Annotated in this window: 53 protein-coding genes (1 of these 53 only partly in view); 29 read left to right on the top strand and 24 right to left on the bottom strand. The window is 71.7% G+C overall.

The features are described from left to right. From ACFZCY_RS16100 to ACFZCY_RS16090, 3 genes are all read left to right on the top strand, one after another. Positions 1-531 carry the 3' portion of an NAD(P)-dependent oxidoreductase gene (locus tag ACFZCY_RS16100; protein WP_391173678.1) on the top strand. 450 nt of this gene lie to the left of the window's left edge, so the window shows 531 of its 981 coding nt (coding positions 451-981); its start codon lies beyond the left edge, outside the window; the stop codon is at positions 529-531. A gap of 76 nt (positions 532-607) precedes the next feature. Then, a complete protein-coding gene (locus ACFZCY_RS16095; RefSeq protein WP_391173147.1) occupies positions 608-2,563 on the top strand; it encodes a DUF2264 domain-containing protein in 1,956 nt (651 codons plus the stop codon). Continuing rightward, positions 2,560-3,318 carry a TIM barrel protein gene (locus ACFZCY_RS16090; RefSeq protein ID WP_391173145.1) on the top strand — a complete coding sequence of 253 codons (759 nt, stop codon included), beginning with the start codon at positions 2,560-2,562 and terminating at the stop codon, positions 3,316-3,318. The genes ACFZCY_RS16095 and ACFZCY_RS16090 overlap by 4 nt, the downstream gene beginning before the upstream one ends. A gap of 39 nt (positions 3,319-3,357) precedes the next feature. Here the strand turns inward: ACFZCY_RS16090 and ACFZCY_RS16085 are convergent, their stop codons facing one another. Continuing rightward, positions 3,358-3,882: a hypothetical protein gene (locus tag ACFZCY_RS16085; RefSeq protein ID WP_391173142.1), complete on the bottom strand. Its 525-nt coding sequence runs from the start codon at positions 3,880-3,882 to the stop codon at positions 3,358-3,360. 357 nt (positions 3,883-4,239) lie between these two features. Here ACFZCY_RS16085 and ACFZCY_RS16080 point away from each other — a divergent pair, with 357 nt between their 5' ends. Next, entirely contained in the window at positions 4,240-5,724 is a 1,485-nt protein-coding gene (locus ACFZCY_RS16080; protein ID WP_391173139.1) for a cytosine permease, read from the top strand. Between the two features lie 89 nt (positions 5,725-5,813). Continuing rightward, a complete protein-coding gene (locus ACFZCY_RS16075; protein WP_391173138.1) occupies positions 5,814-6,791 on the top strand; it encodes a pirin family protein in 978 nt (325 codons plus the stop codon). A gap of 127 nt (positions 6,792-6,918) precedes the next feature. Here ACFZCY_RS16075 and ACFZCY_RS16070 read toward each other — a convergent pair whose 3' ends face one another. The 5 genes from ACFZCY_RS16070 to ACFZCY_RS16050 all read right to left on the bottom strand — a co-directional run bounded on the left by ACFZCY_RS16070 (position 6,919) and on the right by ACFZCY_RS16050 (position 10,750). Continuing rightward, positions 6,919-7,677, bottom strand: a complete 759-nt coding sequence (locus ACFZCY_RS16070) for a 1-acyl-sn-glycerol-3-phosphate acyltransferase (protein WP_391173135.1) — start codon at positions 7,675-7,677, stop codon at positions 6,919-6,921. Between the two features lie 74 nt (positions 7,678-7,751). Then, a complete protein-coding gene (locus ACFZCY_RS16065; protein ID WP_391173132.1) occupies positions 7,752-8,510 on the bottom strand; it encodes a GNAT family N-acyltransferase in 759 nt (252 codons plus the stop codon). 141 nt (positions 8,511-8,651) lie between these two features. Continuing rightward, entirely contained in the window at positions 8,652-9,329 is a 678-nt protein-coding gene (locus ACFZCY_RS16060; protein WP_391173129.1) for a peptide deformylase, read from the bottom strand. Positions 9,330-9,668: 339 nt separating this feature from the next. After that, entirely contained in the window at positions 9,669-10,178 is a 510-nt protein-coding gene (locus ACFZCY_RS16055; protein ID WP_391173126.1) for a DUF2267 domain-containing protein, read from the bottom strand. Between the two features lie 65 nt (positions 10,179-10,243). Continuing rightward, entirely contained in the window at positions 10,244-10,750 is a 507-nt protein-coding gene (locus ACFZCY_RS16050) for a winged helix-turn-helix transcriptional regulator (RefSeq protein ID WP_391173123.1), read from the bottom strand. Positions 10,751-10,835: 85 nt separating this feature from the next. Here ACFZCY_RS16050 and ACFZCY_RS16045 point away from each other — a divergent pair, with 85 nt between their 5' ends. The 3 genes from ACFZCY_RS16045 to ACFZCY_RS16035 are packed head-to-tail and all read left to right on the top strand — an operon-like array spanning position 10,836 to position 13,860. Then, on the top strand, positions 10,836-11,606 hold the full coding sequence (locus tag ACFZCY_RS16045) for a methyltransferase domain-containing protein (RefSeq protein ID WP_391173121.1): 771 nt from the start codon (positions 10,836-10,838) through the stop codon (positions 11,604-11,606). 37 nt (positions 11,607-11,643) lie between these two features. Further along, on the top strand, positions 11,644-12,126 hold the full coding sequence (locus ACFZCY_RS16040; RefSeq protein ID WP_391173119.1) for an NUDIX domain-containing protein: 483 nt from the start codon (positions 11,644-11,646) through the stop codon (positions 12,124-12,126). A gap of 21 nt (positions 12,127-12,147) precedes the next feature. Further along, positions 12,148-13,860 (top strand): GAF domain-containing protein, encoded by a 1,713-nt coding sequence (locus tag ACFZCY_RS16035; protein WP_391173117.1) that lies wholly within the window; start codon positions 12,148-12,150, stop codon positions 13,858-13,860. On the opposite strand, the gene ACFZCY_RS16030 is transcribed toward ACFZCY_RS16035, so the two are convergent. Then, positions 13,799-14,653 (bottom strand): hypothetical protein, encoded by an 855-nt coding sequence (locus tag ACFZCY_RS16030; RefSeq protein ID WP_391173114.1) that lies wholly within the window; start codon positions 14,651-14,653, stop codon positions 13,799-13,801. The genes ACFZCY_RS16035 and ACFZCY_RS16030 overlap by 62 nt on opposite strands. Before the next feature lie 62 nt (positions 14,654-14,715). Beyond that, the gene (locus ACFZCY_RS16025) at positions 14,716-15,429 is read right to left on the bottom strand and encodes a response regulator (protein ID WP_391173112.1); all 714 of its coding nucleotides are present in this window, start codon (positions 15,427-15,429) and stop codon (positions 14,716-14,718) included. A 187-nt stretch (positions 15,430-15,616) separates the two neighbouring features. On the opposite strand from ACFZCY_RS16025, the gene ACFZCY_RS16020 reads away from it, so the two are divergent. After that, complete coding sequence (locus ACFZCY_RS16020) at positions 15,617-16,198, top strand: hypothetical protein (RefSeq protein WP_391173109.1); 582 nt, start codon at positions 15,617-15,619, stop codon at positions 16,196-16,198. A 218-nt stretch (positions 16,199-16,416) separates the two neighbouring features. Here ACFZCY_RS16020 and ACFZCY_RS16015 read toward each other — a convergent pair whose 3' ends face one another. From ACFZCY_RS16015 to ACFZCY_RS16000, 4 genes are all read right to left on the bottom strand, one after another. Then, a complete protein-coding gene (locus ACFZCY_RS16015; protein WP_391173106.1) occupies positions 16,417-17,082 on the bottom strand; it encodes a CBS domain-containing protein in 666 nt (221 codons plus the stop codon). Positions 17,083-17,131: 49 nt separating this feature from the next. Continuing rightward, complete coding sequence (locus ACFZCY_RS16010) at positions 17,132-18,205, bottom strand: alcohol dehydrogenase catalytic domain-containing protein (protein WP_391173103.1); 1,074 nt, start codon at positions 18,203-18,205, stop codon at positions 17,132-17,134. A 277-nt stretch (positions 18,206-18,482) separates the two neighbouring features. Then, positions 18,483-19,391: a universal stress protein gene (locus tag ACFZCY_RS16005; RefSeq protein ID WP_391173099.1), complete on the bottom strand. Its 909-nt coding sequence runs from the start codon at positions 19,389-19,391 to the stop codon at positions 18,483-18,485. Then, positions 19,391-20,038, bottom strand: coding sequence for a CBS domain-containing protein (locus tag ACFZCY_RS16000; protein ID WP_391173096.1), 648 nt, complete (start codon positions 20,036-20,038; stop codon positions 19,391-19,393). Before ACFZCY_RS16000 ends, ACFZCY_RS16005 begins: the two co-directional genes overlap by 1 nt. A 154-nt stretch (positions 20,039-20,192) precedes the next feature. Here ACFZCY_RS16000 and ACFZCY_RS15995 point away from each other — a divergent pair, with 154 nt between their 5' ends. Beyond that, entirely contained in the window at positions 20,193-22,622 is a 2,430-nt protein-coding gene (locus ACFZCY_RS15995) for a phosphoketolase (RefSeq protein WP_391173093.1), read from the top strand. On the opposite strand, the gene ACFZCY_RS15990 is transcribed toward ACFZCY_RS15995, so the two are convergent. Next, on the bottom strand, positions 22,619-23,908 hold the full coding sequence (locus ACFZCY_RS15990; RefSeq protein ID WP_391173089.1) for an FAD-binding protein: 1,290 nt from the start codon (positions 23,906-23,908) through the stop codon (positions 22,619-22,621). The genes ACFZCY_RS15995 and ACFZCY_RS15990 overlap by 4 nt on opposite strands. 223 nt (positions 23,909-24,131) lie before the next feature. Here ACFZCY_RS15990 and ACFZCY_RS15985 point away from each other — a divergent pair, with 223 nt between their 5' ends. The 13 genes from ACFZCY_RS15985 to ACFZCY_RS15925 all read left to right on the top strand — a co-directional run bounded on the left by ACFZCY_RS15985 (position 24,132) and on the right by ACFZCY_RS15925 (position 32,980). Next, complete coding sequence (locus tag ACFZCY_RS15985; RefSeq protein WP_391173086.1) at positions 24,132-24,989, top strand: MIP family channel protein; 858 nt, start codon at positions 24,132-24,134, stop codon at positions 24,987-24,989. Positions 24,990-25,048: 59 nt separating this feature from the next. Further along, complete coding sequence (glpK, locus tag ACFZCY_RS15980; RefSeq protein WP_391173083.1) at positions 25,049-26,566, top strand: glycerol kinase GlpK; 1,518 nt, start codon at positions 25,049-25,051, stop codon at positions 26,564-26,566. Between the two features lie 113 nt (positions 26,567-26,679). Then, the gene (locus ACFZCY_RS15975; protein ID WP_391173081.1) at positions 26,680-27,243 is read left to right on the top strand and encodes a hypothetical protein; all 564 of its coding nucleotides are present in this window, start codon (positions 26,680-26,682) and stop codon (positions 27,241-27,243) included. Continuing rightward, positions 27,243-28,178 carry an SRPBCC family protein gene (locus ACFZCY_RS15970; protein ID WP_391173079.1) on the top strand — a complete coding sequence of 312 codons (936 nt, stop codon included), beginning with the start codon at positions 27,243-27,245 and terminating at the stop codon, positions 28,176-28,178. Before ACFZCY_RS15975 ends, ACFZCY_RS15970 begins: the two co-directional genes overlap by 1 nt. Positions 28,179-28,205: 27 nt before the next feature. Next, positions 28,206-28,658, top strand: a complete 453-nt coding sequence (gene gvpJ / locus ACFZCY_RS15965; RefSeq protein ID WP_391173077.1) for a gas vesicle protein GvpJ — start codon at positions 28,206-28,208, stop codon at positions 28,656-28,658. Continuing rightward, positions 28,658-29,440 carry a GvpL/GvpF family gas vesicle protein gene (locus ACFZCY_RS15960; RefSeq protein ID WP_391173074.1) on the top strand — a complete coding sequence of 261 codons (783 nt, stop codon included), beginning with the start codon at positions 28,658-28,660 and terminating at the stop codon, positions 29,438-29,440. The genes gvpJ and ACFZCY_RS15960 overlap by 1 nt, the downstream gene beginning before the upstream one ends. A gap of 2 nt (positions 29,441-29,442) precedes the next feature. Beyond that, positions 29,443-29,694, top strand: coding sequence for a gas vesicle protein GvpG (locus ACFZCY_RS15955; RefSeq protein WP_361484542.1), 252 nt, complete (start codon positions 29,443-29,445; stop codon positions 29,692-29,694). 3 nt (positions 29,695-29,697) lie between these two features. After that, positions 29,698-30,165, top strand: a complete 468-nt coding sequence (gene gvpO / locus ACFZCY_RS15950; protein WP_391173071.1) for a gas vesicle protein GvpO — start codon at positions 29,698-29,700, stop codon at positions 30,163-30,165. Then, a complete protein-coding gene (locus ACFZCY_RS15945; protein ID WP_391173068.1) occupies positions 30,162-30,545 on the top strand; it encodes a gas vesicle protein GvpJ in 384 nt (127 codons plus the stop codon). Before gvpO ends, ACFZCY_RS15945 begins: the two co-directional genes overlap by 4 nt. Further along, the gene (locus tag ACFZCY_RS15940) at positions 30,542-31,336 is read left to right on the top strand and encodes a GvpL/GvpF family gas vesicle protein (protein WP_391173065.1); all 795 of its coding nucleotides are present in this window, start codon (positions 30,542-30,544) and stop codon (positions 31,334-31,336) included. Before ACFZCY_RS15945 ends, ACFZCY_RS15940 begins: the two co-directional genes overlap by 4 nt. Further along, the gene (locus ACFZCY_RS15935; protein ID WP_055551642.1) at positions 31,333-31,524 is read left to right on the top strand and encodes a gas vesicle protein; all 192 of its coding nucleotides are present in this window, start codon (positions 31,333-31,335) and stop codon (positions 31,522-31,524) included. The genes ACFZCY_RS15940 and ACFZCY_RS15935 overlap by 4 nt, the downstream gene beginning before the upstream one ends. Beyond that, positions 31,502-31,846, top strand: coding sequence for a gas vesicle protein GvpK (locus ACFZCY_RS15930; protein ID WP_391173062.1), 345 nt, complete (start codon positions 31,502-31,504; stop codon positions 31,844-31,846). The genes ACFZCY_RS15935 and ACFZCY_RS15930 overlap by 23 nt, the downstream gene beginning before the upstream one ends. A 42-nt stretch (positions 31,847-31,888) precedes the next feature. Further along, the gene (locus tag ACFZCY_RS15925) at positions 31,889-32,980 is read left to right on the top strand and encodes a DUF5937 family protein (RefSeq protein ID WP_391173060.1); all 1,092 of its coding nucleotides are present in this window, start codon (positions 31,889-31,891) and stop codon (positions 32,978-32,980) included. Between the two features lie 3 nt (positions 32,981-32,983). Here ACFZCY_RS15925 and ACFZCY_RS15920 read toward each other — a convergent pair whose 3' ends face one another. The 7 genes from ACFZCY_RS15920 to ACFZCY_RS15890 form a co-directional block, all read right to left on the bottom strand. Beyond that, positions 32,984-34,855 carry a CocE/NonD family hydrolase gene (locus ACFZCY_RS15920; protein ID WP_391173057.1) on the bottom strand — a complete coding sequence of 624 codons (1,872 nt, stop codon included), beginning with the start codon at positions 34,853-34,855 and terminating at the stop codon, positions 32,984-32,986. A gap of 11 nt (positions 34,856-34,866) precedes the next feature. Beyond that, positions 34,867-35,814 (bottom strand): transporter substrate-binding domain-containing protein, encoded by a 948-nt coding sequence (locus ACFZCY_RS15915; protein ID WP_391173054.1) that lies wholly within the window; start codon positions 35,812-35,814, stop codon positions 34,867-34,869. An 88-nt stretch (positions 35,815-35,902) separates the two neighbouring features. Further along, positions 35,903-37,156 (bottom strand): membrane dipeptidase, encoded by a 1,254-nt coding sequence (locus ACFZCY_RS15910; RefSeq protein WP_391173051.1) that lies wholly within the window; start codon positions 37,154-37,156, stop codon positions 35,903-35,905. Then, positions 37,153-37,941 (bottom strand): ATP-binding cassette domain-containing protein, encoded by a 789-nt coding sequence (locus ACFZCY_RS15905; RefSeq protein WP_391173048.1) that lies wholly within the window; start codon positions 37,939-37,941, stop codon positions 37,153-37,155. The genes ACFZCY_RS15910 and ACFZCY_RS15905 overlap by 4 nt, the downstream gene beginning before the upstream one ends. Beyond that, positions 37,938-38,765, bottom strand: coding sequence for an ABC transporter permease subunit (locus tag ACFZCY_RS15900; protein WP_391173045.1), 828 nt, complete (start codon positions 38,763-38,765; stop codon positions 37,938-37,940). The genes ACFZCY_RS15905 and ACFZCY_RS15900 overlap by 4 nt, the downstream gene beginning before the upstream one ends. Before the next feature lie 174 nt (positions 38,766-38,939). Continuing rightward, complete coding sequence (locus tag ACFZCY_RS15895) at positions 38,940-40,529, bottom strand: fatty acyl-CoA synthetase (protein WP_391173042.1); 1,590 nt, start codon at positions 40,527-40,529, stop codon at positions 38,940-38,942. 114 nt (positions 40,530-40,643) lie between these two features. Further along, the gene (locus tag ACFZCY_RS15890) at positions 40,644-43,256 is read right to left on the bottom strand and encodes a PA14 domain-containing protein (protein ID WP_391173038.1); all 2,613 of its coding nucleotides are present in this window, start codon (positions 43,254-43,256) and stop codon (positions 40,644-40,646) included. A gap of 202 nt (positions 43,257-43,458) precedes the next feature. On the opposite strand from ACFZCY_RS15890, the gene ACFZCY_RS15885 reads away from it, so the two are divergent. Then, positions 43,459-44,202 carry an SDR family oxidoreductase gene (locus tag ACFZCY_RS15885; RefSeq protein WP_391173035.1) on the top strand — a complete coding sequence of 248 codons (744 nt, stop codon included), beginning with the start codon at positions 43,459-43,461 and terminating at the stop codon, positions 44,200-44,202. A gap of 252 nt (positions 44,203-44,454) precedes the next feature. After that, positions 44,455-44,910: a lamin tail domain-containing protein gene (locus tag ACFZCY_RS15880; protein WP_391173032.1), complete on the top strand. Its 456-nt coding sequence runs from the start codon at positions 44,455-44,457 to the stop codon at positions 44,908-44,910. A gap of 24 nt (positions 44,911-44,934) precedes the next feature. Here ACFZCY_RS15880 and ACFZCY_RS15875 read toward each other — a convergent pair whose 3' ends face one another. Further along, positions 44,935-46,188, bottom strand: a complete 1,254-nt coding sequence (locus ACFZCY_RS15875) for an SLC13 family permease (protein ID WP_391173029.1) — start codon at positions 46,186-46,188, stop codon at positions 44,935-44,937. 182 nt (positions 46,189-46,370) lie between these two features. On the opposite strand from ACFZCY_RS15875, the gene ACFZCY_RS15870 reads away from it, so the two are divergent. Continuing rightward, the gene (locus tag ACFZCY_RS15870; protein WP_391173027.1) at positions 46,371-47,081 is read left to right on the top strand and encodes an FCD domain-containing protein; all 711 of its coding nucleotides are present in this window, start codon (positions 46,371-46,373) and stop codon (positions 47,079-47,081) included. A 17-nt stretch (positions 47,082-47,098) separates the two neighbouring features. On the opposite strand, the gene ACFZCY_RS15865 is transcribed toward ACFZCY_RS15870, so the two are convergent. Continuing rightward, positions 47,099-48,082, bottom strand: coding sequence for a multicopper oxidase domain-containing protein (locus ACFZCY_RS15865; protein WP_391173675.1), 984 nt, complete (start codon positions 48,080-48,082; stop codon positions 47,099-47,101). A 338-nt stretch (positions 48,083-48,420) separates the two neighbouring features. On the opposite strand from ACFZCY_RS15865, the gene ACFZCY_RS15860 reads away from it, so the two are divergent. Both ACFZCY_RS15860 and ACFZCY_RS15855 read left to right on the top strand, forming a co-directional pair. Then, complete coding sequence (locus tag ACFZCY_RS15860) at positions 48,421-50,811, top strand: ThuA domain-containing protein (RefSeq protein WP_391173672.1); 2,391 nt, start codon at positions 48,421-48,423, stop codon at positions 50,809-50,811. 32 nt (positions 50,812-50,843) lie between these two features. After that, entirely contained in the window at positions 50,844-53,015 is a 2,172-nt protein-coding gene (locus tag ACFZCY_RS15855) for an OmpL47-type beta-barrel domain-containing protein (RefSeq protein ID WP_391173024.1), read from the top strand. Positions 53,016-53,178: 163 nt separating this feature from the next. On the opposite strand, the gene recQ is transcribed toward ACFZCY_RS15855, so the two are convergent. Continuing rightward, positions 53,179-55,089, bottom strand: coding sequence for a DNA helicase RecQ (gene recQ / locus ACFZCY_RS15850; RefSeq protein ID WP_391173021.1), 1,911 nt, complete (start codon positions 55,087-55,089; stop codon positions 53,179-53,181). 34 nt (positions 55,090-55,123) lie between these two features. After that, positions 55,124-55,669, bottom strand: coding sequence for a YceI family protein (locus ACFZCY_RS15845; RefSeq protein ID WP_391173019.1), 546 nt, complete (start codon positions 55,667-55,669; stop codon positions 55,124-55,126). A 239-nt stretch (positions 55,670-55,908) separates the two neighbouring features. On the opposite strand from ACFZCY_RS15845, the gene ACFZCY_RS15840 reads away from it, so the two are divergent. Then, entirely contained in the window at positions 55,909-56,451 is a 543-nt protein-coding gene (locus ACFZCY_RS15840; RefSeq protein ID WP_391173016.1) for a snapalysin family zinc-dependent metalloprotease, read from the top strand. The last annotated feature ends 124 nt before the right edge of the window (positions 56,452-56,575 follow it).

Below are 56,575 nucleotides of genomic sequence, written 5' to 3'. Positions count from 1 at the left end.
ATCCTCAGCGCCTCGGAAATCGGTCGCCGGGTGATCGCCCTGCTGGAGCCGTACGACCTCGACGTCCAGCTGTACGACCCGTATGTGACGGCGCGGGACGCCCAGGAACTGGGAGTCAGGCAGGTGGGTCTGCGGGAGCTGTTCGCCACCAGCGACATCGTCAGCGTGCACACCCCGCTGCTGCCCGCCACCCGTGGCCTGGTCGGCCGGGAGCTGCTGGCCGCCATGCCGGACGGCGCCACCCTGATCAACACCGCGCGGGGGGCGGTGCTGGACCAGGCGGCGCTGACGGACGAGGTGGTGGCCGGGCGCATCCACGCGGTCCTCGACGTCACCGTGCCGGAGGTCCTGCCGGCCGAGTCGCCGCTGTACACCTGCGACAACGTACTCCTCACCCCGCACATCGCCGGGTCGAAGAGCGGTGAGCTGCGGCGCCTGGCCGACCTCGCGATCGGCGAGGTCGAAAACTATGTGGCCGGGCGGGACTTCGCGCATCCCGTACGTCACGAACGGCTGGACCGCTCCGCGTAGAACCGCCCCACAGGCACGGCCCCCGCAGGCGCGGCCCCGCAGCACGGCCGCGCCGGACAAGGAGACACACCCCCACATGTTCCGACTCGAACTCCCCGAAGACGACCGCTCCCTCAGCCCGCACACCGGATACACCCGCGCCCACTGGGAAGCCGCCGCCGACGGACTGCTGCGGGCCGCGCTCCGCTTCGCCACCCCCCACCACGCGCTGCTCGACCTGCCGGGGCCGCCGTCCCAGTCCGGTGTGCGCTCCGACGGGCTCGAAGGGTTCGCCCGCACCTTTCTCCTCGCCGCGCTGCGCGGCGCCGGATCGTACGGCAAGGATCCACACGGCTTCCTGGAGCGCTACACCGAGGGAATCGACCACGGCACCCGCACCCCCGGGCGGGACGACGCCGAGTCCTGGCCGCTCATCGGACACCACGGGGTGCAGGGACAGCCCATGGTGGAGTCCGCCTCCGTCGCGCTCGGGCTGCGCCTGACCGCGCCCTGGACCTGGGACGCGCTGACCCCCGGCGCCCGGGACCGCACCGAGGAGTGGCTGCGCGGCGCGCTGCGCCACCAGCCCGCACCCAACAACTGGTATCTCTTCCAGCTCACCGTCGCCGGTTTCCTCGAATCCGTCGGCCGGGGCGACGCCGAAACGGCCCGCGCCATCGACCGCGCACTCGGCCTGCTCGACGGCTGGTACCAGGGGCAGGGCTGGTACTCCGACGGCGACGGACGCGCCTTCGACCACTACAACGGCTGGGCGCTGCACATGTATCCGCTGCTCCACGCCCACCTCGCCCAGGACCGCGCCCTGCTGGACCGTCTCGGCCCCCGCCTGGCGGAGTTCCTCGACGGTTTCGCGCTGCTCTTCGACGCGAACGGCGCCCCCATCCACCACGGCCGCTCGCTCACCTACCGGTTCGCCGCCGGGGCCGCCGTGGCGCTCGGCGCGCTCACCGGCCACACCCCGCTCGCGCCCGGCACCACCCGCCGCCTCCTCAGCGGCGCGCTCCGCCACTTCCTCGACCGCGGCGCGCTCACCGCCGACGGCATCCTCGGCCTCGGCTGGTACGGGCCGCACGTCCCGACCGTGCAGCGCTACTCCGGACCCGCCTCGCCGTACTGGGCGTCGAAGGGCTTCCTCGGCCTGCTGCTCCCGCCCGACCACCCCGTATGGACCGCCCCCGAGGAGGCCGCCCCGGCCGAGGGGCCCGACCGGGTACTCGCGCTGCCCGCCCCCGGGCTGCTCGTCCAGACCACCGCGAGCGACGGCCTGGTGCGGCTGCACAACCACGGCAGCTGCAAGGTGCGCCCCTGGGAGGCGGAGCGGCCACCCGCCGAACCCCTCTACGGGCGGTTCGCCTACTCCACCCGCACCGGCCCCACCAGCGCCGACAACATCCCCGACAACCACCTCGCCCTCCAGGTGCGCGGGGTGCGCAGCGACCGGCTGCGCATCCAGCCGCTCGCCGCGGGACCCGACTGGCTGGCCTCCTCTCACACCCCGCTCTTCCCGCCCGGCGGGCCCGTCCTGCCCGCGGCGCGCCTCGACAGCCTGACCCTGGTGCGCGGCAGGCTGGAACTGCGCGTCCACCGCACCGTGAACATCCCCGCCGGGACGGCGGTCCACCACACCGGCTGGGCCATCGCGCTGCCCCCGGGCACGGCCGCCGAGACCGAGGCGACCGACGGGGCCCCCGAGGTGTCCCTCGCCGGGGCGGAGGTCACCGGCCAGCTCCTCGGCCTGCACGGCTGGGACACCTCCCGTACGGTACGGGCACCCCGGGGTACCGCGTACGGAACCTGGGCCCTGGTGCCCGAGCTGACCGGCACCGTCGGCGAGGACCCGGCCGGCACCCTCTTCGTGGCGCTCGCCTCGCTCACCGGCGACCCCGGACCGGACCCGCTCACCGGGCTCGCCGCCGCCGAGGCCGGCGGCTGTACCGTCACCGTGCGCTGGCCGGACGGCGCCCGTACCGTCGTGGACTTCGGCGACGGGAGCGCGCACACCGTCCCTACCGTGAGGGAGGAGACCGCGTGAGCCGGCTGGGCATCTGCTCGGTCACCCTCCGCCACCTCGACCCGGCCCGGGTGATCACCGCCGTCGCCGGTGCGGGCCTGGAGTGCGTCGAATGGGGCGGTGACGTCCATGTGCCGCCGGGCGACGAGGCCGTCGCCCGGGCGGTGCGCAAGGCCACCCTGGACGCGGGGCTCGCCGTCGCCTCGTACGGTTCGTACTACCGCGCCGGACACACCGACCCGGGGGAGTTCGACGCCGTGCTGCGCTCGGCGGTGGCCCTCGGGGCGCCCCGGGTGCGGATCTGGGCGGGTGCCACGGGCACCGACGCGACGCCGCCCGAACAGCGCCGGGCGGTGGTCGAGGACACCCGGCGCGCCGCGGCGCTCGCGGCGGACGCGGGCGTGGAACTCGCCTACGAGTTCCACCGCAATACCCTCACCGACGGCGCCGCCCACACCCTCCGCCTGCTCGAGGAGGTGGACCGCGCCGGGGTGCGCACCTACTGGCAGCCGCCGGTCGACCTGCCCGACGCGGAGGCGCTGACCGGTCTGGAGACGCTCGGCGGCCGGGTCGCCGCCGTGCACGCCTTCTCCTGGTGGCCCGGTACCACCCGGCTGCCGCTGACCGCGCGCGCCCCGCTGTGGCGCCGCGTGTTCGAGCGGCTGAGCACCCAGGCGGCCGCGCCCCTGGACGTACTGCTGGAGTTCGTCCCCGGGGACGACGAGCGGCTGCTGCCGCGGGAGGCGGCGACGCTCCGGGCGCTCGCCGCCGTATGAGCGGTCCGTGACGACCCCGTCCGGCCGGGTGCGGGCGAATCAGCCCGCGCCCGGCGAGGAGCCGAACGCGCCGCTCTCCTCGATGGTGCCGCCGAACTCGCCCCGCAGCGTCTTCATGTTCTTCTTCGGTGACGACGACAGCGCCCAGCGGTTGCCGACCAGATAGACCCCGCCGTACATCTGCGCGGTCTCCAGCCAGTCGGATTGCGCCTTCATGCTGATGAAGTCGAGGAAGAGGAACTTCCCCTTGGAGTTGTGGCAGATCGCCTGCCGGTAGTCGTCCACCTTGGTGGTGAACTCCGGTTTGCAGCCGACGGACTTCGCCAGTTGTTCCACCCGCGCGGGCTTGGGCGCGGCGCTCGCGCCGCCCGGCCGCGCCGTTTCGCGTTCGCCGCCCGCGTTGGCCCCCGTCTTGCCGCCCGTCTTGCCGCCCGCGTTGGCGTCCGCGGAGCCGCTGCCGCCGCCGCAGCCGGCGGCCAGCAGCACGCTCGCCACCGCCAGCACCGGCGCGATGCGCCGGCCGGGGCGGCGCCGCGTTCTGACCGGGTGGGGTGAAGCTTCCATCAGGCTCCCTCTCGTTCTGGTTCGGCCGGCGCGTGCGACGCACCGGTGCGTACCTCACGCCCAGGGGTACGTACGAGCGGAACTGGTTGTTCAGCGCCGCTCACCGGCCGTGGCCCGGTCTCCCCGACCTGTGTCGAACCCATTGACACCAGATATTCAGCGGGTATGTTCTGGCCATCGAAAAACTTCCACGAAACGGAAAGAAACTTCCGAACCGGTCTGACCCGGCAAAGACCGCGCCGAGGTGATCCTCCCGACTCCGATCGGCAACGTCCCCGAAATTCCGGCACACCACCCTCGGTGGACCGCCAGCGAATCCACCGCTCATCTCCTCCCGCTCGTCCCCCGGAGCGCCCGATGACCTCACCGACGCCAGTACCCGCCCAGCCCGATCCCCGCCTCTACAACGCGGACCTCGCACCCGCGGCGGAGCGCAAATGGGGCACGTACAGCATCTTCGCCCTGTGGATGTCCGACACCCACGCGATCAGCAACTACGCCTTCGCCGCCAGCCTCTTCGTCCTCGGCCTGCCCACCTGGCAGGTCTTCCTCTCCCTGCTGGCCGGCATCACGATCGTCTACTGGTTCATGAACCGCATGGGCCACGCGGGCCACCGCACCGGCGTCCCCTTCCCCGTGCTGGCCCGGGCGAGCTGGGGCGTGTACGGCGCCAACATCCCCGCCCTGATACGGGCGGTCATGGCCGTCGCCTGGTACGGCATCCAGACCTGGCTGGCCTCCGAGGCCGTCGTGCTGCTCGGCATCCAGGTCGCGCCCGGCCTCGCCGCGTACGACCACAATTCCGTGCTCGGCCTCTCCACTCTCGGCTGGATCGCCTTCCTCCTGATGTGGGCGCTGCAGGCGGTGCTGCTCACGCGCGGCATGGAATTCATCCGGAAGGTGCAGGACTTCGCGACCGGCCCGGTCGTCTGGCTGGTCATGCTGGTGCTCGCCCTGTGGCTGGTGGTCAAGGCGGGCGGCGACATCTCGCTCACCGCCAGCCTCACCGGTCTCAGCGGAGGCGAACAGCTGCACCAGAGCCTGATCGCGGTCAGCCTGACCGTGGCCACGTTCCTCACCCTGGTGCTGAACTACGCCGACTTCGCCCGCTTCACCCCGGACCACCGCTCCTACCGGCGCGGCAATCTGCTGGGGCTGCCGGTGAACTTCACCGCCTTCGCCGTCGTCTCGGTGCTGATGACGGCGGGCACCATCTCCGTGTTCGGGGAGGCGATCTCCGACCCGGTCCATGTCATCGCGAAGATCGACAACCCGGTGGTCACGATCGTCGGCGCGATCTCCTTCATGATCGCCACCGTGGGCATCAACGTCGTCGCCAACTTCGTGTCCCCCGCGTACGACTTCGCCAACCTCGCCCCCAAGTACCTGAACTTCAAGCGCGGCGGCATGCTCACGGCGGTCCTCGCGATCGTGGTCATGCCGTGGAAGCTCTACTCCAACCCCGTCGTCATCCAGTACTTCCTGGGCGCGCTCGGTGCCTTCCTCGGCCCGCTGGTCGCGATCCTGCTCGTCGACTACTACTTCGTGCGGCGCGGACACATCGACATCGACGCGCTCTTCTCCGCCGACAAGTCGGGGGAGTACCACTACCGCAAGGGCTTCAACCCGGAGGCGATCATCGCCTTCGTCCCCGCGGCGGCCGTCGCCGCGGTCCTCGCCCTGGGCAAGGCGTTCGCGGACGTCGCCCCGTTCTCCTGGGTCTTCGGTCTGACCGTGGCCGGGGCGATCTACTACCTGCGCACCGCGAAAGTCCGCAAGGGGCGCGGTGAGCCGATGGAGGACGGGCCCATCCTGTCCCACTCCGTGAAGAGCCCGGCCTGACATCGCGGCGGTGTTCGGCGGGTGTGCGGGAATGCGGCGAGATGGTTTAGTGTTCAACCAGACATCGCATCCGCAGGGAGGAGAGAGCCATGCCCGCCGTCACCGTCGAAAGCACCGTGCAGCTGCCCCGCGTCCCCGCCCCCGATCCGCAGAGCGCCCCGCCGCGCCCGGTCCGCTCGGTGACTACCGCCCCGCGGGGTTTCGAGGGGGAGGGCTTCCCGGTCCACCGGGCCTTCGCCGGGGCCTCGCTGCGCGATCTCGATCCCTTCATCCACATGGATCAGATGGGCGAAGTGGAGTACGCGCCGGGCGAGCCCAAGGGCACCCCATGGCATCCGCACCGCGGCTTCGAGACCGTCACCTACATCATCGACGGCGAGATGGAGCACCAGGACTCCAATGGCGGCGGAGGGCTGATCGCCGACGGCGCCACCCAGTGGATGACCGCCGGTGGCGGCATCCTGCACATCGAGACGCCTCCGGAGCATCTGGTGGTCTCCGGCGGCCTCTTCCACGGCATCCAGCTGTGGGTGAACCTGCCCCGCGCCAACAAGTGGAACCCGCCGCGGTACCAGTCCATCGAGGGCGCGCAGACCGCGCTGCTCTCCTCGCCGGACGGCGGGGCGCTGGTCCGCGTCATCGCCGGTGACGTGGCCGGACACCGGGGGCCGGGCGGCACCTTCACCCCGATCACCATGATCCACGCCACCCTCGGCCCGGGCGCCCGGCTCGACCTGCCCTGGCGCTCCGACTTCAACGCGCTCGTCTACTCCTTGTCCGGGCGCGGCACGGTGGGCGCCGAACAGCGCCCGCTGGACGCGCACGAGCTGGCCGTCTTCGGCCAGGGCGGCTCCCTGAGCCTCGCCGCCACCGAGCGCCCGGACAGCCGCACCCCCAACCTCGACGTCCTGATCCTCGGCGGGCGGCCGATCCGCGAACCCGTCGCGCACTACGGCCCGTTCGTGATGAACACCAAGGCCGAGATCGCCCAAGCGGTCGAGGACTTCCAGAGCGGCCGCCTCGGCGTGATCCCCGCCGGGCGGATCCCGCACACGGAGGGGAACTAGCGAGTCGGACGTACGGTGTCCGGGGAACGCCGGACACCGTACGTCATCTGTCATCTGTTATCCGCTATCCGCCAGCCGGCATCTGTTGCGTGTCAGCTGCCACCTGCCACCTGCCATCGGTCATCCGTCAGTCGTGAACCGACAGCCGCGCACCGCACACGGTCGCCTGTGCCCGGGCGGCCAGGGTGCGGCGGTCGTCGGTCCCGCGCGCGGGCAGCAGCGGCCGGTGCGTACGCACCCGCACCGTGAGGCCGGTGGCGCTGGCCACCCGGCGCAGCGAGGTGCCGAAGTCGTCCTCGCCGACGAAGGCGGCCACCGTGGTCGGTGCGCCGTGCTGGACGTAGTCCAGCGACACCGGCCGCACCGGGGCACCCGCGTCGAGTGCCGCCTGGAAGGTGGCCCGCCGGAAGCTGCCGCCCGTCCCGGAGCACCAGGTGACGCCCTGCGGGAAGACCATCACCGACTGTCCGGAACGCAGCCGCTCCGCCATCTCCCGTACGCTGCCGGGCAGTTGGCGCAGCGAGCCGCGGTCGATGAACATGGTGCCCGCCCGCTTCGCCAGCGGACCGACCACCGGCCAGGCGCCCACCTCCCGCTTGGCCAGCATGACCACCGGCTCGACGGCGAGCAGCGCGATGATGTCGAGCCAGGAGATGTGGTTCGCCACCACCAGGGTGCCGGTGCCGCCCGGTGCGCTGAGCGTGCGGTCGCCCGCCACCTCCAGCCGGATGTCCAGCGCGTCCAGCATCGCCGCGGCGTGCGAGCGCAGCGTCTCCGGGTCGGCGATGCGCTCGCCCCGCATCAGCGCGCTCATGATCGCCCGGCTGAACGCTGCGTACCGGCGGGCGATCCGGGCGGCGGGCAGCCGGGCCGCGGCGTGTGACACACAGCTGGGGGAGCAGGGCGACCAGGCCGCCCACGCGTGCGCCGGAAGGTTCGCGTTGACGCTCACCGGCACGGTCACCGGGACTCGCCGAGGAAGTAGCGGCGGTAGCGGTCGTTCATCCGCTCGGTGTCCAGCAGGACGAAGAAGTCGGCGTCGTTGAAGCTCCGGTCGTGCTGCGGGGAGCCGCACATCCAGGCGCCGACCCGCAGATAGCCGCGGAGCAGCGGCGGCAGTTCGGCGTAGCTGGGCCGGGCGTCCAGCGTCTGCGTCGGAACCCAAGGGTCGAGCGGGTGGACCCGCAGCTCGGGCGGGGCGGCGTGCTTGGTGGTGCCCAGCAGCCAGGCGTTCGACGCGGCCTGCTCGCCGTCGCCGAGCGGGACCGAAGCGCAGCCCGCGAGGTAGCGGTGGCCGGACAGCAGGACGTAGCGGGCGAGGCCGGCCCACATCAGGTTGATCACGGCGCCGGAGCGGTGATCGGGGTGCACACAGGCCCGGCCCGCCTCGACCATCGAGGAGCGCACGTCCTCGGGGAGCCCCCGCAGATCGAATTCGGTGTCCGAATACAGTCGCTCGCTGCGGCCCGGGGGCAGCAGCCGGTAGGTGCCGACCACGGTGTCCGTCGCGGTGTCCGTGACGATCAGGTGGTCCATGACCTCGTCGAACTCGTCCACGTCACGGCCTGGGAAGGGCGAGTTCAGCACCCCTCCGCGTTCTTCGCCGAACACCTGGTAACGCAGTCGCTGCGCGGCGTTGATCTGCTCCTCGGTATGGGCGATGGAGGTGACGTACGAGCTCGTGGAGGCCGCAGCCGGGGACGTCGTGAGCACGGACATTCCTGTTCTCCGTTCAGGGGGACCGTCAGGAGCGGTGAGGACACCACTCTTGCTCCGGCTCCGAACGGCACAGTGTCCGCGTGGTGATTCGACGACTGCCAGCCGATGACGAAAACATGCCACAGACCGAACGGCGAAGTGTTATGGGGCGTCGTGGCGGCCCTGGCGCCCCTGAGGTCCGTATTCTCCCGGGAGCGGGAAGCCGAGCGCCTGTGCCGCGGCCGCCGGGGTGGGCTGTGACCAGTGGTCGGCGACGGCCTGCGCGGACGAGAGGGATCGGGTTTCGGCCAGATCCAGATAGAGCACACCGTCCAGATGGTCCGTCTCATGCTGGACGATGCGGGCGGGCCAACCCGTGAACTCCTCGTCCAGCTCGCGCCCCGTCTCGTCCTGCCCGCGCAGCCGGATCCGCTCGGGCCGGCTGACCACGGCCTGCCAGCCCGGGACGCTCAGGCACCCCTCGAAGAATGCCGCCCGGGCGTCGCCGAGCGGTTCGTACGACGGATTCACCAGCACCCGGTACGGCTGCGGCACCCGGCCGCGCGCCTCGCGCACCTCGGCCGCCACCTCGGCCGGGTCCTCGATCACCGCGAGCCGCAGCGGAACGCCGATCTGCGGGGCGGCCAGCCCCACCCCTGGCGCGTTGTGCATCGTCTCGCGCATCGCCCGCAGCAGCCGTTCCAGCCGGCCGCCGGACAGCTGGCCGTCGTAGGGGAGTGCCGGTTGCCGCAGCACGGCGGCCCCGGCGGAGACGATGGGGAGCGGGCGGCAGCCATCGAGCAGTTCATCGACCAGCTCGGGCAGGGGCGTGGTGGGCATGGGGACAGCCTGGCAAGGAGGCCGGGCGGGGGCAATCCGTCGGCGGGCGGCGGTCCGGGGAATGGGGCGCCTTGGCCCGATGCTCACGATCGGACAAACGGTGAACCCGGTACGGATGCGCTCCGTACCCGTCCACGAGCCGCCGGGGAATCCCACGCCTCCGCGGCTCATCCGGGTCCTCCCGAGACTCGGTTGGCTGCCGCTCCGCGGTGTCTGTCCCCGTTTGTGCACGGTGGAGCGGCAGCCCCCGGCCGGCTCCCGGCCGGAGGTGGACCGCCTGCGGCCGCGGAGGCCCTGACGCCCCGCGGCCGCCGGTGCGTTGCCCCGTTGCCCCCGCGCTCAGCCGCCCGCGCCGCCGCCCTCCGCGCTCCCGGCTCCCGCGCCTCCCGTGTCTCCGGCTCCCGCGTCCCCGGCGTGGACGGCCCGGGCTTCGGGCAGCAGCTCCCGGATGTCGTTCGGCAGCACGCCGTACACCTTCTCCATCAGCTCCGGGTCCAGGGCCGAGTCCAGCACCTCGAAGAAGGCGCTCGCCTCCCGGATCGCCTCGTCCTCGGAGGTCTCGGTGCGCCAGGCGATCCGGCCCGCGAAGCCGGTGAGGCCGAACCGCGCGTCGTGGTCACGGTGGTGCGCTCGCTGCTCCGGCGAGCCCTCGTGGGGCGCGGTGACCCGGCGTATCGGCTCCGCGGCCTCCACGGGCAGCTGCGCCGCCAGATGGTCGACCAGCCCGCCCGGGATCCGCTCGGCGAGCGTTTCGAGCGTCGCGCGCACGGTCCGCTCGGCGGTCTGCCGGTCCGGAAGCCGCGCCCGGGCCTGGATCTGGCCTGTCAGTTCTTCGTAGCGCGTGATCAAGCGCTCCTCGGGGATCGGGTGCCCGGCGTCCCTCGCCGGGTGCCCAGGGCCGCCCCGGCGAATCGTCACTCCGGTGCGCGGGAGGCGAGCAGCGGGCCCAGGACCCGGGTGCCGGGGCCGGTGTGCCCGCCGGGGCCCGGGAGCTGGGTGGTGTTGTCCACGGTCAGCGGATCGCCGCAGTGCGCGCACACGGTGACGGGGGTGGTGTCCCGGCCGCAGGTGAGATGGCGGATGCGGGCCGGTGCCCCGTCCGTACCGGCACACCAGCGGTCGCCCCAGCGCATCAGCGCCAGCAGCACCGGGTACAGCTCCTCGCCCTTCTCGGTCGCGCGGTAGTGCTCACGCGGCGGCCGCTCCTGGTAGCGCTCCTTGCGCAGGACGCCCTCCTCGACCAGCCGGGCCAGCCGGGCCGCCAGTACCTTGCGCGAGATGCCGAGGTCATGGGCGAGGTCGTCGAAGCGGCTGACCCCGGTCAGCACGTCCCGCATGATCAGCGCGGTCCACGCGTCGCCGAACAGATCGGTGGCGCGGGCGATCGAGCAGGCCACGTCGGCGAGCGGAGTGCGGGTCATGCCCCGACCCTACCGGAGTTCCCTCGGGGAACCCGAGATGTTAGGTTCCCCCAGGGAACTCACCCCGCCTCCGAGGGAGAAGACGATGGCCGCCGCTGTGCGCATCGAGCTGGACGTGGACTCGCCCGACGCGGTCGACGGCCGCCAGATCAGGGCCGTCGCCTTCCAGGACTGCCGGCTGGCGTACCTCCGCGGCACCCTCGCGGCCGTCGGCCACACCCCCTCCGGCCGCCGGGCCCTGGTCGTGGGCAGCGGCCGCGGGCTGCTGGCGCGCGGCCTGGCCCGGCTCGGCTACGACGTCACCGCCCTCGACCCGTCCGCCGCCGCCACCCGCATCGCCCACGCGACGCACCCGCACGACCACCCCGCCGTCGCCTACCGGACCGCGCCCGCCGAGAAACTTGGCCTCGCGGACGCCGCGTTCGACCTCGCCTACTACGCGGACACCTTCGAGATCACCCCCGATCTGGACCGGGTGCTGGCCGAGGCCGCAAGGGTGCTGCGCCCCGGTGGCGTCCTCGTCTACGACACCGTCAACCGCACCCCGCTGTCCCGGCTCGTCTACCTCGGCGCCTTCCAGCGCCTCGGGCTCACCCGGATCATGCCCGCCGGCCGCTACACGGCGGCCCGGCTGCGCACCCCCGCCGAACTGACCGCCGCCCTCGACCGGCACGGCCTGCGCAACGAGGACATCCGCGACTTCCGGCCCCGGGACCCGCGCGGACTCCTCAAGGCCACCGTCGCCCGCCGCCGCGGCCGGATCACCGACGAGCAGATCCCGGCCATGGCCGGTTTCGTACTGGCCCCCGGCGCCCGGCCGCGGGTCACCTACCTCGGATACGCGCTCAAGGGCTGAACGCGGCAGCCCGCGCGTTCCGGCGCACACTGGCACTGTGACGGGAAAGCGCAGCGCCGGGATCCTGCTCCACCGCGGGACGGGACCGGCCACCGAGGTTCTGCTGGGCCATATGGGCGGGCCGTTCTGGGCCGCCAGGGACGAGCGCGCGTGGTCCGTGCCCAAGGGCGAGTACGCGGGGGACGAGCTTCCCGAGGCCGCCGCGCGGCGCGAGTTCCAGGAGGAGCTGGGGCTGCCGCCGCCCGCGGGCGACCTCCGTCCCCTGGGCACCGTACGGCAGACCGGCGGCAAGCTGGTCACGGTCTGGGCCCTGGCGGGCGACCTCGACCCGGAGCGGATCACGCCCGGCACGTTCACCATGGAATGGCCGCGCGGCTCGGGCCGCACGCGGGAGTTCCCCGAGATCGACCGGGTCGCCTGGCTGGATCTCGACCGGGCCCGGATGAAGATCGTCACCAAGCAGCAGATCTTCCTCGACCGGCTCGGCGAACTGCTGGACGGGGCGGCCGGGACGGCCTGACGGGAAAACACGGTGGTGGGCATGGAGAACGCGAGGAGTTCCGAGTACCTGCCCCGGCTGCGCCTGGACGAGCTGCTGGAGGAGCTGCAGCTGCGCATCGACGCGGTGCGCGGCACCCAGGACCGGCTGCACAACCTGCTGGAAGCGGTCCTCTCGGTCGGCCGCGAGCTGGATCTGCGCCACGTGCTGCGGCGGATCGTCGAGGCCGCGGTGGTGCTGGTGGACGCCGAGTACGGGGCCCTGGGCGTGATCGGCGACGGGCAGCGGCTGGCCGAGTTCCTGCCCGTGGGCGTCAGCCAGGAGCAGAGCGAGGCGATCGGTTCGCTGCCGGCCGGCCACGGCATCCTCGGCGAGCTGATCCGCCACCCCGAGCCGCTGCGGCTGGCCGAACTGTCCGAGCACCCCGCCTCCTACGGCTTTCCGCCCGGCCATCCGCCGATGCACTCCTTCCTGGGCGTGCCCATCCGGGTGCGGGACGAGGTGTTCGGGAACCTCTACCTCACCCAGAAGCGCGGCGGGAAGGAGTTCGACGGCGAGGACGAGACGGTGCTGTCCACCCTCGCCGTGGCCGCCGGGGTCGCCATCGAGAACGCCCGGCTGTACGAGGAGGCCCGGCACCGCCAGCACTGGCTGGAGGCGAACGCCGAGGTCACCAACAACCTGCTGTCCGGTGTGGACGAGACCGGAGTGCTGGAGCTGATCGTCGACCACGCCCGCCGGATCCTCTCCGCCGATCTGGGCGTCCTGATGCTGCCCGTCCCCGGTTCCGACTCCCTCCAGGTCGCGCTGGCGTCGGGCACCGACGCCGAGGCGCACCGGGGTCTGGTGCTGTCCCGCGAGGGCACCTTCGCGGGCGCCGCCTTCACCGCGTCCGAGCCGGTCACCAGCACCGATGTCGCGCACGACCCCCGGATCACGGTCGGTCCGCAGCGCTGGGACGGCCTCGGCCCGGCCGTCGCGGTCCCGATGCGCACCAGCGACGGGGTCGGCGGCGTCCTCTCCCTCGCCCGTACCGAACGCAGCCCCGCCTTCACCCAGATCGAGACGGACACCCTGCTCGGCTTCGCGGGCCAGGCGGCCATCGCCATGAAGCTGGCCGAGCGGCGGCGCGACGCCGAACAGCTCGCCCTGCTGGAGGATCGCGACCGGATCGCCCGCGACCTGCACGACCTGGCGATTCAGCGGCTGTTCGCGGCTGGGATGACGCTCCAGAGCACCTTGCGCTTCGTCCAGCACCCGGAGGGTTCCGAACGGCTGCTGCGGGTGGTGGACGACCTCGACGACACCATCAAGATCATCCGTTCCACGATCTTCGGGCTGCGCTCCCACGAGTCGGGCCCCGCGGTGCAGGGGCTGCGCGTCCGTACCGCCAAGACCATCGAGGAGGCCGTGCCCGCGCTCGGCTTCACCCCCGCGCTGCGCACCGAGGGGCTGGTCGACACCGATGTGCCGCGGCCGGTCGCGGACGACATGGTCGCGGTGCTCGCCGAGGCGCTGTCCAATGTGGCCCGGCACGCCCGGGCGCACGCCGCCGAGGTCTCGCTGATCGTGCGTGGCGGACGGCTGACCCTGACCGTCACGGACGACGGCATCGGCCTGCCGGACGGCGGCCGCCGCAGCGGGCTGCGCAACCTCGCGGAGCGCGCCGAGAAGCTGGGCGGCGCACTGGACCTCACCACGCCGCCGGACGGTGGCACCCGGCTGGTGTGGGCCGTCCCCCTTCCGGATCGCTGACGCCCGGCCCCAGCCGGATCAGCATCTGGACATGGCCGGGCGCGCGCCGCCCGTCGCTCAGCGCCCAGCGCAGATCGGGCCACTCCAGCGCCTGGTGCAGCAGCGTCGCCCGGACGCCGTGCGCCGTCGCCAGCAGCAGGACGTGTTCCAGCGCCTGACCGGCCAGCAGCCAGTCGGCGCGCCGGTCGTGGGGGGTGGTGAGCACGGCGATCGTCGGCCGGCTCTCCAGGACCGCGGTCGGCGGGCGGCCGTTCACCGGGGTGTCGCGGCGCTCGGCCTCCGCGGTCAGCCGCAGCAGCCGCGCGGTCTCCTCCGGGCCCGCCGGATACAGCGCCGCCCCGTCCCCGCGCGCCGCCTCGGCGAACACGCCCAGCTCCCGGGGCGGCAGCCGGTGCCCCGGGAACGGGTACCGGCTGCCGGGCCGCCGCCAGATCATGTCGTACAGGCCATCGTGGTGCGCGGCGGCGGCGCCGCGCGGTGACACGGTCAGCCGCACGGTGGCCAGCAGGTCCGGCTGGGAGCGGTGCGGCAGCAGCCGCACCACCGGCTCCCAGCCGAAGTGGGCCACGGCCACGCGCAGATTGCACACCGCGGCCCCGGCGGAGACGTACAGTGCCCGGCCCATGGGGTCGGCCTGCCGCAGCCCGCGCTCCGGGGCGGCCCGGAGCTCCAGGGTGACGGTCTCCGGGTTCAGCCGGTACCGCCACGGCTGGGCGTGGAGCATCGACGGAGCGGCGACGGCCGCGGAGATCAGCTTCTCCAGCGTCGCCGCGTCCAGTGCTGCGGGCTCCATGTCTTCTCCTCGCCGGGCAATGCCGGTCACATGATCACGGTCGGTCGCGTCGGGGGACACGGTCAGCGGGGCGGGGCAGGACGGGCGTCGGGGGCCCGCTCCGGAGGCGGATGGCTGGCCAGGACGGCGGCCTGGATACGGCGTTCGACGCCCAGCTTGGCCAGCAGCCGTGAGATGTGGTTCTTGACCGTCTTCTCGGACAGGAAGAGCCGCTTGCCGATCTGCCGGTTGGTCAGCCCCTCGCCGATCAGCGCCAGGATCTCCCGCTCCCGCGGCGACAGCCCGACCAGCGCCTCGTCCCGGGGCTCCTGCGGGGTGGCGTCGCCGCGCAGGGTGCTCATCAGCCGGGCGGTGGTGGCCGGGTCCAGCATCGACTGCCCGGACGCGACGGTCCGTACGGCGGACACCAGGTCGGAACCCTTGATCTGCTTGAGCACATAGCCCGCGGCCCCGGCCATGATCGCGTCCAGCAGCGCATCGTCGTCGTCGAACGACGTCAGCATCAGACAGGCCAGCGCGGGCATGCGGGAGCGCAGTTCACGGCAGACGGTGATGCCGTCCCCGTCCGGCAGCCGGACGTCCAGGATCGCCACGTCGGGCCGCAGCGCCGGGCCCCGGGCCAGCGCGTGGTCCACCGTTCCCGCGTCGCCGACCACCTCGATGTCCGGTTCGGCGTCCAGCAGATCGTGCAGTCCGCGCCGTACCACCTCATGGTCGTCGAGCAGGAACACCCTGATGGGCGCCGGTGGTGTCACCCCGGCCCAGGTCTCGGTCATGGCGCCCTCGCACCGCTCGTCCGCCGGTCCGTCCCCCTGGTCTCCGATAGACGAGCGTGGCGCATCCGCCGGCACCGCACCAGGGCCGAACGGGCCCCCGCGCGGCCGCGACGGGACCGAAAGACCCCCGGCGGAGAGGGCTGCACGGCCCTCGTATCCCCTCCGCGCGCGTGGGACGGTCTGAATCATGGGCACGAACGTGCGGGGGCGGTGGTTGTGGCGATGGCGGCGCAATCCCCTCAAACGCCGCTCGGACGTGGTGGAAGCCTGGGTGGTCCTGGTGACCGGCCTGGTGATGGTGGTCGGCGGCCCGGCGGCGGGCGTCGTCACCGGCGACGCGGTGGCGGCCGGTCTGCAGCAGGAACGCGCGGAGCGGCACCGGGCGCCCGCGCGGCTGGTCGAGAACGCGCCCGCCGCGCTGCCCGCCGCCGACGGTACGGACACCGCGCGGGTACGTGCCCTGGTGCGGTGGACCGCGCCCGACGGCACCGTGCACACCGGCACGGCGCGGGTCGACGAGGGCAGGCGCGCCGGTACGGCCACCACCGTCTGGACCGACGACCGCGGCCGTCTCGTCCCCGATCCGCCCTCCGAGCGGCAGGCGGCGACCCGGGCCACGCTGGCCGGCGCGTCGGCGTCGGCGGGGGTGTGCCTGGTGTCGCTGGCGGGCCGCGGGGTGGCGCGGTGGCGGCTGGACCGTGGCCGGGCGCGTGAGTGGGAGCGGGCCTGGGCCGAGGTCGGCCCCCGCTGGACACGCCGCCACACCTAGGGGTGTCTCGCCGATCATGCCGGGCTCCCGACGCCGCTGTGACATCAGCCGCTGCCGCGGCGGGCGGCACCTCGCGGCCCCGCGCTCGTCGCTCCCCCAGCTACCGCTGGGAGGTGCCCCCTGCACCAGACGCCGCTCGCTGATCCGGCCTGATCGACAAGACACCCCCTGGCAGCCGCCACCCCCGTGGGGCCGGTGGCGCTCGGGCCGGGTGCCGGTCAGGCCGGTGGCCCCGTCAGATGCGCGGTGCTCAGCTGGTTGTCGAAGTCCACGACGCCCTCGACCGCCCGGATCAGCCGGGCCGCGGCCGGGATCAGCACGGCGTCCCGGACATGTCCGGCGAGGGTGACCACGCCCTCGCTCACTCGCACCTCGACCGCTTGCCCGGGCGACGGGAAGAGGTGGGCCACCACCTCGCGGCGCACCTCCTCCTCGATCTCCTCGTCCGGCCGCAGGAACACCTTCAGCAGGTCGGCGCGGCTGACGATGCCCTCCAGGCGGCCCTCGTCGTCGACCACGGGAAGCCGCTTGACCCGCTTGTGGGTCATGATCCGGGCCGCCTCGGCGAGCGTCGCGTTGGCGTGCACCGTGATGGCCGGGGTCGTCATCAGCTCATCGGCGCTCACCGCCCCCGCCTTGGCGATGCCGGGCAGGTCGCGCAGCTGGGCCAGCCGCGCCGGGTCGCTGTCCCGGAACTCCTCCTTGGGCAGCAGATCCGCCTCGGACACCACCCCGATGACCCGGCCCTCACCCGCCAGCACCGGCAGGGCGCTCACCTTCCACTGCTCCAGCGTCCTGACGATCTCCTTGAACGGCGCCTCGAGGCCGACGGCGACGACGGTATGGGTCATCACATCGCTCACGATGCGCGCGGTCCGGGACACGGGATCCTCCTGTCAGCTCGTCGGCGCGCGGCACCCCGCACCCGTCCGTTCACTTGCCCCGGTCCCGGGTGACCAGCGGCGGATGGTGCCCGCCGATCGCTACCTTGAGCGCGCCGGTGTCGGTGGACCGGGCGAACACGTCGTACGCCTCCTCCATCTGGTCGAGCTCGAACAGGTGGGTGATGAGCGAGGACGTGGGGAGCCGCCCCGCGGCCAGCATGGACAGCAGCGTGGGCGTGGAGTACGTGTCGACCAGCCCGGTGGTGATCGTGATGTTCTTCTCCCACAGCTCTTCCAGGTGCAGCGTCGCGGGCCGGGCGTGCACGCCGACGTTGGCGACCCGTCCGCCCGGGCGCACCATGCGGGTGCAGATCTCGAAGCTCCGCGGCGTCCCCACGGCCTCGATCACCACATCGGCGCCCAGCCCGTCGGTGAGGTCGCCGATCAGCCGCTCGGGCTCCTCCGCGGCGTCGGCCACCGCGTCGGCGCCGACCTGCTTGGCCGCGTCGAGCCGGGAGGTGGCGAGGTCGACGGCGATGATCCGGCCGGGGGAGAAGAACTCGGCGGTCGCGATCGCGGCGAGCCCGACCGGGCCCGCGCCGACCACCGCCACCGTGTCGCCCGGCGCGACCCGCCCGTTGAGCACCCCCACCTCGTAGGCGGTGGGGAAGACGTCCGCCAGCAGCACCGCGTACTGCGCCTCGGCCGCGGCGGGCAGCGGATGCGTCGACAGATCGGCGAACGGCACCCGGACGTACTCGGCCTGGGTGCCGTGGATCGAACGCCCCAGGATCCAGCCCCCGCCGCCACGGCACTGCCCGTACGCCCGCTCCCGGCAGAACCGGCAGTGGCCGCAGGCGGAGATGCACGAGACCAGCACCCGGTCCCCGGGGCGTACGCCGCGCACCTCGTCGCCGGTCTCGACCACCTCGCCGACGGCCTCGTGGCCGAGAACCGTACCGGGCCGCACATCCGGCACCTCGCCCTTGAGGATGTGCAGATCGGTGCCGCAGATGGTGACCGTGTCGATGCGGACGATGGCGTCGGTGGCGTCCTCGATGCCGGGGTCGGGCACGTCCTGCCAGGAGAACAGCCCGGGCCCCTGGAAGACGAGTGCTTTCATGACCGCTTCCTCTCGTGCGGGGCATGGCGGGTTGTGCGATGCGTACGGTACGCGCGCCGCGTCACGGGGCACGCGGCGCCGGGGGCCGCCCGCTTCTCGTGGGCCCGGATTGCGCGGTGCGCGGTACCCGGCACGTGGCGCTTGACCGGTCCGCTTCTCCGCGTCGTATCGAATGCCCCCGGTGCCGCTTCCAGGCGACCACGCCGGGGGTACCCGCCGCCTAGGGCCGACCGGCCCCGGCCCAGGTCATCCGGCCCAACCGGCCGCCGGAGACCCCCTAGCCCACCGGCACCAGCACCACCGGGCAGTGCGCGTGGTGCAGCACCGCGTGGGTGACCGGGCCCAGCTGCATGCCCAGGCGCGCGGTGCGCCGTTGCACCGCCAGGACCAGGACGTCCGCCGCCCGCGACGCCTCCACCAGGGCCTGGGCCGGTGCGCTGTGCGCCGTGTGCTCCTGCACCCGCACCTGCCCGAACTCCTCGCGCAGCGCGGCCACCACGCGGTACGTCACCTCCTGCTCCCGCTCCGCCCGCAGGGCCACCGCCTCCCGCGAGGGCAGCATGTGGTCGCCCGCGAAGAGCCGGGGGCGGGCCCAGGCGTACAGCACGCGCAGCCGCGCACCGCGCCGTATCGCGTCCTCGAACCCGTACCGGGCCGCCACCTCGTCCGCGCCGCTCTCCACCCCGACCAGCACCTTGCCGTGGCCCTCGGGCCCGTACGCGGGCGCCGGTGCGTCGCCGCGCACCACCAGCAGCGGGCGATGGGTGTGGGCGGCCAGCCGCAGCCCGACCGAGCCCAGCAGCAGCCCGGTGAAGCCGCCGAGCCCGCGGGTGCCGATGACGATGAGCGAGGCGCGCTCGCCGATCCGCAGCAGCTCGGGCACCGCGTCCTGCGGAGTGAGGGTGGGGACCACCCGCAGCTCCGGGTCCTGCTCGGCGACCCGTGCCATGGCCAGCCGCAGCACGGTCCGGGCGACCTCGACCGGGGGCCGCCGCGGTTCGGCGTCCGCGTCGAAGGCGAGCGGATCGGTGCGCGCCCAGGGCCAGGCGTGCACGATCTCCAGCGTGGCGCCGCGCCGCCGCGCCTCGCCGACCGCCCGGTCCAGGGCCTGCCAGGCGCTGCCGGAGCCGTCCAGACCGACCACGACCCGGCCGCCGTCACGCCTCGGCCGTACGGGTTCGGCCATCACGCCCCACCTCCGGGCGCACCGCCCGAGGGGGCCGCCGGGCGGAAGTCGTCGACGCGGTAGGTGAGCCGGTCCACGACCGCCACCACCCCGTCCACCTGCCCGGCCATCCGCACCGCGATCGGGATCTCGCTGTGCCGGTCCAGCTCCCCTTCCAGCCGTACGACGCCGTCGGTGACGGTCACCGCGACGGACTGCGGCCGGAGCCACAGCGACCGCACCAGCACCTCGTCGATGACCTCCGCGCGGATCTCGTGGTCCGGGCGGAGGAAGACGCGGAGCAGATCGCGGCGGGTGACGATGCCGATCAGCCGGTCCTCCTCGTCGACGACGGGCAGCCGCTCCACGCGGTGGCGCGCCATGGAGCGCGCGGCGTCGACGATGGTGTCCTGCGGGCGCACGGTGACGGCGGGCCGCGACATCAGCTGCCCGGCCGCCACGGCACCGTCCGCCTCATCGGCCCGATCGGCCCGCCCGGCCAGATCGGTTCCGGTGATCACGCCGACGACCTTGTCGTCCTCGTCCACCACCGGCAGCCCGCCGATCCGGTGCCGCCTCAGCAGCACACCGACCTCCTCGGACGAGGCCGCGTGGCCGACCCGCACGACGTCGTCGCTCATCACGTTGCCGATCTTGCGATGCTTCATCCCCGCCTCCTCGCGGACCAGCCTCCACCGGCCGCCCGCCCGTCCACTTGGGCTGCCCGGGGTCGAGTCCGGGTCGAACGGCCCGGTCCGGCCGTGACCCGACCGGCAAAACGGGTACGCATCGCCCATACAGGACGAGTGGAGAGAGAGGCCCATGCCCGACGCAGCGAGGACGGCGCCGAACGGCCCCACCGCCCCCACCGATCACACCGACCCGGCCGACCCTTCCGAGCACGAAGTGCACGCCCTGGACGCCCACTGGCGCGCCGCGAACTACCTCGCGGCCGGCCAGATCTATCTGCTCTCCAACCCCCTGCTGACCGAACCGCTGCGCCCCGAGCACATCAAGCCGCGGCTGCTCGGCCACTGGGGCACCTCACCCGGCCTGAACCTCGTCCACACCCACCTCGGCCGGGTCATCAAGGCCCGCGACCTGGACGCGATCTGCGTCTGGGGCCCCGGCCACGGCGGGCCCGCGGTGCTCGCCGGGTCCTGGCTGGACGGCAGTTATACGGACGTCTATCCGGACGTGAGCCGGGACGCGGAGGGCATGGCCCGGCTCTTCCGCCAGTTCTCCTTCCCCGGCGGGGTGCCCAGCCATGTCGCCCCGGAGACCCCCGGCTCCATCCACGAGGGCGGTGAGCTGGGCTATTCCCTGGCGCACGCCTACGGCGCCGCGCTCGACAACCCCGATCTGCTGGCCGTCTGCGTCATCGGCGACGGGGAGGCCGAGACCGGGCCGCTGGCCGGCTCCTGGCACGCCAACAAATTCCTCGACCCGGTGCACGACGGCGCCGTGCTGCCGATCCTCCACCTCAACGGCTACAAGATCGCGAACCCGACGGTGCTCGCCCGGCTCCCCGAAGCGGAGCTGGACGATCTGCTCCGCGGCTACGGCCATGAGCCGATCCATGTCGCGGCGCGGCCCGGGGACGATCCGCTGCGGACGCACCGGGCGCTGGCCCGGGCCATGGACCAGGCGCTCGACCGGATCGCGCTCCTGCAGCGCACCGCCCGCGAGGAGGACGCCGTCGAGCGCCCGCGCTGGCCGGTGATCGTGCTCCGTACGCCCAAGGGCTGGACCGGCCCGGCCGAGGTCGACGGCCTGCCCGTCGAGGACACCTGGCGCGCCCACCAGGTGCCGCTGCCCGGCGTCCGGGAGAACCCGGAGCATCTGCGGCTGCTGGAGCGGTGGCTGCGCTCGTACCGCCCCGAGGAGCTGTTCGACGACCGGGGACGCCCGCGCCCGCAGGTCCTCGCCTGCGTGCCCGGGGGCGACCGGCGGCTGGGCGCCAATCCGCACGCCAACGGCGGACTGCTGCTGCGCGATCTGCCCGTGCCCGACCTGGCGCGGTACGCGGTGCACGTCGACAAGCCCGGCGTCACCCTGCACGAGCCGACCCGGGTCCTCGGCGGGCTGCTGGAGCAGATCATGGAGGACACCGCCGACCGCCGGAACTTCCGCCTCGTCGGCCCCGACGAAACTTCCTCCAACCGGCTCGACGCCGTCTACCGGGCCACCGGCAAGACGTGGCAGGAGGACATCCTCGTCACCGACGAGCATCTGAACCGGCACGGCCGGGTCATGGAGGTCCTCTCCGAACACCTCTGCCAGGGGTGGCTGGAGGGCTATCTGCTCACCGGACGGCACGGCCTGTTCTCCTGCTACGAGGCGTTCGTGCACATCGTCGACTCCATGGTCAACCAGCACATCAAATGGCTGAAGGTGTCCCGCGACCTGCCGTGGCGGCGGCCCATCGCCTCCCTCAACTACCTGCTGACCTCCCATGTGTGGCGGCAGGACCACAACGGTTTCTCGCACCAGGACCCCGGCTTCGTCGACCATGTGCTCAACAAGAGCCCCCAGGCCGTACGGGTCTATCTGCCGCCGGACGCCAACACCCTGCTGTGCGTGGCCGACCACGTGCTGCGCAGCCGCGACTACGTCAACGTCGTCGTCGCGGGCAAACAGCCCTGCTTCGACTGGCTCGACCTCGACCAGGCCCGCGTCCACTGCGCCCGCGGCGCCGGGAGCTGGGACTGGGCGGGTACGGAGACCGGCGCGGGCGAGCCCGATGTGGTGCTGGCCGCCGCGGGCGACGTGCCCACGCAGGAGGTGCTGGCGGCCGCCGGGATCCTCCGCCGCCATCTGCCCGACGTGGCCGTGCGCGTGGTCAACGTCGTCGACATGACCCGGCTGCTGCCCCAGGACGCGCATCCGCACGGGATGCCGGACGCCGAGTTCGACGCCCTGTTCACCCGCGACCGGCCGGTCGTCTTCGCCTACCACGGCTATCCGTGGCTGGTGCACCGGCTGGCCTACCGGCGCGCCGTCCACCCGCATCTGCATGTGCGCGGCTACCACGAGGCGGGCACCACCACCACGCCGTTCGACATGGTGGTCCGCAACGACCTGGACCGCTACCGCCTGGTCATGGACGTCATCGACCGCACCCCGGGGCTCGCGGTGCGCGCCGTGTCCGTACGGCAGCGGATGCAGGACGCCCGCACCCGCCACCACCAGTGGATCCGCGACCACGGCACCGACCTGCCCGAGGTCGCCGAGTGGTCCTGGACCGGTTAGGCGTCGGCTCGCCAGGCGTCCGCCGGGAAGTAGCCGTCCAGGAAGGCGTTGCGGAACTTCCCGGCGGGGTCGTGGTCGGCCAGCAGCCGCCCGAAGTCGGCGGCCCGCTCGTACGAGGCGACGATCCGCTCGGGAGCCGCCGCCGTGAGCTTGCCCCAGTGCGGCCGCGCCCCCAGGGGCAGCAGCAGCTCCTCCATCGCGGCCACCACCTCGATGACCGCGGCGTGGTCCGGCACCCAGGTGAAGTGCAGGGCCACGCAGTCCCTGCCGTACGCGGGGCTCAGCCACAGGTCGTCCGCCGCGACCGTGCGGACCTCGGAGACCTGGACCACGGGCGCGATCCGGTCCCCGAGGCCGCGCAGCGCCGCGAAGGCCTCGGTGGCCGCGGCGCGCGGCAGGATCAGCTCCGACTGCAGCTCGTCGCCGTTGCTGGGCGTGAAGTCCGGCCGGAAGTGCGGCAGCCGCTCGTGCCAGGGCCCGGGCGAGCCCAGCTGCTCGGTGCAGTGCAGCGGTGGCATCGCGGGCACCGGATGGTGGTGGCGGTCGGCCGGACGGGCGCCCAGCCACGGCTGGCCCGGCTCCGGCGGGCCCGGCAGGTCCGTACGGCACTTCAGCCACACCACGCCCTCGTCCGCGTGCCAGTCGGTGAAGACGCTGACGCTGTACGCGGCGGCGAAGATCTCGTCGAAGCTGTCGGCCAGCCGGTCCAGCGGCAGCCCGGTCCACACCCACTGCGCCACCTCGTACGCGGGCTCGATGTCCAGGGTCATCGCGGTGACGACGCCCAGCCCGCCGAGCCCGACCACCGCACCGGACAGCCGGTCGGCCTCGCTGTCCCGGCGCAGCCGCGTCACATCGCCCTCCGGGCCCACGATCTCCAGACCTTCCACCGACGCGGCCAGACAGCGCTGCACATTGCCGGAGCCATGGGTGGCGGTGGCGCAGGCCCCGGCGACCGTGATGTGCGGCAGGGAGGCGAGGTTGGCCAGGGCGTAGCCCGCCACGTGCAGTTCCTCGGCCACCTGGGCGTAGCGCATGCCCGCGGCGATGGTGGCCGTCGCGCCGTCGGGGGCGATCTCGACCCGGTGCGGCAGCCGCTCCAGGGACACCAGATCGCCGTCGGTGTCGGCGATGCGGTTGAAGGAGTGGCCGGTGCCCAGCACCCGGACCCGGTCGGCGGAGCCGACGATCCGCCGCAGTTCGCCGAGCGAGGCCGGGCGGTGCAGCCGGGCCGCTCCGAAGGTGATGTTCCCTGCCCAGTTGGTGGTGGCTCCGGTGGTCAGCATCCACACTCCTGTTTCGTGCTGGGGGGCTGGGCCCGCGCCGGGCCTGGGGTGATGTGGCAAGGACCTTGGTACAGGCCCGCCCCCTGATCCGTACAGACCGCCGTGCCGCCACCCGATGTGACCCGGACGGAGCAGCAGGACGGGCCACCGGGCCGGGGCGGCGCACACGATGGTGCGAACGCGATCGGTACCGCCGCTCGCACACCGCTGGAGAGGGGCGGCCATGGCGGAGGAGAAGGACACCGGCACCCGGGGCGGCGTTTTCGGCGAGCTGTGCGCGGAGTTCGCCGGAACCATGGTTCTCATTCTCTTCGGCTGCGGTGTGGTGGCCCAGGTGGTGGCGGCCGGGGCGCTCACCAAGCCTCCGGGCGCGCTCGGCGACCACGACTCCATCGCCTGGGGCTGGGGGCTCGGCGTGACCCTCGGCGTGTACGTGGCGGCGCGGCTCAGCGGCGCGCACATCAACCCGGCAGTCACCCTCTCCCTGGCGGTCTTCAAGGGCTTCCCCTGGCGCAAGGTGCTGCCGTACATCGTGGCCCAGACGCTCGGCGCGTTCGTCGCGGCCCTGCTGGTGCGCTGGAACTACACCGAGGTGCTGGCGGCGGCCGACCCCAAGCACACCTTCAAGACCCAGTTCGTGTTCTCCACCCTCCCCGGCAACGGGGTGCTGCCGGTCAGCGAATGGGGCGCGCTGCGTGACCAGATCATCGGCACCGCGATCCTGGTCCTGCTGATCTTCGCCCTCACCGACCTCCTGAACGACCCGCCGAAGGCCAACCTGGCGCCGTTCATCATCGGCCTGGTCGTGGTGGCGATCGGCATGGCGTGGGGCGCCGACGCCGGATACGCCATCAACCCGGCCCGTGACTTCGGGCCCCGGCTCGCCAGCTTCATCACCGGCTATCACACCGCCTGGCGGGACCAGTACGGAAACTTCTACTTCTGGGTGCCGATCGTCGGCCCGCTGGTCGGCGGACTCGTCGGCGCCGCCCTCTACAAGGTCCTGGTCAGCCGGTTCCTCCCGCTGGCCGGACCGCAGGAGGTGGGACGCATCCCGGCCCCCGAGGGCCCCGAGAGCTGAGCCGGGCGGCACGCGGTCACGACAAGGGGCGGCCACCAGCGGCCACCAGAGGAGGCAGGATGCCGGACTTCGTCGGTGCCGTGGACCAGGGGACCACCAGCACCCGCTTCATGATCTTCGACCACGACGGCGGCGAGGTGGCGCGGTACCAGCTCGAACACCACCAGCTGCTGCCCCGCGCGGGCTGGGTCGAGCACGATCCGGTGGAGATCTGGGAGCGCACCAACTCCGTCATGCAGAACGCCCTGCGCAGCGGTGGGCTCTCACCCACCGACCTGGCCGCGATCGGCATCACCAACCAGCGCGAGACCACCGTCATCTGGGACCCGCGCGACGGGCGGCCGTACTACAACGCCATCGTGTGGCAGGACACCCGCACCGACACCATCGCCTCCGCCCTCGAGCGCGACGGCCACGGCGAGACCATCCGCCGCAAGGCCGGGCTGCCGCCCGCCACCTACTTCTCCGGCGGCAAGATCAAGTGGATTCTGGAGAACGTCGACGGGGTGCGCGAGGCCGCCGAAGCGGGCCACGCCCTCTTCGGGAACACCGATGCCTGGGTGCTGTGGAACCTCACCGGCGGGCCCTCCGGCGGCATCCACGCCACCGATGTCACCAACGCCAGCCGCACCATGCTGATGAACCTGGAGACCCTCGACTGGGACGACGAACTCCTCGGCATCTTCGGCATCCCGCGCGCCATGCTCCCCGTCATCAACCCCTCCTCCCACCCCGAGGCGTTCGGGCAGGCCCGCACCTCCCGCCCGCTGCGCACCGCCACCCCCATCACCGGTGTCCTCGGCGACCAGCAGGCGGCCACCGTCGGACAGGTGTGCTTCGCGCCCGGCGAGGCCAAGAACACCTACGGCACCGGCAACTTCCTGGTCCTGAACACCGGCTCGGAGCTGGTCCGCTCGAGCAGCGGGCTGCTCACGACCGTGGCGTACCAGTTCGGCGACAACCCCGTCGTCTACGCCCTGGAGGGCTCCATGGCCGTCACCGGCTCGGCCGTCCAGTGGCTGCGGGACCAGATGAAGATCATCGACGACGCCCCGGGCAGCGAACGGCTCGCCCGCACCGTCGAGGACAACGGCGGGGTGTACTTCGTCCCCGCCTTCTCCGGCCTCTTCGCCCCGTACTGGCGCTCCGACGCCCGGGGCGCCATCGTCGGCCTCACCCGCTACAACACGGGCGGCCATCTGGCCCGGGCCACCCTGGAGGCCATCTGCTACCAGAGCCGGGACGTGGTGGAGGCGATGGAACGCGACGCCGGTATCCACCTCGACGTCCTCCGCGTGGACGGCGGTGTCACCGACAACGAGCTGTGCATGCAGATCCAGGCCGATGTCCTCGGCGTCCCGGTCAGCCGCCCCGTCATCGCCGAGACCACCGCCCTGGGCGCCGCCTACGCCGCGGGCCTGGCCACCGGCTTCTGGCGGGACACCGATGAGCTGCGCTCGCACTGGAGCGAATCCCGGCGCTGGGAGCCCCAGTGGAGCGAGGAGCAGCGCGCGGAGGGCTACGCGGGCTGGAAGAAGGCCGTGGAGCGAACGCTGAACTGGGTCCCGGTGGACTGATCCCGCCCCGCCACGAGATCGCAGCCCCTGATGGCCGAATGGGCGAAATGCACCATACTTGGTAAATGAGGCTATATGGGTGTCTCGCCTCGATGGCGGGAGGAGGAGGGATCATGAAGAACGGCCAGGTGGCGCTGGCGTTCACCAGCGGCTATCTCTTCGGGCGTGGCCACAAGGTGGGCTGGGCCCTCACCCTCGCCGGGATGGCGGCAGGCCGGCGCCTCACGTCCGGACACGTCCCGGACGCGGTGCAGGGACTGGCGTCCTCGGAAATCGGGCGGCTGCGCGGCCAGCTGGTGTCCGCGGGACGGTCGGCGGCGCTGTCGGCGGCCAGTCACCGCATGGACGCGCTGAGCGACCGGCTGGAGCAGCGTGCTTCGTCGCTGCGTCCGAACGGCCACGGCCCGGACGGGCAGGCGGCGGACGACGAGGAGCACGAGGGGCGCGGGGACAGGCCGCGCGGTGAGGCGTCCCGCAGGGAGGCGTCCCGCGGCGAGTCGTCGCGTGGCGGATCGCGCGGTTCGTCCCGTGACGAGGAGTCGCGTTCGTCGCGCGGTACGCGTTCCCCGGACGACCGGCAGGATCGCCCCCGGAAGCGCACCGCGCCCCAGGGCGGCCGCGGCGGCGAGGCCAGGAGCAGCAGCAGGGACGACAAGGGCGACAAGGGTGATCGGTGATGGCTGAGGGACCGGACAAGGGGCGCGCGGGCGCACTCGGGACGCTCGCCAAGGAGCTGCCCACCGAGCGGCTGATGAAGGAAGCACAGAACCTGGTCACCGCACTCGGCGAAAAGGCCGTGACCTCGGTGACCCACCTCGGCGACGGCGGGCCCAGCATCCCGGTGAAGCCGCTGGTCAAGGCCGGACTGCACCAGGTCAAGGAGCAGGCCGTGGACAAGGCCAAGGACATCGTTCCCGGGCTCGGCGGCGGCCAGGACGGCGGCAAGGGCGGCGACAAGGACAAGAAGCTCAAGGTCACCAACATCGTCGAGCAGATCGATGTCGGCGCCCCGATCGATCTCACCTACGACCTGTGGACCCAGTTCGAGGACTTCCCCTCCTTCATGAAGAAGGTGGAGGACGTCCAGCAGGAGTCCGAAACCGAAATGGAGTGGAAGGCCCAGGTCTTCTGGTCGCACCGCAAGTGGCGCGCCGAGATCATCGAGCAGGTGCCGGAGAAGCGGATCATCTGGAAGTCGCGCGCCGAGAAGGGCCATGTCAACGGCGCGGTCACCTTCCATGAGCTGGGCCCGGAGCTGACCCGCGTCCTGGTCGTCCTCCAGTACTACCCCCAGGGCTTCTTCGAGCGCACCGGCAACCTCTGGCGCGCCCAGGGCCGCCGGGTCCGGCTGGAGCTGAAGCACTTCCGCCGCCATGCGATGGCCGAGGTGCTGCTGAACCCCGACGAGATCGAGGGCTGGCGCGGGGAGATACGCGACGGCGAGGTCGTGGAGGGGGAGGAGGAGCCCGAGCGGGGCGCCGAGTCCGAACACGACGAGGAAGAACCCGAAGAGGAAGAGCGCGGAGAGCCGGAGGACGAGTACGGCGACGAGGACGCCTACGAGGAGGAGTACGAGGAGGACGAGGAGCCGGCGCGGCCTTCACGGCGCTGACGGATCCCGCCTCCGGAACAGGTGAGCGTGGTGACCGTAGCAAGCCAGCAGAGTCAGTATCTGGACCGGGCCAGTTCGAGTGCCCTGGTCGACGTGGTCGATCTGATCCTGGACAAGGGACTGGTCATCGATGTGTACGTCAGGGTCTCCCTGGTGGGGATCGAGATCCTGACGATCGACGCCCGCATCGTCGTCGCCAGCGTCGACACGTATCTACGGTTCGCCGAGGCGACGAACCGCCTCGACCTCGCCCGCAGCGGTACCGAGACCAAGGGGCTCCCCGGCCTCATGGACGAGATGCAGGAGAGCGGCGGCCGGAAGAAGACCAAGGGCGCCCTGGAAGGCGTCAAGGACACCGTCTCCGACCTGCTGCAGGGCGATGAGAGCGACGAGCGCGAAGAGGCCGAGGCGGGGGAGAGGACGGAATCCGGTGACCGGCCCCGGCGCCGGCGGAGTTCGAGCAGGGAGCGCGAGCGGTGATGGCCGAGGACGGACGTGCCTGCTACGTATACGGGGTCGTTCCGGAGGACCGGAGCGACGACGCGGTGAGGAATCTGGGCGCCGTCGGCGACCCGGAGGCGACGGTGACCCTGGTGCGCCACGGCGGGCAGGCAGCCGTGGTCAGCGAGGTGCCCCTGGACAAGCCGCTGGGGACCCCTGAGGATCTGCGCGTCCACGCCCGGGTGCTGGACACCCTGGCGGCCAGGTCCTCCCCGGTGCTGCCGTTCCGGTTCGGCACGGTGGTGCGCGACACCACCGCGGTGACCGATGAACTGCTCGAAGAGGGGCACGACGACTTCGCGCGCGCCCTCCACCGGCTGCGCGGCCGCTCCCAGTTCACCCTGCGCGCCCGCTATCTGCAGGACGCGGTGCTGCGCGAGGTGCTGGCCGAGCAGCCCGAGGCCGTACGGCTCCGCGAGGAGCTTCAGGGGCTGCCGGAGGAGGCCGGATACGACCAGCGCATCCAGCTGGGACAGCTGGTCATGGACGCCATCGCCGCCAAGCGGGCCGTGGACGCGCTGGAAGTGGAACGCAGGCTGAGCCCGTGCGCGCTCGCCTCGGTGAGTACCGAACCGTCCTCCGCCGAGGGGCTGGTGAACGCCTCCTTCCTGGTCGAGGACGACCGGCGGACGGCCTTCGAGCAGGCCGCCGAGGAGCTGGCCAAGCACTGGAACGGCCGGGTCCGGATCCGCCTGCTCGGGCCCCTGGCCCCCTACGACTTCGTGGCCGACGCGATGAGCCCGGCCAAGGAGGGCGAATAGCCATGGGACTGTTCTCCGGACTGGTCACCTGGCCGCTGGCCCCGGTGCGCGGCCTCGGCTGGATCGCCGAGCAGCTGCACGACGAGGCCCACCGGCAGCTGTACGACCCCGGGGTGATCCAGCAGCGCCTGGAAGAGGTCGCGGAGCAGCGGGAATCCGGAGAGCTGACCGAGGAGGACGCGGCCCGGCAGGAGGACGAACTGGTCCGCCGGCTGATGGCCGGGGGGCCGCCCGGCGGAGGCCTGGAGGTGTGAGCCGTGGTCCGCGAGGATCGGGACGGACGCGACCACGGCGAGGAGCGGGAGCGGCCCCGGCGCGCCCGGCGCCCCGAGGCCGACGACCGGCGCCGCTCCACCGACGACCGCCGCTCAGCCGACGACCGCCGCTCCGCCGACGCCCGGCGTCCCGCCGATGACCGCCGCTCCACCGATGACCGGCGTCCCGCGGCCGACGCCCGGCGTCCCGCGACCACCGCCCGGTCCGCCGCCAGGGGCGCCGCCCGCCAGCTGCGGGAGCTGACCGGGCACGACCCGGAGAGCGTCACCTCGGTCGAGCGCCACGAGGACGGCTGGCTCGTCGGCGTCGAAGTGCTGGAGACCCACCGGATCCCCGACTCCACCGACATCCTCGCCGAGTACCGGGTCGAGGTCGACGACGAGGGCGAACTCGTCTCGTACCGCCGCGCCCGGCGCTACTACCGCGGCAGGTCGGAGGACCGGACATGAGCCAGGGCGCCGAGTGGAACGTGCCGAGCAGGCGCATGGGCGGCCCGCCCGAACCGGCCCGCCGCGAATCGGCGAGCCTGGCCGACATCCTGGAGCGGGTGCTCGACAAGGGCATCGTCATCGCCGGGGACATCCAGATCAACCTGCTGGACATCGAGCTGCTGACCATCAAGATCCGGCTGCTGATCGCCTCCGTGGACCGGGCCAAGGAGATGGGCATCGACTGGTGGGAGCACGACCCCACGCTCTCCTCCGGCGCCCGCGACGTCCTGGACGAGAACGAGCGGCTGCGGCGGCGCGTCGGCGAGCTGGAGTCCGGCCACGACCAGGACCACGACCGGGAACCGGAGCGGGATCGCGGACGGGAGGACGGACCGTGACCGAGGAGGCCCTTGCCACCTGGCTGTACGCGGTGACCGCGGCCCGCGAGGAGAGCGCCGCCCCGCCCGGGCTCACCGGCGTGGCGGACGAACCGGTGCGCCTGGTCGAGGGCGCCGGGCTGGCCGCCGTGGTGGGCTCCGTACCGCTGGCCGACTTCGGCGAGGAGCGGCTGCGCGCCCACCTGGAGGACCTGCCCTGGCTGGAGCGGGCGGCCAGGGCCCACCACCGGGTCATCGGCCGGGCGGCCGGATACGGCCAGGTCATCCCGCTGCGCTTCGCCACGATCTACCACGACGACGGCCGCGTCCGCACGATGCTCCAGGAGCGGCGGGACGACTTCACGGCCACGCTGGCACGGGTGGCCGGACGCACCGAGTGGGGCGTCAAGGCGTACGTCGATCCGCGCGCCTTCCTGCCCGACCCGGACGACGAGGGGCCGTCCGGCGGCGACAGCCCCGGCACCGCCTATCTGCTGCGCCGCCGCGCCCAGCGGGACGACAAGGAGACCGCCCATCTGCGGGCCACCGAGCGCGCGGAGGAGATCCACACCGCGCTCGCCGCGCTGGCCGCCGAGACCGCCGCCCATCCGCCACAGGACGCCCGGCTGGCCGCGTACGAGGGCTGGATGGTGCTCAACAACTCCTATCTGGTGCCGGACGACCGGACGGAGGAGTTCACCGCCGCGGTGACCGGGCTGGGGGAACGGTACCCGGGCGTCGACCTGGAGCTGAGCGGGCCGTGGCCGCCGTACTCGTTCACCGCGCCGCCCGAGCGCGAGGAGGCGTCGTGACCCACGCGATCGAGCGACGCGAGGTGGCCCTGGTCGATCTGCTCGACCGGGTGCTGGCCGGGGGCGTGGTGATCGCCGGGGAGATCACCCTGAGCATCGCCGACATCGATCTGGTGCGCATTTCCCTTCGCGCGCTGATCGCTTCCGTACGGATGGAAGACGAGGATGAGCATCGAGCGCCGCCCTGACGACCGTTCCCCTGCCGGCCGTTCCCCGGGCGACCGTTCCCCTGAGCACCGGCGCCGACTCGAGGTGGACGAGGAGTCGGTGCGCAAGAGCCTGGCCGGTCTCGTGCTGACCATCGTGGAGCTGCTGCGCCAGCTGATGGAACGGCAGGCGCTGCGCCGCGTCGACCAGGGAGGCGTCAGCGACGAGCAGATCGAGAAGCTCGGACTCACGCTGATGGCGCTGGAGAAGAACATGGAGGAGCTGCGGGAACACTTCGGGCTCACCGAGGACGACCTGAACCTGGACCTCGGCCCGCTGGGCCCCCTCCTGCCCCGCGATTGATCGTCGCCCCTGGCCACGTCCGGCTGGCTGTACGCTGCGCGGGTGGGGATCACGCTCAACCTCCGGTCAGCGCGAGCGGCCGACGTCCACGTCGGGCGCTCGCCGCTCGCGGAGCTCATGTCGGTGCTGCACATCCTGGCCGAGCCGGACCACCACCCCGAGGCACAGCGCTGGACGCGCCGCCTCGGCACGACCTTCGACGCGTCGCTCACCCAGGAGATGAGCGCCCTGTCGCCCCTGTGGGCGCGGCTGCGCTGCCGCCTGCTGTTCCCGCTGGCGCTGCCGCTGGACCAGTCCTTCGAGGACGAGCTGCGGCTGCTGGAGAAGCTGCCGCTGGAGGAGTTCACGGAGCTGTGCGCGCAGGGGGTGCTGGGCTTCCGGGAGCGGGTGCCCGACGCGCACAGCCTGCTGAACGACCCGGGCGCCGCCTGCCGCTTCATCACCCAGTGCGAGCGGCGTTCGTTCCGGCGCGGCGAGCTGGCGCACGAGCTGATGGCCTCCCCCGAGGGGATGCGGACCCGGCTGGTCGACTTCCTGGAGCGCTGCGGCACCGCGTTCTTCGCCGCCGAATGGCGCGCGGTGTACGACCGGCTGGAGGCGGCCGTGGTGCGGCTGCGCACCGATGTCCGCAGAAGCGGTCTGGCCGAGGTGCTGGCCGGGCTCAGCCCCACCGCGGTCGTCTCCCAGGGCGGTACGCGGGTGCGCTACGACAAGCTGGCCGTCGCCGAGATCGACATCGGGCCGCGCCCGCTCTTCCTGGTCCCTTCCGTCCATGTCTGGCCGCATCTGACCGTCAAGGACGAGGAATCCCATCCCGTCGTGCTGCAGTTCGCCGCGCTGGAGGGACAGGCCGACGGGCAGCTCACGCAAGCGGAGCTGCGGGCCCGGATGTCGGCGCTGGCCTCGCTCGGCCGGATGGAGCTGTGCCGCCACCTGCTGGGCGAGCCGATCACCACCTCCGAACTGGCCCAGCGGCTCGGCCTGGACGACACCCAGGTCTCGCGCACCCTGCGGCAGCTGCGGGACGCCGGGCTCGTGGAGTCCGAGCGCGAGGGCAAGTACGTGTACCACCGGCTGGCCACCGGCACCCTGCTCCGGCTGGGACAGGACCTGCTGGCCACCATCATGCGCTGACGGTCACGCGTCGTCGGGCCGCGTCCACAGCAGCACCGCCGAGGGACGCGTCGCGTCCATGTACACCCGGTTGGTGGCGACCGCCTTGCGCCGGGTGACGGCCTCGGGCTCACCGGTGTTGGAGTTCACATCGAAGCGCGGGAAGTCGCTCGACGAGATGTCCACCCGCAGCCGGTGCCCGGCCCCGAAGCGGTTGGCGGTGTCCGGCGCCGGGATCTCGATCTCGTACACCTCGCCCGCCACCAGGGGCTCGGGCCGCTCGAACGACGCGTGGAAGCGGCACCGGAAGATGCCCTCGGTGAGGTTCATGGCGAACCCGTGCGGATAGTCCTCGTTCGGCGGGTGCACGTCGACCAGCTTCACCGTGAAGTCGGTGTCCGGCGCGGTCGAGGAGATGAACAGCCGGGCGGTGACGGGGCCCGCCACCACCAGCGGCTCCTCCAGGGGCGGGGTGACCAGCGAGATCACATCGGGCCGTGAGTTCAGCGGCAGATACGGCGCGCGCGCCCCGTAGAAGCGCTCGTCCGGCACCTGGTCGAAGGCGCCCCCGACCATCACCGGCTCGCCCGAGGTCACCTGCCCGCCCAGGGTCGGCACCGGGTCGCCCGGATCGAAGTCGTACTCGGCCCACGCGTCCTCGGCCACCGGTCTCTCCCGGCTCAGCTGACCCGAGGTGTGGCAGTAGAACGCGGTCTCCCGGGTCCCGGTCGGCGGCCACCGCGTGTCGGTGTGCCACCGGCCGCCGTGCCGCATCCGCCCGGCCGCGTCGCGGCGGCCGTCGCCCCCGCCCATCAGGAAGTACCGCACCCGCGGGATCGCCTCGGGGTCGCCGTCGCGCAGCACCGCGTCGAACCACCGCTGCCGGAAGGCCAGATACGAGGTGTCCACGTTGTCGCTGAACGTCGCGGCGGGCCCGAAGTCCACATCACCGGCGAAGGTGACACAGCGCGCGCCGTGCGTCCACGGCCCCATCACCAGATACGCCGGGGACGTCTTGAGCCGCCCCATGGCCGTGAAGTTCTCGATGGTGGAGCGCACATACGGGTCGTACCAGCTCGCCATGTGCAGCGTCGGCACATCCGGGAAGCGGTCGTAGTGCCCCCGCCCGTAGATCGCGGGCTGCCGCCAGTACGCGCCGAACGCGTCGTGCCGCCACTGGTCCAGCAGATACCGCTCGTACTGGCCGACCCGCGCCAGCGGGGAGACGCCGGGGCGCCACGGCAGCACGGTGAACCAGTCCCGCAGATCGGTCCCGGCGAACGCCTTGCGCACCAGCGGGTCCCGCTCCGCCTCCGGGCTCTCCTCGCCGTGCCGGAACGCCCAGGTGACCTGCTTGAGTTCGAAGGCGCCGCCCATCCGCATGCCCGCCTCGTACGCGCTGGCGAAGCCGCCGGAGTCCATGAACATCGCGGCCAGGGGGGCGGGGGACTCGGCGGCGGCCGCCGTCTGGGCGTGTGCCGAATAGGACACACCCATCATCGCGACCCGCCCGTCGCACCAGGGCTGTGCGGCGATCCACTCGAGGGTGTCCGCGCCGTCCGGCCCTTCGCCCAGGTACTTCACGAAGGTGCCCTCGGAGTCGCCCCGGCCCCGGCAGTCCTGCCGCACCACGTGGTATCCGGCCCGGACGAAGAAGGCGGAGGTCTCCTCGGGGGCCGGCACCGGCTCGTCGTGGCGGCAGCGGTCCGACTCGCGGGCGGCGCGGCGGCCGTACGGGGTGCGCTCCAGGATCACCGGCCGCGGACCGGGCCGCTCCTCGGGTGCGTACAGGTCGGCGGCGAGGACCACCCCGTCCCGTACGGGCACGCGCAGCAGGTGCCGCCACAGTCCTTCGCCGAGGTGTTCCGTGGCCTCGGTCCGCCCGGTCGGTGCCATGGGGGAGACGCTCACTTGGTCTGGGACTGCTTCGAGCCGTTGAGGAGCATCTGCGACCGGGTGATCGTGGACAGCGGCATCTCCCAGCCGCCGAACAGCTTCGCGTAGGTGCCCGACTCCTGCATCTCCCGCAGCCCCTTGACGATCACGGGAGCGAGACCGGCGTCCTTCTTGGCCTGGATGCCGTAGATCGCCGTCGCCGCGGGAAGCGTGAGCAAGTCCTTCAGCTCCAGCGTCTCGAACTTGCCGTCCGAGTTCTCGCTGACGTTGGTGTTGGAGGCGCTGGGCGCGACCACCGCGTCGATCCGCTTGCTCTGCAGGGCCAGGCTCGCGGCCGCCAGATCCGCGTACGCCTGCGGGCTCACGGCCTTCTTGCCCTTCGCGGCACACCGCTTGCTGAGCCCTTCGAGGACGTTCTCGGTGCCCGCGCCCTTCTCGACGCCGACCTTGTGGCCGCAGATGCCGATGCCGGACTCCGGGCGGAACCCGCTCTCCTTGTTCACCATCACGGTCACCTGGCTCTGGGCGAAGTCGGCGAAGTCGACCTCCTTCTGGCGCTCGATGAAGTCACCGGAGGGCGCGCTCAGGTCGATCCGGCCGGACTTCAGCCCCGGGATCACCGCGTCGAACGGCGTCCGCACCACCTTGATCTTGATGTCGAGCTGGGAGGCGAGCTGCCTGGCCAGATCCGGGACCAGGCCGGTGATCTTCCCGTCGGAGCCGATGGTCACATACGGGGCGTACTCGCTGACGCCCATGACCAGGGTCTTCTTCTTGAACTCCGCGGGCACCTGCGCCGCCAGCGCATCGTCCTTCGGCTCCAGCGCGAGGGTCGGCGTGGGCGCGGCCTCCTTGGACTTGCCCTTGTCGTTCGGGGTGTCGTCGACCGAACAGGCGGTGAGGGTGATCGCGAGGGAGACGAACAGGGCGCACGCGGCGGCGCTGGATCGGTGGCGCATGGCTGTGCTCCGTTTCGGGAGATCCGGGCGGTCCCGGTGTTCCGGGTGTGGGGGGAGAGAGAAGGTGCGGGTGGAAAGTCCGGGGTGGTCAGCGGCCCCAGACGGTCTCGGCGACGCGCCGCACATTGCCCCCGGCGAGCTTCGCCACGTCCTCCTCGGAGTAGCCGTGGTCGAACAGCCAGCGGATCATGTTGCCGACGGCCTCCCCGGGGTTCTCGCAGCCGTGGACGTAGTCGACCGGCTCGTGCGGCGGCGGCTGCGAACTCTGGCCGTCGGCCGCGTCGTCCTTGCCGAACAACGGGGCGAAGGTGCGGTGCCAGGCGGTGTGATCGCCGAAGTTGGTGTCCGGGCCGAAGGCCACATGGTCGATGCCGACCAGGTCCAGGCAGCGCTCCACGTGTTCCATCACCGACTCCAGGCTGTGCCGGGGGTGCCGGGCGGTGATGGTGGTGTGCGGCGCCGCCTCGACGCCGATGAATCCGCCGGAGCCCGCGCACGCCCGGATCACATCGTCGGGCTTCATCCGCGGCGTCGGCCACAGGGCCCGCGATCCGGCGTGGGTGATCACCACGGGATCGGTGGAGCGGCGCACCGCGTCCAGCGCCGTGGCGTCCCCGGTGTGCGAGACGTCGACGATGATGCCGAGGTCGTTCATCCGCCGCAGGGCGCGGCGGCCGAGCACCGTAAGACCGGTGTCGCCGGTGTCCGCCAGGCCCGAGCCGAGCTGGTTGCTCTCGCTGTACACCAGCCCGAGCAGCCGCACCCCCAGACCGTAGAGCAGATCGAGCCGGTCGACGTCATTGCCGATGGGGGACGCGGACTCCAGGGTCAGCACGACGCCCACCTGGTTCCCGGCCCGGGCCCGCTCCGCGTCCTCCAGGGTGCGGACCGGGGCCACCAGGCGCTGATGGGCGAAGTCGGCCTGGCGCATGGCCAGATCGCTCACCGCGTCGTCCCAGTCCCAGGGGGTGTGCGAGCGGATCATGCTGACGGCGGCCGGGCCGCCGTCGAAGAACAGGTCCACGCCCGAGTGCGCGATGCCCTCGTACGGAATCGCCTCCCGTCCCTGACGGCGGAACGCGGCGAAGTCCCCCGGGTCCGCGGGCCGCAGCGACAGATGGTCGTGCGCGGAGATCACCGGATGGCGTTCCTCGAAGTCCCGCGCCCGGGCCTCGACGTCCTCGCTCCACACCGGAGCCGAGCCGGGCACCCGGCCCACCGCCGGCACCAGCTCGAAGTCCCGGAAGTCCGCGCCCGGCTCCAGATAGTGGTACGAGCGGTAGCCGTCCCACAGGTCCAGCCGGGCGCGGGTCTTGGCGGGCAGTGGACGTTCGGTGCTCATGCGCTGACCTTCGACAGGAATGTGCGGGTGCGGTCGTGGGAGGGGGCGTCGAACAGACGGTCCGGCGGGCCCTCCTCGACGATCCGCCCCTCGTCCATGAACACGACCCGGTCGGCGACCTCGGCGGCGAAGCGCATCTCATGGGTGACGACCACCATCGTCATGCCCTCTTCGGCCAGGTCCCGGATGACGCTCAGCACCTCCTGCACCATCTCCGGGTCCAGGGCGGAGGTCGGCTCGTCGAACAGCATCACCTTCGGCCGCATCGCCAGCGCCCGGGCGATGGCCACGCGCTGCTGCTGGCCGCCGGACAGCTGCTCGGGGTAGCTGTCCAGCTTGTGGGCGAGCCCGACCCGGCGCATCAGCTCCTCGGCCCGGGCGTCGGCCTTCGGCTTCGACAGCCCGAGGACCCGGCGCGGCGCCTCCACGATGTTCTCGCGGGCGGTCAGGTGCGGGAACAGGTTGAAGCTCTGGAAGACCATGCCCATGACCGAGCGCTGCGCGGCCAGCTCGCGGGGGCCCAGCTCATGCAGGGAGGTGCCGCTCAGCCGGTAGCCGATGACGCTGCCGTCGACCATGACCAGGCCGTCGTCCGGGATCTCCAGGTGGTTGACGCACCGCAGCAGCGTGCTCTTGCCCGATCCGGACGGGCCGATGACACAGACCGTCTCACCCCGGTGGATATCCAGGGAAATGCCGTGCAAGACCTCCGTGGAGCGGAACGACTTGACGATCCCGCGCAGGGAGACGATGGGCTGCGCTCCCCTTTCCGATGCCACGGTCATACCGAGTGCTCGATCCTCTTCACTTTGGTGACCTTTTCGGCCGGTATCAGCGTGTGTCGCCCCAGACGTCGCTCCAGGCGCTGCTGCACGAGGGTGATGACGCCGGTGATGATCATGTACCAGATCGCGGCCACGATCAATAGGGGAACGGTCTGGAAGTTCTTCGAGTAAATGAGCTGCACCGAGTAGAGCAGATCGGCCAGGGAGATCACGCTGACCAGAGATGTGGCCTTGAGGAGAGATATCAGCTCATTTCCCATCGGCGGCACGATCACGCGCAGCGCCTGGGGGAGGGTGATACGGAAGAAGATCTGAGTCGGCGTCAATCCGAGCGCGGCCGCCGCCTGGCGCTGCCCCTCCGGCACGGACAGCAGACCGGAACGGATCAGCTCCGCCACATACGCCGTCTCATGCAAGGTCAGACCGATGACCGCAGCGGTAAGCGGACCCAGCAGGGAATTCGAATCGAAGGTGACGAACTGCGGGCCCCAGGGAATTCCGAGGGACAGGGTGGGAAACAGTGCCGCCAGGTTGTACCAGAAAAGCAGCTGCACCAGCATGGGAATCGAGCGGAACACCCAGATGAACGCGCCGGCGGCCGCCGACATCAGCCGCGAGGAACCCATCCGCATGAGCGCCACCCCGGTGCCCAGCACGAGGGCGAAGACCATGGTCGCGGCGGTCATCCCGAGGCTGACGCCGATACCCTTGAGGATGCGGATCTCGAAGAAGTATTTCCCGACGGTGTCCCACTCGAAGCGCGGGTTGGTGAATATCGTGGTCACCGCCATCGCGGCGAACAGCAGCACCACGGCATTGGCCACGAGCAGTCCTGGACGCCGTCGCTTCACGCGTTTGAGCCGGGATGGCTCGGGTAGGGCGTCACGATTCGGGACTTTGCTCATGGAGGGCCCTCGGGCGGTTCGTCGGCACGTCAGGGGAATACCGCATCCTAAAACCGGGTTCCGGGACCGCCCCGAACAGTTGACACAGAACCGTCAACCGTCGGCGCCGAGGTGTCCGTAGGTGTCGCGCAGTTCCCGTTTGAGGATCTTGCCGCTGGGGTTCTTCGGCAGGGACGCGGCCACCACCACGTACTTGGGCACCTTGTACCCGGCCAGCCGCTCCCCGCAGTGCGCCACGATCTCCTCGGCCGACACCCGCTCTCCCGCCCTGGCCACCACGACCGCCGTCACGGCCTCGATCCAGTACGGATGCGGCACCCCGAACACCGCGGCCTCCGCCACCGCGGGGTGGGCGTGCAGGGCCTCCTCCACCTCGCGCCCGGACACGTTCTCGCCGCCGCTGTTCACCATGTCCTTCTTGCGGTCGACGACGGTCAGATAGCCCTCCTCGTCCATGACCCCGAGGTCGCCGCTGTGGAACCAGCCGCCGCGGAACGCCTCCGCGGTGCGCTCGGGATCCCGCCAGTAGCCGAGCATGGTGTGCGGGCCGCGGTGCACGATCTCCCCGACCGTGCCCGGCGGTACGGGACGGTCGTCCTCGTCCACCACCAGCGTCTCGACGTTGAGCGCGGCCCGCCCCGCCGACCCGGCCTTGCGCTCCTGGTCGGCCGGGCCGAGGACGGTCGCGATCGGCGACATCTCGGTCTGCCCGTAGAGGTTGTACAGCGCGAGCCCCGGCAGCCGCCTGCGCAGCTCGGCCAGCACGGCGACCGGCATGGCCGCGGCGCCGTAATACCCCTTCCGCAGCGACGACAGATCGCGGCTGTCGAAATCCGGATGCCGCAGCAGCGCGATCCACACGGTGGGCGGCGCGAACAGCTTGGTCACCCGCTCCGTCTCGACCGTCGCCAGCAGCGCCGCCGGATCCGGGCCGGGCAGGATGATCGAGGTGGCCCCCAGATACACGTCCGGGGTGAGGAAGACGTGCAACTGGCCGCAGTGGTACAGCGGCAGCGCGTGGACCTCGACATCGTCGGCCGCCATCCCGCCGTCCACGATCGTCGTCAGATACTGCGAGATCAGACAGCGGCTCGTCATGATCGCGCCCTTGGGGCGCGACTCCGTCCCCGAGGTGTACATGAGCTGGACCGGATCGTCGTCGTCCAGGGCGGGATCGGGCACGGGATGGCCGTACTCCTCGCCCAGCGCGGCGAAGTCCTCCCAGCCCTCCCGCTCCTCCCCGCCGATGGCCGCGCGCAGGGCGAGGCGGGCCGGTGCGGCCTCGGCCAGCGCCGCGTCGGCCGCATCCAGCAGGCCGTCGCCCGCGATGACCCCGACCGCGCCCGAGTGGGCGAGGAGATACGCGACCTCCGGGGGCCTCAGCATGAAGTTGACCGGCACCGACACCGCGCCCAGCCGGGCCAGCGCGAAGTACGCCACCACATAGCCGTGCGAGTTGCGCGCGTACAGCACCACCCGGTCGCCCCGGGCGACACCGCGCGCCGCCAGCGCGCCCGCCGTGCGGCTCACCAGCGCGTCCAGCTCCGCGTACGTCTGACGCAGCGCGCCGTACACCACGGCCGTCTTGCCGGGCAGCCGGGCGGCGCTGCGCGCCAGCAGATCGGCGATGCCGTGGCGCCGGGCGCGCGCGATGTCCACGGGCAGCGCGGAGGGTGCGGTCACCAGGAGTCTCCCGAGGCGCTCGGAGGGACAGGACGCGTCGTCACGCTGACACGGCGTGAGGCGGCGATCAAGACCGGCGGCGCCGGGGGCGCCGCCGGTCGTTACGCGTACGGGCTAGCCGGTGCACTCCATCGACGCCGGGTCCTCCGCCGCGCGGATCAGGGACCGGTGCGCCTCGCGCAGCCGCTCCACATCGGGCTTGACCTCTCTGCGGTCATAGGTGATGAGCCCATTCAGCTCGCCCTCCACATCCGTGATCTGGGTGTAGACCGCGCCGCTGTTCCCATGGCAGGCCACCTGCTGCCGCACCTTGTCCAGCAGCTTCAGATATTCGGCCGTGTACTGCTCCTGGTCCACGCCCACATAGGTGTGCTGCACCGGCCAGGCGTGCCCCGGTACGGCCAGCCCGAGACCGCCGTACTCGCCGATGACGCCCGCCCGCCGGGCGTCGGGGCGGGGTTCGCCGGGGCCGGGGTAGGCATGGATGTCGGCGAGGTCGCCGTTGCCGGTGTCGTTCCAGCCGCTGGCGCCGTCGATGAGCCGTGAGGGGTCCCAGCCCTTGGCGAGCGCGGGCACCTTCGGGCCGCCGTACTGGCCCCATCCCTCGTTGAAGGTGACCCAGACGCCGATCGACGGGCTGCTGATGTGCTGGTCGATCATGGCCTTCATCTCGCGCTCGTACTGGCCCTGCGCCTGCTCCGAGGGCGCGATCGTGTTCATGGCGGGCATGTCCTGCCACACCATCAGACCGAGCCGGTCGGCCCAGTAGTACCAGCGGTCGGGTTCGACCTTGATGTGCTTGCGCACGGAGTTGAACCCCATCCGCTTGTGCATCCTCAGGTCGTACGCCAGCGCCTGGTCCGTCGGCGCGGTGTGCAGACCGTCCGGCCAGAAGCCCTGGTCGAGGGTGGCCATCGAGAAGAACGGCTTCCCGTTGAGCACAATGCGCTTCTTGCCGGCGACCTCCTCGACCGCGATGCTGCGCATGCCGAAGTAGCTCGTCACCCGGTCGGCCTTCGCGCCCCGCCCGACGGTCACCTCCAGCCGGTACAGATACGGATCGTCCGGCGACCACAGCCGGGGCGAGGGCACCGGCACGGTCAGGGCCGAGCCGGTGCGCCCGGTCACCGTGCCGACCGCGCGCTTCCCCTCGTACGCGGTCGCGGTGACGGGCACGCCGTCCCGCACCCCGCGGACCTCCGCGGTGAGCGCCTGGCCCGGCACGTCGGGGGTCAGCTTGAGGCTGTCGGCGTGGTCGGCGGCCACCGGCTCCATCCACACGGTCTGCCAGATGCCGGAGGAGGGGGTGTAGAAGATGCCGCTGGGGTCCAGCCGCTGCTTGCCCATCGGCGGGTTCTCGCCGTCCTCGGCGTCCGTCGGGTCGTACACGCCGACCAGCAGCTCCTGGGTGCGGCCCGGGCGCAGGGCGTCGGTGACGTCGGCGCTGAACCGGTCGTAGCCGCCGCGGTGCTCGGCGACGCGGGTGCCGTTGACGTAGACCTGCGCCTGCCAGTCCACGGCGTCGAAGTTCAGCTTCAGCCGCTGCCCGTCGCCGACGTTCCAGCCCGCGGGGACGGTGAAGGTGCGCCGGTACCACATGCGGTCCTCGTGGCGCTCCAGACCGGACAGCTTGGACTCCACCGGATACGGCACCAGGACGCGTTCGCGCAGCCGCTGCCCGAACGGGGGCGCCTGGCCCTTCTCGGCGGCGGCGAACTGCCAGCTGCCGTTGAGGTTCTTCCACCGGTCGCGGGTCAGCTGCGGGCGCGGGTATTCGGGGTGGGCGTTGTCCGGGCCCACGTCCTTGGCCCACGGGGTGCTCAGCTGGTACGTCGAGCTGTTGCCGCCGAAGGCGAGGAACTGGCCGATGGCGCCCTTGTCGTTCGCCAGGCCGCCCTCGCCGTCGTAGCGCACGATCGCCTCGCCGCCGCGGCCCACCACCGGTTCCTCGAGCGCGAGCAGCAGCCGCGAGGGGTCGGCCGGGTCCAGCCGGGCCCGGCCCAGCGGCCAGGCCGCGCCGCCGATGACGGCGGTGAGGTGGCCGGTCAGCCCGGCCGGGGGAGTGGCGAGGGGGCGGGCGAAGTCCATCAGCAGCGTCCGGCCGTCCCGCTGGACGGAGCTGCTCACCGGGCCCTCGTAGCCGAAGTCCGGGGGCAGCCGGAAGGCCGACGCCGGCACCGGCTCCTTGGTCCCGCCGGGCGGGGTCCAGGCGAGGTGGAGGTTGGAGCCGCCGTAGTGCTCGAAGTATTCGACCTTGATGTCGTACGCGCGGCCCGCGGTCAGCTCGACCGGCTCGGAGGTCTGTTCCTTGTCCCAGTCGTCGACCCAGTGGTCGATGACGGGCCGGCCGTCGATCCACAGCCGGAAACCGTTGTCGCCGGTGATCGAGAAGGTGTGCGCCCCGGAGCGCCCGGGGACGAGCCGGCCGGTCCACCGGACGCTGACGTCGTCGGACCGCCCGGTGGCGGTCTGCAGCCGCGGCTCCAGGTTGTCGAAGTCGAGGGACGTATCGAGGGTGGTCGCCTTGAGCTCGTGGAAATCGAAGGCTCCCGGGGCGGACTGGAGGTAGTAGTCACCGCGCAGGCCGTTGATGACGGGGCCGGGGTCGTCGGCCGCGGCGGCCGCGGCGGGGCCGGGGGCGGTCAGCAGACCGAATACGCCGAGCGCCAGGACGAGCACGCCGATGAGAGGTCTGACGGGTCTGGCGAGGGCCGAACGTAAACGCACATGTCCTCCTTGCCGGAACAGCTGCCGGAACACATGCCGGAACAGCTGTGGGAACACGGTGGGGCGCCGATCATTCGGCCAGTGGCGACAGAACCTGTCAATAGTGAACGCAAGCCAACACCCTTGACGGGAAAGCGCTTTCTGCCTAGCGTCAATTCACACTTGTGATCGAGATTCAACGATTTGCACGATGGAGGCCGTAATGGGGCGACGGATCGTGGTGTCGGGCGGCGGTACGGGCATCGGACTGGCGACCGCGGAGTCCTTCGCCGCGGACGGCGACCGGGTCGTCATCGTCGGACGCCGCACCGAAGTGCTGCGCGCGGCGGCCGGCAAGCTGAACGCCGCCCACGGGGACGGCCTGGTCACCTGGACCGGCGCCGACCTGAGCGACCCCGCGCAGACCCGCCGCGCCGCCGAGGAGATCGCCGCCGACGGCCCCGTCGACGTGATCGTCACCAACGCGGGCGGCAATGTCGCACCCGGCAACGACGGCACTCTGGAAGGCATCGCCGACCAGTACCAGCGCAACTTCGCGGCCAATGTGCTCACCGCCGTCCTGTTGACCGAAGCCCTCATTCCGCATATCGCCCGCCCCGGTGGCCGGATCGTGCACCTTTCCTCGGTGGCGGCGCTGCGCGGCCCCGGTTCGTACGGCGGCACCAAGGCCGCCCTGCACACCTACACCTTCGAACTGGCCAAGCGGCTGGGCGCGGAGGGCGTCACCGCCAACGCGGTGGCCCCCGGCTATGTCGAGGACACCGAGTTCTTCGGCGAGCGCGGCACTCCGGAGTTCATCGCGCAGCAGATCGGGCAGACGCTCACCGGACAGCCGGGCGTACCCGCCGAGATAGCCGCCGCCATCCGCTATCTGGCCTCCCCGGAGGCCGCGTATGTCACCGGGCAGGTCCTGCACATCAACGGCGGGGCGCAGTACGGACGCTGACGCGCCCCCGCCCCAGCTCCCCGTTCGTGCGTCAAGGGCGTGCCGCAAGGGCCGGACGGCCCCTGATCAGGGGCCGCGCAGCCCTGCCGCGATGGATCTCCGCGGTCCACTCTGGTTGCCCACACAGGTGGGGGGAGACGGACGGACGGCCGCACCGAGGGAGTCACCTCGTGACTCCCAAACCATCTCGGGCGCGGCCGTCCGTCCGTCTGTGTGCGCACCACCGCGACACGACGCAAGGGGAGAGACGTCATGTTCCGTCACACCGCCAGGGCCGGCGCGGCCATCGCCGCGGGCTGTGCCATCGCGCTGCTGTATCCCGCGGCGCCTGCCGGGGCCGCGGGCTCCGTGCACCTTCACAAGATCTATTACGACTCTCCCGGTACGGACAACCGGAGCAACTCCAGCCTCAACGCCGAGTATGTGCAGATCAAGAACTCCACCTCGCGCGGGGTGAGCCTCAAGGGCTGGGTGGTCGTCGACGCGAGCCGCCACGCGTACACCTTCCCCTCGTACACCCTCGGCGCGGGCAAGACGGTGACGGTGCGGACCGGCGCCGGCTCGGACACCTCCGCCACCAAGTACCAGGACCGCCGCGCCTACGTCTGGAACAACACCAGCGACAAGGCCACGCTCCGCAGGAGCGGCGGCACCACGGTCGACACCTGCTCGTACAACAGCAGCCGGGCCGACTACACGATGTGCTGACCCTTCGGTCCCGGGCCGGGCCGTTCAGCCCAGGCCCGGGACCACCATCGTCAGCCAGACGGCGGCGGGGACGACGACCACCATGATGCCGCCGTAGATCATCAGCTGGCGGAAGAACCGGTCCCGGTCGACATCGGGCGCGGCCGCCAGCACCAGCGCCCCGTTCGTCGAGAAGGGGCTGACGTCGACGACCGTCGCCGAGACCGAGAGCGCCGCGATCATGCCCACCGCGCCGATGTGCCCCTGGGAGAGAAAGGGGACGGCGAGCGGGATGAGCGCGCCCATGATGCCCACGGACGAGGCGAAGGCCGAGATGATCGCCCCGATGTAGCACAGCAGCAGCGCCGCGAGCAGCGGAATGCCGATGTCGGTGACCGCGTTGCCCGCGTAAGTGATGGTGCCCATCTCGTCCAGCACCCCGACATAGGTGAGCACACCGCAGATCAGCAGCACGGTGGGCCAGGTGATCTCGTTGACGGCCCGCTTGCCGTGGTCCGGCCAGAAGGCGCTGAGCGCGACCGCGAGGGTGATCGCGGTGAGCCCGGCGTCCAGGTCGAAGGCGAGCACCGCGACCACCAGCGCCACCAGCGCCACCAGGGTCGCGATCCGGGCCGGGGTGAGCCGGGTGTCCGCGTCCGACGCCGCTTCCTCGGAGGCGTCCGCGGTGTCGGTACGGGGCAGCTTCAGCCCGCCGCACACGACGAACACGACGGCCGCGATGAGCAGATTGACGACGAGGCTGGCCAGGAACAGGGCAACCTCGTTGCCCGGCAGCTTCTCCCGCTCCACGATGCCGTTGACGATCGAGCCGTAGATGCTGATGGGGGAGAAGCCGCCGCCCTGGGCGCCGTGCACCACCATGGCCCCCATCAGCAGCGGGCTGATCCGGTAGCGCGCCGCGAAGCTCAGCGCGAGGGGCGCCACGATCGCGACCGCCGCCGGGCTCACCGCGCCGATCGCGGTCAGCACGCCGCTGATCGCGAACATCACCCACGGGATCAGCGCCACCCGCCCGCGCACCAGCCGGATCGCGGCGTGCACCAGCCAGTCGGTGGTCCCGTTGGCCCGGGCCAGCGCGAACAGATACGTCACGCCCACCAGCACCACGAACAGATCGCCCGGGAACCCGGCGAAGATGTGGTCCGCGTCGAAGTCGGCGACCAGCTCCCCCACGCCGAAGGCGGCGGCGAAGGAGAGCGCGCCCATGTTGATCGATCTGGTGGTGGCGATCACGAAGACCACCACCAGCACGAGTATCGAGATCAGTTCGTCGGACATCGAGCGCGCTCCCGTCACAAGTGGCCCAGCCGCGACACACGTTGCGGGCGGGGAGGTGCAACAGTCAATACATGCGTGGCACATTGGCTGAGCCAATCGACCATTGGTGCTCGCCGGGTGCTACGCTGCGGATCGGAGCCGTCACCAACCGCAGCAGCCAGCCGCAGCAGGGGGAAGCTCGTATGGCCGACGACGCACTGCGCCCGATGAACCGTCAGCGCCTGTACGAGCAGGTGCTGGAGCGGCTGCGCACCTACGTCGAGGAGGGCGGGCTGCGCGCGGGCGACCGGCTGCCCACCGAACGGGAACTCGCCGAGCGGCTCGGCATCAGCCGCGCCTCCGTCAAGCAGGCCATCGTCGTGCTGGAGGTGCAGGGCCTGGTCGAGGTGCGCCAGGGCGGCGGTATGCGGCTGCTCCGCGACAGCCTCGACACCGAGCCCGTGGAGCGCCTGATGGAGCGCAGGCGGCGGCTGCCCGATGTGCTCGACGCCCGCGAGGCGCTGGAGACCAAGCTCGCCGAACTCGCCGCCGAGCGCCGCACCGACGACGACCTCGCCGCCTTGGAGCAGGCGCTCAACTGGATGGAGGACGAGATCGCGACGGGCCGCCACGGCGTCGAGGGCGACCGCCGCTTCCACGCCGCCGTCACCGCGGCCGCCCACAGCCCGCTGCTGGCGGAGTTCATGCGCTCCATCGCCGAGCAGATCGGCGAGAGCCGGGAGGAGTCACTGCGTCAGCCGGGCCGCCCCAAGCGGTCGTTCGCCCAGCACCGGAAGATCCTGGACGCCATCGCCGAGGGCCGCTCCAAGGCCGCGGCCGCGGCCATGCGCCGCCACGTCCGCACCGTCGCCCAGGTGCGCCTGCTGCACTGGGATCCGGACGGATCCTCCTGAGCCGGACCGCCCTTCGGCTACTTCCGGTCGGCCGTCAGGTGGTGCGGGTCGTAGCCCGGGATCGTGCCGTCGGGCTTGGCGACCAGGAAGAGCCCCGCCATCCCCATGTCGGAATGGCTCTGTACATGGCAGTGGTACATCCACGCGCCCGCGCCGGTGTTCTCCCCGGCGATGACCTGGAAGCCGAACGAGTCGGCCGGGCCGGTGATCTTGTTGTCGATGACCCGGCTCGGGTCGTCCGGCCCCTCCAGAATGCCCGTGCGGTTGTCCGCCCAGCGATGACCGTGCATATGGAAGGTGTGGTAGTACTCGCCGTGGGTGATCATGATGATCTCGACGCGTTCGCCCACCGTCGCCTTGAACTCGGGCGCGTCATGGCCCGACTTGTTGTTGATCGTCATGTCGTTGAAGACGATGGTGAACTGCTTCTGCGGCAGGATGTCGCCCGCCCGGCGCACCACCACCGGACCGTACAGCCCCTTGCGGATGCCCCCGGTGCCGTGCGGGGTGCCGACCGCGTGGTCGTGGTAGTGCCAGTAGCCCGCGCTGCCCGGCCGCCAGGTGCCGTCCGCGCGGGTGCCCGGGGCGTGGGTGCGCCAGGTGTACGTACGCGTCCCGCCCGGTTCCACGGCGCTCCGGTTGAGCTGGGTGCCGTCGCTGGCGGTGTCGTAGTCCAGGCCGTGCACATGGAGGCTGGCGGTGACGTCCATGGTGTTCTCGAACTCGATGTGCAGGGTGTCGCCCTCGGTCAGCTCGATCAGCGGGCCGGGGATGGACGCCTTGCCCTTCTCCAGGCCGTAGCCCATCTGCCCGTCGGGCAGCTTCTCCGCGTACAGCTTCATACGGCGCACCACGCCACCGGCCGCCGCCGTGGCCACGCGCCGCTTCGGGCCTTCCGCGGAAGTGGCGGAGGCCGGGGAGGCGAGGGGCAGCGGGCCGCTGATCGCCGCGGCGGCCGCGCCACCGGCGAGCAGGCGGCGGCTGAAGCCGCGTCTGGGCATGGTGCCGGGTGCGTCGCTCATCGCTCTCCCAACTCGGTGCGGCTGTTCCGTCGTTGCCGATGCGCACGTGCCCCGGGGATGGCATCACGGTAGCCGGAGGGCGCTCGTTCATCCACACTCAGGACAAAGTTCGTCGAGTTGCGGTCATAGCTATTGGCGGACCGCGAAAAGGCGTCTAGCTTCCTTCAGCGGTGTATCCGGTACCGGAGAGGGATGGGTTACTCATGCGGGATGAACCGTACCAAAAGCCCTCGGAAAGGCGTCGGCTGACGCAGCGTCGGCCGCGGAGGAGACGCGCGGCGTTGGCGGCACTGCTGTTCGGGGCCGTCACCGCGACCATGCTCGGCGGCACCCCCGCCGCCGCCCGCCCCGAGGAGCGGCCGCGGCCGGCGCTGCCGTCCCCGCCGGGCGGTGACGACGTCAAGGTGCTGGTCTTCCACGGCTCGGCCGGGGACGAGGCGCCGACCGTGGACGCCGGTATCGAGGCCATCGAGCGCATCGGCAACCAGGGCCCGGCGGCGACCCGCTTCACGGTCGACGCCACCGCCGACGCCTCCGTCTTCACGACGCCGAAGCTCGGCACGTACAACGCGGTCGTCTTCCTGACCGGCGCGGGCGATGTGCTCGACCCGGAGCAGGAAGCCGGACTCGAAACGTACATGGAGGCGGGCGGCGGCTTCCTCGGCATCCACGACGCGGCGCGCAACGAGCCGTACTCGGACTGGTTCACCGGTCTGATCGGCGCGCGCCCCGCCGCCACCAGCCCCGCCACCGTCCAGCGGGCCGTCGTCGAGGTCGGCGACCGGACCCATCCGGCCACCAAGGACCTGCCGCTGGAGTGGAAGCGCCCCGACACCTGGCTCAACTGGAAGACGAATCCTTCCGGCCAGGTGCACACCGTCGCCCGGGTCCGGGAGAGCAGCTACCAGCCGGGCGCGGACGCCAACGGCTGGGACCACCCCATCTCCTGGTGCCGCGACTACGACGGCGGCCGGTCCTTCTACACCGGCATGGGCGGCACGGCGGCCGGATTCCGGGAGACGGACTTCCGCGCCCATCTGCGCGGCGCGCTGCTGTGGACCACCCGCCTCGCCCGCGCCGACTGCCAGGCCACCATCACCGCCAACTACAAGGCCGAGCGGGTCACCAAGCCCAACCAGCCCGGCCAGGCGGACCAGATCGGCGAGCCGCACGGCCTGGTCACCGCCCCGGACGGCCGGGTGCTGTACATCGGCCGCGGCGGCAGCGACAACAGCGCCCCCGTCGTCACCGACTGGAACGACCCCGACATCGGCAAGGGCCAGGGCCAGATCCATGTCTACGACCCCAAGACCGGCAAGGTGACGCTCGCCGGCGCGCTCACCGTCTTCGGCAACAAGGGCGGCGGCGACGAGCTGATCAAGAACGAGGAGGGGCTGCTCGGCATCGAGCTGGACCCGGACTTCCTCACCAACGGCTGGGTGTATCTGCACTACACCCCGCACTCCCGGATCAACCGCGACACCCGGATGGCCGAGCGCCGGGTCTCCCGCTTCACGCTGAACCTGAAGACCGACAAGCTCGACCTCGGCTCGGAGAAGGTGCTGCTGTCCTGGCCGGTGCAGATCCACAGCTGCTGCCACGCGGGCGGCGGCATGGCCTGGGACTCCCAGCGCAATCTCTACATCGCCACCGGCGACAACAACTCCTCCCAGTTCAGCGACGGTTACTCGGGAAACAACCCGCAGCCGAACTACAAGGGCGTGTCCTTCGCCGACGCCCGCCGCACCGCCGGGAACACCAACAACCTCAACGGCAAGATCCTGCGGATCCACCCCGAGGCCGACGGCACCTACACCCTCCCCGAGGGCAATCTGTTCACCGGCAAGGAGCCCGACGAGGGCGGCGGCAAGACCCGCGGCGAGATCTATGTGATGGGGGTGCGCAACCCCGCCCGGATCTTCGTCGACAAGAAGACCGACATCCTCTACGCGGGCTGGGTCGGCCCCGACGCGGGCGAGCCCAGCACCACCTGGGGCCCCGCCAAGTACGACACGTTCGCCGCCATCACCAAGGCGGGCAACCACGGCTGGCCGTTCTGCATGGGCAACAAGCAGCCGTACCGCGACCGCAACCTGCCCGATCCGGGCAAGCCGCTGGGCTGGTACGACTGCGATCACCCCAAGAACGAGTCGCCCAACAACAACGGCCTGGTGAACCTGCCGCCGGTCACCGGGAACACCATCTGGTACTCACCCCAGGGCGGCGCCCCCGACTATCCGCGTGACGCCAATGGCATCCCCAGCTACAAGGCGTCCGAGGCGAAGTTCCTGCTGCCCTGGCTCAAGGGCGGTGGCCAGGCCACCATGAACGGCCCGGTCTACCGGTACGACGAGACCAGCAACAGCACCACCAAGTGGCCCGCGTACTGGGACGGCAAGTGGTTCGTCGGCGACTTCTACGACGGCGACCAGCCGCGCCACGCGGTGGTGACCGACCCCAGGACCGTCGGCAAGGGCGGGCTGCCCGTGCACGCCGAATCCCTCAAGAAGATCATCCCGGTGGGCGCCGACGGCATCCGCAACCTCATGGACTGGAAGTTCGCCCCGGACGGCTCGCTCTATGTCCTCGACTACGGGCGCGGCTTCTTCACCTCCGACGCCAAGTCGGCGCTGTGGCACATCACCTACAAGGGCGGCGAGCCCACCCCGCTCGCCAAGGACGTGGCCAGGAAGGCGGAGCAGCGGTGAGACGACGGCGGCAGAAACCCCCCAGATCGTGGATGGCGCTGCTCGCCGCGCTGCTCATGGTCCTCGGCCTGACCACGGGTATGTCCACGGCCACCGCGGCATCCGGGAAGGCCACGGCACAGCAGACGCTGACCTGGACCGCGGGTGACGACATCACGAAGTACGTCTCGGCGCCCACCACGGCGGTCGCCGGGAAGACCACCATCGTCTTCGAGAACAGCACCGCCACCGGGAACACCATGGGAATGCCGCACACGCTCACCTTCGACGTGTCGGATCCCGAGTACAACAACGACGTCCCGCTGAACATCCTCGCCAACCCCGCGGACGACACCGGCGGCAAGCACTCCGTCGAGGTCACCCTCACCCCGGGCCGCTACCGCTACCACTGCACCATCCCCGGCCACGGCCAGATGCAGGGCATCCTCGTGGTCACCGAGGACGGCGGGGGCGAGGACACCACGGCGCCCGAGACCTCCGCGAAGGTCGAGGGCGAGCAGGACGCGGACGGCGCGTACATCGGCATGGCCACGGTCACGGTGTCCGCCACCGACGCGGGCTCGGGCGTGGACCGGATCGAGTACGCGGTGGGGGACGGGGCGTTCCAGCCGTACACCGCCCCGGTGATGGTGCACGAGGTGGGCACGCACACCATCCGCTACCGGGCCACCGACAAGGCGGGCAACACCTCCGGGGTGAAGTCGGCGGACTTCCGCGTCGTGGCCCCGCCGACGGACGACAAGACACCGCCCGAGACCTCCGCGACGGTGTCCGGGAAGCAGGGCCCGGGCGGTGAGTACTACGACACGGCCACCGTCACCATCACCGCCTCCGACACCGGATCCGGCGTCAACACCATCGAATACGCCCTCGACGGCGGCGACTTCACGAAGTACACCGCGCCGGTGACGGTGAACACCCACGGCTCCCACACGGTGCGCTACCGCGCCACCGACCGGGCGGGGAACACCTCCGAGGCGAAATCGGTGGGCTTCTCCGTGGTCGCGCCGCCGAGTACGGACACCACCCCGCCCGAGACCTCCGCGAAGGTGGAGGGCACCAAGAACTCGGACGGCAACTTCCTCGGCAGCGCCAAGGTGACCCTCACCGCCACCGACGCCGGGTCCGGTGTGGCGAAGACCGAGTACTCCCTCGACGGCGGCCCGTACCTCGCGTACACCACCCCCGTCGTCGTCGACCGGGTCGGCCGCCACACCCTCGCCCACCGCGCCACCGACAAGGCCGGGAACACCTCGTCGGCCACGTCGCTCGCGTTCACCGTGGACGAGGGCGGCGGCGTGCCCGCCCCCGCGTGCCCGGAGTGGGACGAGCGGCTGACCGTGATCGTCGGTACGGTCGACACCGGCGTCCCCAACCGCATGACCCGCGCCCGCTGCACCATCAACGAGCTGATCGAGGACGAGAAGGACTGGTCCTCCCACGCCCTCTTCCTCAAGCACGTCACCTCGGTCACCGGCAAGCTGCTCTCCGACGGCGTGATCGACCAGCGCGAGAACGACGCCATCAACCAGGCCGCCGACGAGTCCGGGATCGGCAAGCCCGGCCAGAGCGAGGGCTACCACGACCTCTTCGACGGTACGAAGAAGTCGTTCGACCAGTGGCAGCACGTCGGCGGCGGTGCCTTCGGGCTGAACGACGACGGCACCATCACCAGCAGCTCCACCGTCGACGGCATGGGCATGCTGTGGTTCCCGCGGCGCACCTACGACGACTTCTCGCTGAAGCTGCAGTTCCGTGACGACGCCCCGGGGACGGGCAACGCCAACAGCGGTGTCTTCGTCCGCTTCCCGGACGTGAACGACCACCCCGAGGAGTCCCGCCCGGAGTGGGTCGCCATCAAGTACGGGCACGAGGTACAGATCAACGACCGCCCGGACGGCGACATGTACAAGACGGGCTCGATCTACGGCTTCGACCGGGTCGGACTGGGCGGCGCGGGTGTGACGCCCAAGGGCAGCTGGAACGACTACGAGATCCGGGTGGTCGGCCAGCACTACACGATCTACCGCAACGGTGTGCTGATCAATGAGTTCGAGAACGCCGGGGGCCAGGACTTCACCCCGCCGCGCTCGGACGACCCGGGCACCGACGGCCGCCGGTTCGCCTCCGGATACATCGGTCTGCAGAACCACAGCACGGGCGATGTGGTCTCGTTCCGCAACATCCGGATCCAGGAGCTGTAGCGGCACCGAGGCCAGGAAGGTGAGTGGCCGCCGGAGTACCCCAGTCCCCGGCGGCCACCATCACCTCGAGGTTACCGGAGGTAATACTCGACGGTAACCCCTCTGCTCACCACATGCCAAAGCCCTGCCCCGACCAGCGGGGCAGGGCTTCGGCCGGCGCCGTCTAGGACGCCAGCGTGTCCAGGATCTGCTGCCCGTACTTGAGCAGCTTGTTCTCGCCGACCCCGTTCACCGCGCCCAGCTCCTCCAGCGTCGAGGGGACGACCGTCGCGATCTCGCGCAGCGTCGCGTCGTGGAAGATCACATACGCGGGCACGCCCTGCTCCTTCGCGGTCGCCGCCCGCCAGGCCCGCAGCCCCTCGAAGACCGGCACCGCCTCCTCCGGCAGATCGGCCGCGGCCTTGCGGGACTTCGACGACGGCCCGGACGCACCCGCCTTCGCCGACTTGCCCGTACGTGTCTTCTCCGGCTCGCGCCGCAGCCTGACCTCGCGCTGCCGCCCCAGCACCTCGGCGCTCGCGTCGGTGAGTACCAGCGTGCCGTAGTCGCCCTCGACGCCGATCAGCCCCTGGGCCAGCAACTGCCGTACCACACCGCGCCATTCGGCCTCGCGCAGCTCGGTGCCGATGCCGAACACCGACAGCGCGTCATGGTCGAACTGGATGACCTTGGCCGTCTTCTTGCCGAGCAGAATGTCGATCACCTGCCCCGCGCCGAATTTCTGGTTCCGCTCCCGCTTGAGCCGGACCACCGTCGACAGCAGCTTCTGCGCGGGGATGGTGCCGTCCCAGGACTCCGGGGGCGTCAGACACGTATCGCAGTTGCCGCACGCGGTGCTCCGCTGGCCGAAGTACGCCAGCAGCTGGACCCGGCGGCATTCGACGGTCTCGCACAGGGCCAGCATCGCCTCCAGGTGCTGCCCCAGCCGGCGCCGGTGGGCGTCGTCGCCCTCGGAGGTGTCGATCATCTTCCGCTGCTGGATGACGTCCTGCAGCCCGTACGCCAGCCAGGCGGTGGACGGCAGCCCGTCACGCCCGGCGCGGCCCGTCTCCTGGTAGTAGCCCTCGACCGACTTCGGCAGGTCCAGATGGGCGACGAACCGCACGTCCGGCTTGTCGATGCCCATGCCGAACGCGATCGTCGCCACCACGACCAGACCGTCCTCCCGCAGGAAGCGCGCCTGGTGCTCGGCGCGGACCTGGGCGTCGAGACCCGCGTGGTAGGGCACCGCCTCGATCCCGTTGCTCACCAGGAACTCGGCCGTCTTCTCCACCGAGGCGCGGGACAGGCAGTAGACGATTCCGGCGTCACCCGGGTGCTCGGTGCGCAACAGCTCCAGTAGCTGCTTCTTCGGCTCGTTCTTCGGGGCGATCCGGTACTGGATGTTGGGGCGGTCGAAGCTCGCCACGAAGTGGTGGGCGTCCTGGAGCTTCAGCCGGGACGCGATCTCGCCGTGGGTGGCCTCGGTGGCAGTCGCGGTCAGCGCGATGCGGGGCACCGTGGGCCAGCGCTCGTGCAGCTCGGACAGGGCCAGATAGTCCGGCCGGAAGTCGTGCCCCCACTGGGCCACACAGTGCGCCTCGTCGATGGCGAACAGCGAGACCGTGCCCCGGTCCAGCAGCCGCAGCGTGGACTCCACGCGCAGCCGCTCGGGCGCGAGGTAGAGCAGATCCAGCTCGCCCGCGAGGAATTCGGCCTCCACCAGCCGCCGCTCGTCCAGGTCCTGGGTGGAGTTGAGGAACCCGGCCCGCACGCCGAGGTTCCTCAGGGCGTCGACCTGGTCCTGCATGAGCGCGATCAGCGGCGAGATGACCACCCCGACCCCCTTCCGCACGAGCGAGGGGATCTGGTAGCACAGCGACTTGCCGCCGCCGGTCGGCATCAGGACCAGTGCGTCACCACCGGCTATCACATGCTCGATGATCTCCTGCTGGCCTCCCCGGAACGCGTCGTAGCCGAAGACGCGGTGCAGCACGCGCAGGGCCTCGCTGCCATCGGGGCCGCCCGCGACAACAGGTCCGGCTGCGACATCGGGTCCGGCTGCGACATCGGGTCCGTTTTCGGGAAGAGCCATCCGGCGATTCTAGAGGTTTTGCGGGGTGCCCTGGTCAACGGCGGGTGAAGCGCGCGGTGACGGTCATCGCGGCGGCGCCCGGCATCATCCCCAGCCGGTTCCAGGTCATGCCGAAGCGGGTGCGGTCGACGTCGACCTCGGCGGTGAGCGTGACGGCGTCGGCGGTGGCCTCGGTGAGCCGCGCAGTGAAGGACAGCGGGCGGGGGTTGCCGAGGATGGTCAGCTCACCGTCGACCGCGACCGCGGCACTCTCGCCGGGCACCGCGCCCGAGGCCACGAAGACGATCTCGGGGTGGTGGTCCGTGTCGAGGAAGTCCTTGCTGCGCAGATGCTCGTCGCGCTTGGCGTTCCGGGTGTCCAGCGACGCGGCGTCGATGGTCAGGGTGCCCCGCGCGGAACCGTCCGCCGCCACTTCGCCCTCCCCGCTGACGCCTGTGAAGACACCGGTCACGGTGACCAGTCCCCAGAACGTCTTGTGCCGGACGCGGACCGTGGACCCGGCCGGGTCCAGGACCCAGCGGCCCGCCTCGACGGCGGACGGCGAGACGGGGGCAGGGGTGGAATCGGCGGTGTCCGCCATGGCGATCACTCCTCGGTAGGTGTGGGGCAGGTTGCACAGCAGCTTAGGGAGAACACCCGGCGCGGGGGGAGGTTTCGGACGCGGGGATCTGCCAACTGGCGCCGCCCCCGACCCCGGTGTGACGTGGCCGCGGGAGAACGGGTTGGATGGGTGCGGGCGTGGGCACAGTGGCCGTTGAGACATGACGGTTCGTCATGTGCACGCCCAGAATGGATCCTTTCCCCCACGAGGAGGCCGATGTGACATCCAGCAGACTCGTCCGCGCATTGCCTGCCGCGATCGCGGCGGTGCTCGCCCTGGCGGGCGGCCAGGCGGTGGCCGCCCCGGCTCCCGATGCCGCCGCGCGTGTGGTCACGTACGACGCCAGCGGGGCCGCCGAGTTCAAGGACGCGGTGACCAAGGGCGCGACGGTCTGGAATCAGAGCGTGAAGAACGTACAGCTCAAGCCGGTCGCCTCCGGTCAGCGGGCCAACCTGCGCGTCATCGCCGACAACGGCTGGCCCCGTGCCCAGGTCACCGCCCTCGGCAGTGGCACGATCTACTTCGGACGGCAGGCCGTGGACGAGGGCCACAACACCGTACGGATCGCCTCGCACGAGATGGGCCACATCCTGGGCCTGCCCGATGTGAAGCCGGGGCCGTGCTCCAGCCTGATGTCCGGCGCCAGCGCCGGTACGTCCTGCACCAACGCCAACCCCAACGCGGCCGAGAAGGCCGAGGTCGAGGACGCCTTCGCGCTCCTGGAGAAGTCCAGCGCGACGGCAGCCGCGTACAAGGACTGACCGGGGCTCGAGCGGTGAACGGGTGGGGGGGGCGGGGGCGGGGGGGGCCGGCCCCCCCCCCCCCCCGACAGCGGGGGGCAAAAAACGGGGGGGGGGGGGGCGGCGGCCGCCGGCGCGGGGGGGT

The sequence above is a fragment of the Streptomyces sp. NPDC007983 genome, from assembly GCF_042958345.1.
Classification (GTDB): domain Bacteria; phylum Actinomycetota; class Actinomycetes; order Streptomycetales; family Streptomycetaceae; genus Streptomyces.
This window is presented reverse-complemented; position numbering and strand designations above follow the sequence as displayed.

Coding starts and splice junctions, on each gene's coding strand:
- ACFZCY_RS16095 (WP_391173147.1), top strand. CDS start 608: ATGTTCCGACTCGAACTCCCCGAAGACGACCGCTCCCTCAGCCCGCAC.
- ACFZCY_RS16085 (WP_391173142.1), bottom strand. CDS start 3,882: ATGGAAGCTTCACCCCACCCGGTCAGAACGCGGCGCCGCCCCGGCCGG.
- ACFZCY_RS16080 (WP_391173139.1), top strand. CDS start 4,240: ATGACCTCACCGACGCCAGTACCCGCCCAGCCCGATCCCCGCCTCTAC.
- ACFZCY_RS16075 (WP_391173138.1), top strand. CDS start 5,814: ATGCCCGCCGTCACCGTCGAAAGCACCGTGCAGCTGCCCCGCGTCCCC.
- ACFZCY_RS16065 (WP_391173132.1), bottom strand. CDS start 8,510: ATGTCCGTGCTCACGACGTCCCCGGCTGCGGCCTCCACGAGCTCGTAC.
- ACFZCY_RS16060 (WP_391173129.1), bottom strand. CDS start 9,329: ATGCCCACCACGCCCCTGCCCGAGCTGGTCGATGAACTGCTCGATGGC.
- ACFZCY_RS16050 (WP_391173123.1), bottom strand. CDS start 10,750: ATGACCCGCACTCCGCTCGCCGACGTGGCCTGCTCGATCGCCCGCGCC.
- ACFZCY_RS16045 (WP_391173121.1), top strand. CDS start 10,836: ATGGCCGCCGCTGTGCGCATCGAGCTGGACGTGGACTCGCCCGACGCG.
- ACFZCY_RS16035 (WP_391173117.1), top strand. CDS start 12,148: ATGGAGAACGCGAGGAGTTCCGAGTACCTGCCCCGGCTGCGCCTGGAC.
- ACFZCY_RS16030 (WP_391173114.1), bottom strand. CDS start 14,653: ATGGAGCCCGCAGCACTGGACGCGGCGACGCTGGAGAAGCTGATCTCC.
- ACFZCY_RS16025 (WP_391173112.1), bottom strand. CDS start 15,429: ATGACCGAGACCTGGGCCGGGGTGACACCACCGGCGCCCATCAGGGTG.
- ACFZCY_RS16020 (WP_391173109.1), top strand. CDS start 15,617: ATGGGCACGAACGTGCGGGGGCGGTGGTTGTGGCGATGGCGGCGCAAT.
- ACFZCY_RS16010 (WP_391173103.1), bottom strand. CDS start 18,205: ATGAAAGCACTCGTCTTCCAGGGGCCCGGGCTGTTCTCCTGGCAGGAC.
- ACFZCY_RS16005 (WP_391173099.1), bottom strand. CDS start 19,391: ATGGCCGAACCCGTACGGCCGAGGCGTGACGGCGGCCGGGTCGTGGTC.
- ACFZCY_RS16000 (WP_391173096.1), bottom strand. CDS start 20,038: ATGAAGCATCGCAAGATCGGCAACGTGATGAGCGACGACGTCGTGCGG.
- ACFZCY_RS15995 (WP_391173093.1), top strand. CDS start 20,193: ATGCCCGACGCAGCGAGGACGGCGCCGAACGGCCCCACCGCCCCCACC.
- ACFZCY_RS15990 (WP_391173089.1), bottom strand. CDS start 23,908: ATGCTGACCACCGGAGCCACCACCAACTGGGCAGGGAACATCACCTTC.
- ACFZCY_RS15985 (WP_391173086.1), top strand. CDS start 24,132: ATGGCGGAGGAGAAGGACACCGGCACCCGGGGCGGCGTTTTCGGCGAG.
- glpK (WP_391173083.1), top strand. CDS start 25,049: ATGCCGGACTTCGTCGGTGCCGTGGACCAGGGGACCACCAGCACCCGC.
- ACFZCY_RS15975 (WP_391173081.1), top strand. CDS start 26,680: ATGAAGAACGGCCAGGTGGCGCTGGCGTTCACCAGCGGCTATCTCTTC.
- ACFZCY_RS15970 (WP_391173079.1), top strand. CDS start 27,243: ATGGCTGAGGGACCGGACAAGGGGCGCGCGGGCGCACTCGGGACGCTC.
- ACFZCY_RS15960 (WP_391173074.1), top strand. CDS start 28,658: ATGGCCGAGGACGGACGTGCCTGCTACGTATACGGGGTCGTTCCGGAG.
- ACFZCY_RS15955 (WP_361484542.1), top strand. CDS start 29,443: ATGGGACTGTTCTCCGGACTGGTCACCTGGCCGCTGGCCCCGGTGCGC.
- ACFZCY_RS15945 (WP_391173068.1), top strand. CDS start 30,162: ATGAGCCAGGGCGCCGAGTGGAACGTGCCGAGCAGGCGCATGGGCGGC.
- ACFZCY_RS15930 (WP_391173062.1), top strand. CDS start 31,502: ATGAGCATCGAGCGCCGCCCTGACGACCGTTCCCCTGCCGGCCGTTCC.
- ACFZCY_RS15920 (WP_391173057.1), bottom strand. CDS start 34,855: ATGGCACCGACCGGGCGGACCGAGGCCACGGAACACCTCGGCGAAGGA.
- ACFZCY_RS15915 (WP_391173054.1), bottom strand. CDS start 35,814: ATGCGCCACCGATCCAGCGCCGCCGCGTGCGCCCTGTTCGTCTCCCTC.
- ACFZCY_RS15910 (WP_391173051.1), bottom strand. CDS start 37,156: ATGAGCACCGAACGTCCACTGCCCGCCAAGACCCGCGCCCGGCTGGAC.
- ACFZCY_RS15905 (WP_391173048.1), bottom strand. CDS start 37,941: ATGACCGTGGCATCGGAAAGGGGAGCGCAGCCCATCGTCTCCCTGCGC.
- ACFZCY_RS15885 (WP_391173035.1), top strand. CDS start 43,459: ATGGGGCGACGGATCGTGGTGTCGGGCGGCGGTACGGGCATCGGACTG.
- ACFZCY_RS15880 (WP_391173032.1), top strand. CDS start 44,455: ATGTTCCGTCACACCGCCAGGGCCGGCGCGGCCATCGCCGCGGGCTGT.
- ACFZCY_RS15875 (WP_391173029.1), bottom strand. CDS start 46,188: ATGTCCGACGAACTGATCTCGATACTCGTGCTGGTGGTGGTCTTCGTG.
- ACFZCY_RS15870 (WP_391173027.1), top strand. CDS start 46,371: ATGGCCGACGACGCACTGCGCCCGATGAACCGTCAGCGCCTGTACGAG.
- ACFZCY_RS15865 (WP_391173675.1), bottom strand. CDS start 48,082: ATGCCCAGACGCGGCTTCAGCCGCCGCCTGCTCGCCGGTGGCGCGGCC.
- ACFZCY_RS15860 (WP_391173672.1), top strand. CDS start 48,421: ATGCTCGGCGGCACCCCCGCCGCCGCCCGCCCCGAGGAGCGGCCGCGG.
- ACFZCY_RS15855 (WP_391173024.1), top strand. CDS start 50,844: ATGGCGCTGCTCGCCGCGCTGCTCATGGTCCTCGGCCTGACCACGGGT.
- recQ (WP_391173021.1), bottom strand. CDS start 55,089: ATGGCTCTTCCCGAAAACGGACCCGATGTCGCAGCCGGACCCGATGTC.
- ACFZCY_RS15845 (WP_391173019.1), bottom strand. CDS start 55,669: ATGGCGGACACCGCCGATTCCACCCCTGCCCCCGTCTCGCCGTCCGCC.